The following is a 55817-nucleotide window of genomic DNA, read 5'->3' on the forward strand; positions in this document are numbered from 1 at the left end:
CGCCGGCCAATCCGGTAGCGGATGCCGCACGCCACGATGAGGATGAACAACGCCCATGAGCGACGACTCGTTCAACGCCGAGGAACAGCCGCTGATGGCGCACCTGCTGGAGTTGCGCACGCGCCTGCTCAGGATCGTCATCGGAATTGTCATCATCTTCCTGCCGATGGCGTTCTTTGCCCGGGATCTGTTCACCTTTCTATCCGGGCCGCTGCTGTCGAACCTGCCCACGGGCAACAGCCTGATCGCCACCGGCGTCGCCGCACCGTTTCTGGCCCCGTTCAAGCTGGCCATGGTGGTTTCGGTTGCCCTGTCGCTGCCCTGGACGCTGTATCAGATATGGATGTTCGTGGCCCCCGGGCTGTATTCACAGGAGCGACGTCTGGTCACGCCGCTGCTGATTTCCAGCACCGGCCTGTTCTATCTCGGTATGGCATTCGCCTACTACGTGGTATTTCCGGTCGTGTTCGGTTTCTTCGTGTCCGTGGCACCCACCGGTGTGGCGGTGATGACCGATATTTCCGCGTATCTGGATTTCGTACTCGGCATGTTCATGGCGTTCGGTATTGCCTTCGAACTGCCGGTGGCGATATTTCTGGTGGTATGGGCGGGGTTCGTCACGCCGCGGCAACTGGCCAGCTATCGCGCCTATATCGTGGTTGCGGCATTCGGCGTCGGCATGCTGCTCACGCCGCCGGACGTGATCTCGCAGACGCTGCTGGCGGTGCCCATCTACCTGCTCTACGAGATCGGCATCTGGATGGCACGACTGTTCGTGCCGGGCATGCGTGAAGTCGAGGCACAGCAGGACGAACAGGGCCGCGGGTAGACGTTCGCCCGTACGTGGCCGCCTGCCGTGTGGCGTGGCAGGTCCGATGGCCAATGATTTCAGGCTGTTAAGTATCCATTCATTGACGCCCTGTAGGGTGCAGGTCTGTTTCGAAAGACCTTCCTCAAGGATGGGCGATATGTTCAAGAAAACCGCGATTGCACTCGGTCTCGTTATGGCTGCCGGCACCGGCATGGCCGCGCAGACCCATTCCGGCGTCGACGCCGGCACGTCGGCATCCGCCAACGTGGCCGGTCAGAGCGTGAACACCAGCGCCAGCACGGCGTTGCGTACACAGTTCAGCGCTCTGGACACCGATGGCAACGGCATGCTCAGCCGCAGTGAGGCGGCCCAGAGCCCGCAGCTCTCCAAGATGTACGATTCGCTCGATACCAGCCAGACCATTGAGGGCGGCGCCCAGTCGGGCGGGCTGACACTGGATCAGCTTCAGGCCGGCCTCCAGGCCCAGGCATCGGGTTCGGGCGCGGTTGGCCCGGCGGTGTCGGGCGGCGAAACCTATACCCTGATGAAGGATGGCTCGAAGAAGCTCAAAAGCACGACATCAGGCGCGACCGGCGCTGTTGGCGGCGCCATGTCGTCGATGCAGAACAAGAGTCGGTCGACGACTCATGGCGCGATGAGCGATGGCGCCTCGATGCGTGATGGCATGAAAAGCCGGACCAGCAACGGCGCAGCCAAGGCGCGCACCATGGGCAGCGATGCCTACGACGGTACCAGCGGCGCGGCATCGTCGATGCAGCAGCGCGGGCAGTCGATGCAGGATGGCGCCATGCAGAAAAGCGGTGCCATGCACGACAAGGCGCGCACGATGGGCAGTGATGCCTATGATGGTGCCAGCGGCGCCATGGACCAGAGTGGCGGCGCCAACGTCAACGTCGAATCCAAGACCAAGGTGAAGAGCAATTACTAACCGGTTGCTCTGAAGCCGCCTTAGCGGCGGCCGATCCAAAAGCCCGCATCCTTCCCGGACGCGGGCTTTTTTGTGCGTGCTCATGTGTCGGATCGGCCGCTACATGCCACCACGCCGGATGCTACTGCAGAGGGGCGGCATGACAAGCCATGGGTCGCAGGTGGATGGCATCACGACGCGGTCTAATGGGTGTTGGGGTCCGGCTGCGGTCAGCGTCGATACGCATCGGCTGTATCGCCTCGAAAGTCTTCCGACGGCGATCCTCCGATTACGGCCGCGGTAATGCAGCTTCAGCCGTCGCGTGATACGAGTGCACGATCGATCAACCTGCGTCGGGCGAGACCAGGCAGCGCCGGCTCAGCCCTGGCGCAACGACCGAACACGGTAGGTAGAGGATCGACAGACATACGCAGAGGCGCGCCGACGATTGCCGGCTCACCTGCGCCCTGACGTCCAGGGTAACGCGCATGGCGATTGGCGGGCTGGCCGTGGCCCGGATTGCGTGCCGGGCGGCGGTGTCGGCTCGGAGGGGCATGCTTGCGTCGGTGAAACACGCTGTGTCGGACTTACGGCCGTGCCGTCGGCCTATTCGGATGCAGGCGTAGCCGCTAATCTGCGAGGCAAAAAAACCCGGCGCCAGGGCCGGGTTTCATCGATCTCAGGTCGGCAATCAGCCGTTGTTGCCCGACGGGTTGGGCATCGCGGCGCGCAGCTTGGTGCGCAGCGAGTCCATGTCGGTGAGCAGCTGGTCGGTCTTGCTGTCCTGTTTTTTCATGGCGGTGAGCGTGTCCGACTGCAGCTTCTTGCCGGCGGCCTGGATGTCCGGCTTCTGCAGCGCGGCGTCACGCGCCTTGACCATCTGCTGGCGCTCGGCCTGGAAGTCCTTCATGACGGCCTTGCGCTCGGAATCGCTCAGATCGCCGGACTGCAGCTTCTGCGCCATTTCCTCGACGCGCTGCTGGCCCTTGTCGACGTCGTAGCCCTGGTCCTGAACGGCCTTGCGAACCTGTTTTTCGAATTTCTCCTGCTCTGCGGCGAGCTTCGGATTGGCTGCAATCGTCTTTTTATGGATCTGCTGCAGCTGCGACGCCTTCTGGCGGTATTGCTGCATGAGCTGCTGGGCCTGCTGCTGATCGGCAGAACCGGTGTTGCTCTGAGCACTGGCAACGCTCGTCATGCCGCCGAATGTCAGGGCAGCGATGGCAATGGCCAGAATGGAAGTTGCGCGTTTGATCATATATAAATCCGTTGTGCGAATTTCGTGTGGACAGCTTCAGACAGTTGGTAAGCCTATCAGTGCCTCAGGATGGGCTCAAAAAACGCCAGATCAATGATTCGGGCACCGCAGCGGCTTGTTCCGGACCCGCGGTTATCGATTCGACGCCAGTTTATCGGCTGCGCGGGTGGTTTCCGGCAGGCGATAGCGGGTCAGGGCGCGGCGCGTCCAGGCAATACCACTGTCTAGCGCTACACGATGCCCTGAAGAGATGAAAATAGGCTTAACGCCGACCCGCGAACGCAGAACCGCGCCGATGATGTCGTCCTTGTCGCGCAGCGGTGTCCACTGGCCGCGCCCGCTCGGCGCTTCATCATGGCTGCCCGTGAGGCGTTTCTTGGCCACGCCGATGGTCGGCAGGCCGGTGACCAGGCCCAGATGGGTGGCCACGCCCAGACGGCGGGGGTGCGCGATGCCGTGTCCGTCCACGAACACCAGGTCGGGACGTTGCGCGAGCTGGTCGAGTGCCGCCAGCGCGCCCGGGATTTCCCGAAAAGACAACAGGCCGGGGATATAGGGCATGCGCGTGGGCACCCGCACCAGGGCACGCTCTATGATCTCGAGGGTTTCGGCGTCGAGCACCACGGCCGCGGCGCGGGTCGTGCGGCCGCCGTCCTCGAAGCCGATATCGATACCGCCGAGTGTGGCGACCGGCCCGAAGTCGTCGTGGGTGACGATGTGCTGGGTGAGTTCGGCCTGAATAGCGCGGCAGCCGGGCGCGTCGTGGGGCCACGCGTGGGCGATGACGCGTTGACCGTGGCGGTTGGTACTGAAAGTCAGCGCGGATGCGCCCACGTGAACCCTACTCGCCGGCAGCGCGTTCGCTGGCGTCGGCGAAACGACGCATGATATCGATGGTTTCGGCGCTGACGTGGTGTTCGACGCCTTCGGCATCCTTGCGCGCGGTGGCTTCCGAGACGCCGATGGCGCGCAGAAAACGCAACACCACGATATGCCGGTCGCGTGATTGCGCGGCCATGTTCTTGCCGGCATCGGTGAGAAAGATCGAGCGATACGGCTCGCTGGTCACCAGCCCCGCCTCCGCCATGCGCCGGATCATCTTGCCCACCGTGGCCTGGGTCACGCCCATGCGCTGTGCCAGTTCGACGGCCCGGGCTTCGCCCTTGGCATCGATGAGATCGGCGATCAGTTCGACGTAATCCTCGACCAGCTCGGTCTCGTGTGCCTTGCGCACATAGCTGTACTGGCGCGCGTGCACCTCCGGGTCGAGCAATTCGCCGGAGGTATCGCCGCGCAGCACATGATCGAGAGGATTGGCCGGGTTCGGTACGCTCATGAATACGATTATAACGCGTAACCGGCCTATTGCGTGGCCGGACGCAGCGCCCGGATCACCGGCTCGGTCGCCGGCCGGATACCGCGCCAGACGGCAAACGATTCGGCCGCCTGTTCGACGAGCATGCCGAGCCCGTCGCTGCAGCGCGTCACCCCCGCGGCGCGCGCCCAGCGCATGAACGGAGTGGGCGCGTCGGCATAGATCATGTCGTAGGCGGCGATGGCGTCGGCCACCAGGGTGTCCGCCAGGGGTGGCATCTCGCCGGCCAGGCCTGCCGAAATCGCATTGATGACGATATCCCACCCGCCGCTGGCCTCATCCAGCCCGCCGCCGCTGACCGGGCCCAGATCCGCGAAGTGAGTCGCCAGCTGCGTGGCCTTGTCCGGCGTGCGATTGAGCACACGCAGGGCGGCCGGTTGCCGGTCGAGTAGCACGGGTATCACGCCGCGCACCGCGCCGCCGGCGCCGAGGATGAGAATACGTGCGTCGCGGATATCCACCAGCAGACGGTCGTTGAGATCGTGCAACAGACCGGCGCCGTCGGTGTTGTCGCCGAGAATACGGCCATCGCCCTGCCGCGCCAGAGTGTTGACCGCGCCCGCGTGGCGCGCGCGGTCGGTGAGCGTGTCGGCGTATTCGGACGCTTGCTGCTTGAAGGGCAGGGTCACGTTCAGGCCCAGGCCGCCGTCGGCGAAGAAACGCGCCACGGTGGCTTCGAACGCATCGATCTCGGCCGGCAACCGAGCATAGACCAGCGACTGGCCGGTCTGAGCGGCAAAGGCGGCATGGATCTCCGGCGAGCGGCTGTGGGCCACGGGGTTGCCGATGACGGCATAGCGGTCGGGTTGATCGGACATGGCTCGGTGTCGTTGGCGTGGTCGGGCTGAGGTAGGCGCCTGGCGCGCCTAGCTCGCGTAGTGCAGTGACGGCATGCCGCGCGCCTGCGGATCGAGGCAGGCACGCAGAACGTCGGCCACCGGAATATCGCGCATGCAGGCGTTGTGGCCGAGCGGGCAGACGCGCTCGCGGCACGGCGAGCAGGCCAGACCGAGCCAGAAGCGTGCTTCGGCGGGCGCCAGCGGCGGCGCGTAGTCGGGGTCGGTCGAGCCGTATATCGCGAGTACGCGCGGCGCGGCTGCCGCCGCCAGATGCATGACCCCCGTGTCGTTGCCCACGAAGGCGGTGGTCAGCGATGCCAGATCGGCGATGTCCGTGAGCGAGGTGCGCTCGCACAGATTGATGCCGTGCCGCGGTGCGGCGGCCGCAAGATCGCGGGCCAGATCGCAGTCGGGCGTGCTGCCGAAGATCCAGGTGGCGATGCCGCGCGTATCCAGTTCCGCGGCCAGGCGCGCGTAGTGGCTGGCCGGCCACTGCTTGGCGCCGCCGTAGGCCGCGCCGGGGGCGAAGCCGACGATCGGGCGCGCGCAGTCGAGTTCGAGGCGTTCGATCAGCGCCTGTCGATGGGGTTCGTCGATGGTGAGCTTCGGCAGGCACAGATCGCCGAGCGCGTCGCTGTCCTTTTCCAGGCCGAGCAGGGCGTAATGCTCGACCTTGCGCGGATAGCGCGCGCTGTCGATGCCGCGCACATCGTTGATCAGGCCGTAGCGCAGCTCGCCGCGCACGCCGGTACGCCGGGGAATACGGGCCAGCCACGGCACCAGCGCGGCCTTGGCGCTGCGCTGAAGCACGATCGCCTGATCGTAGCCGGTGTCGCGCAGGGCCGCGGCCGCCCGGCGGCGCTCCGCCAGCGCGAATTCGCCGTGGGCGATATTCATGATCACGGGATTGTCGATCTGAGGCATTCGCGCGACCAGCGCTGCCGTGGAGGCCGGGGCCAGCACGTCGATGCGCGCCTGCGGCAGGCGTTCGCGCAAGCGCATGAACAGGCTCTGTGCCATCACCATGTCGCCGATCCAGCTGGGGCCGACGACCAGGATGCGCTCGGGCTCGCTCATCGCCGACGCCGCGGGATGTCGGGGCCGTAAATCAGGGCGAGATAGCGATCGGGTCGCCGTGGGCTGGCTTGAATATCGAAAATCATGCGCGGACGAAGGGTTCAGCAGGGGTTACAGCTTAACGTGTGTGGCCGCAGACGGGTCGCGCTGACGGCACCCGGCAAGCGGCATGACGTAAAGTAGCGCCTATCGTTTTTCGCCTTTATCGACGATGGCCTCGTTGCACGACGACCCACCGATCCGGATTGCCCACTACGTCAGCCTGAGCGGATTCGGGGGCGTCGAGCAGCAGTTTGCGGCCTTTGCCGCGCGAGCCGCGCGCATTGCGGATGTCCAGCAGAGCGTAGTCGCCTGTAGTAATCACGTGCACCCGCATCACGGCGCGGTGCTCGACGACATGGCGGACTGGCGCTTCGAAAAGAAGATCGGCTCGCTTCGGCTCGGGCATCGGCCGGCCGTCTTGCGGCGCATGCGCTACGCGTGGTTGGCGCGCCGTCTGGACCCGGATGTGGCATTGCTGTGGAATCGACTCGGCCAGCAGCAACGCGTGCTCGACGCGCTAGGGCCACGTCGTTGCCTGTACTGGGAGCACGGCTCGGCTTGGCTTGCCGGTGAATCCCGGGCCAAGGCCGATACGTTGGCGCGGCTGCCGGCCGTGATCTGCAACTCGGTCGCGGCCAAGCGCATGCTGGAACTGCGCTGGAACTACGCCGGCGTCGCCCGGGTATGTCTCAACGGCATGCGCGCGCCCAGTACGATCGCGCAGCCGCGGGCTCGGCCGAGCCATCGCGGCCTGCGTCTGGGCGTGGCCTGTCGGTTGGTGCCGATCAAGGCGACCTGTCTGGCCCTGCACGCGCTGGCGGCGCTGCGGGCCCGCGATCTCGATGCCACGCTGGTGATTGCCGGTGATGGCCCGCTGCGCGGGGCGCTGGAGGCGCAGGCGGTGGCCCTGGGTGTGCGCGAGCGGGTCGAGTTTCTCGGCGTGGTGCGCGACATGCCGGCGTTCTTTGCCGATATCGATATGCTGCTGCACCCGGCGCTGCGCGAACCGTTCGGGGTGGTCGCCGCCGAAGCCGGGGCGGCCGGTTGCCCGGTGATATGCACCGCCGTCGATGGCCTGCCGGAAGTGGTCGCGCACGGCGAAACCGGGTTGTGTGTGCCGGCCACCGCCGATCTGGCGCGCTATCGCGAACTGGGTGGCATCAGCGATGGTCTGCCGCCCGCGGTCTATGTGCCCGCGCGTGACCGCGTCGAGGCGCCGATGGTATGTGAGCCGCAGGCATTGGCGGATGCGGTCACCACGCTTTCTGAGGACCCCGCGCTGTACGCGCGCATGAGCGCGGCCGCCATCGAGCGCGTCGCCAAGCGTTTCGATTTCGATCGCCATGTCGATGAAGTGCTGGCAGCGGCGCGTGAATACGCCGCCACCGGGACTCTGGAAGCCTTGTCATGAGTGCATCGCCACTGCTGCATTACGTGAGCCTGGACGGCGCCGGCGGCGTGGAGCTGCAGTTCGTGGAGTTTCTGCATGCCGCGGCCCGGCTGACGCCGCTCGAGCACGCGGTGGTGGCCTGCGGGCATTCCATTCACCCATTGGTGCGCGATCGCCTGAACGCGGCGCGGGTACCGGTCGATTTCGAAAAATACGCCGGCCGCTTCAAGCTGCCCAAATGGCCCGCGGCGATCCGGGCCGCCCGCCAGCGCCGGCTGGTGACGCGTCACGACGCGGGCGCGGTGGTGATCTGGAATCGCCTGCGCGACAGCCTGGACACGCTGGCCGCTGCCGGGCCGGCGCGTTGTGTGTACTGGGAACGCGGGGCCAGCTGGTTCGCGGGCGAGACGCGCGCCAAGCGCGTTTTTATCGACGAAGTTCAGGCCGTGCTCTGCAATAGTTTTGCCGCCAGACGCATGCTCGAACTGCGCTGGGGCTATCGTGGTCAGATCCGGGTGGTGTCGAATGCGCTACGGCCGTCGCTGATGCCGGTCGATGCCGCGCCACGTTCGCTCGCGGACAAGGATATCGTAACGCTGGGGCTGGTCGCGCGGCTGCAATCGATCAAGGGCGTGGCGATCGCGATTCACGCCGTGGCGTTGCTGCGTGAGCGCGGCGTGCCGGTACGCCTGCGTATCGCCGGCGATGGCCCGGAACGCGATGCGCTGACCGCGACCGCTGCGCGGCTCGGCCTGTCGGAACACGTGGTGTTCGAGGGCCTGGTGGCAGACATGGCCGGGTTTTATCGCGGCATCGATCTGCTGGTGCATCCGGCGCTGCGCGAGCCCTTCGGCCAGATCGCGGTCGAAGCCAACGCCTACGGCATACCGGCCATCGTGGCGGGCGTCGACGGGCTGGTAGAAGTCATCGAGCACGGCGTGACCGGCATCTGTGTGCCGCCGCGGCTGGCGCTTGCGGCCTATGCCAAGCTCGGTGGCAGCGATCACGATCTGCCGCCGTTCGTCTATGACCCGGCGCTGGATACGATCGCGACCCCGAAAATCATGGATCCCGGCGATCTGGCGGCCGCGATCGAGGGTCTGCTTGCCGACCCGGATCGTTACCGGCGCATGAGTGAAAACGCGATTCAGGCGGTGTCGGCACGGTTTGCCTTCGATGTGCACGTCACAGCTGCGCTCGAGGCCATCACGGGCTTCGTCGAGTCGGGCTCGCTGGACAATGGTAGTCCGGCTTCGCAAACGGAAACGCGCGCATGAGTGCACAAGGCAAACGCATCGCCATCGTCTTTCGCGGCATCGGCGATATCGGCGGCACCAACAACACCATTGCCGATCATGCCCGGCATTTCACCAGCCGTGGCCATGCCGTCGACCTGATCGGCGAAAAGGTGCACAAGGGCGGCGTGACTCCGGACATGGGTCGCCCGGTGAAGATCTCGCGCGTGCCGTTGCTCAATCGCTACAAGTGGCGCTGGTTCGCCGCGCGCGCGGATCGCGCCGTGGCGGCAGGCGATTACGACTTCGTCGCCGGCCACGGCCATCATCTGCGTCAGCACGTGGTGTCGATGCACAACTGCCTGCATCTGGCGCATGAAATCATCCATGGCTCGGCGCTGGACGCCCGCGGCGGCCTGGCCGAGATTCACGATCGCATGTTCGCCGCGGATCGTTTTGGCCTGTGTATCTGCAACTCGCGCCTGATGCGTACCGATCTGGTCGATCGTTACGGCGTCGACGCGGCGCGTCTGCCGGTGATCTATCCGGGTTATCGACCGGCACAGTTCAATCGCGACGACCGCGCCCGTTATCGCGATACGGTGCGCGCAGAACTCGACTGCGGCGATGCCGTACTCATCGGCCTGGTGACATCCGGCGACTACGAGAAACGCGGACTGGATCTGCTGCTCGAAGCCTATGCGGGGCTCGACACGGACGATCGCGAGCGTACGCTGCTGTTGGTGCTCGGCAAGCAGGGCGGCTCGGGCCCGTTTCTGGACCAGGCGCGCGCCCTGGGCGTGGCCGACCGGCTGCGTTTCGTGGCCCATACCCGCGAGCCGCAGCGTTATTTTCATGCGCTGGATATTTGCGTGCATCCGGCCCGCATCGAGGAGTTCGGCCAGAGCGTGCAGGAAGCCATGGCCTGCGGCGTGCCGGTGGTCACCAATCGCCGGGTCGGCGCGGTCGAGCTGCTGCCGCAGGGCCTGCAGAACGACACGCCGCCGGTAGCCGACGCGGCCAGCATCCGGGCAGGGCTCGCCGGGCTGATCGCGTCACCGCAGCGCCGTCAGGCGCTTGCCGAGATCGGCTACGCCGCAGTCAGGGACAATACGCTCCAGACCAATCTCGAGCGAACGCTCGAGGTCTACGCGCGCGCCGGGCTCGATATCGCGCGCTAGCGGGAAAGCCGGCGATGTGGCGTTGCCCGGAGGCGCCGACGGGGTGGGCCGCAGTGGATTTACCAGCGCGTTGACCCGCCCGGTCGATGCATCAGGAAAAATCCAGCCGCTCGTCGGCCTGCGCGATACCCAGGACATCTTCCAGATAGTAGTGCAGGCGATCGTGGCCGAGCATGCGGTAGCGATGCCGGGTGATATGCACGAAGCAGGCGCGTCGTTGCTGGTCGATGGCGGGCTCGTCGGGAAACAGAATGCCGCCGTCCGGGAAATGGCCGATGGCGTGATCGTCGGCAATGGTCAGCAGCGCTTCCTGGTCCTGACGGAAACGACCGCTGGCCAGCTGCTGTCGCCATTGGCGGAACAGCGGTGCCGAGCGTGCCCGATCCATGAGGATGAGGCCGCCGTGCAGCGGCAGATTACGATCGCCCGGGTCGGGATAGAACAGCGTCGGCGTGTTCTCCTGCAAGGCGATCGCGTCGTCGAACCAGCGCTGGATCGGTTCGCCGCAGACGATATCGGCATCGACATAGAGAATCCGCCGGCAGGGCACCCAGTCGAACAGAAATGTCTTGCAGGTCTTGGCGACCATCTGGTGGCGTGTTCTGGCCACCTTCACCGGGGCGACGTTGTCGAGACCCGCGAACGCCTCGGGCTTTTCGGTCACGACATACACCGGGCCGTGGTAGGTACCGGTATCGCGCAGGCTCTGGATGAGGATACGGCTCCAGCGATGAAACTTGCCGCCGAGTGCGATTAGCGCAATCCCGAAATCGGGAAAGTTCGGGTCCTCGGTACATTCGGGGGTGTGGCTGGTGGCGCGGATCAGCGCCGTGGGCAGACGCCAGCGCCAGTAGCGCTTGCGCTGTTTCATCACTTTCTTGCGCGACAGCACCGGGATCGAGCTGCGAACGTCGGGATCAGGCATCTATCTTCCTTGAAGTCATCGGTGGGTGAGCACCGTTTCTGCATTAGCGGCGCTGGCACCGCGCGAGCGATCAGCGGCTCTTGTTGAGGCCGAGGCGTTTCTGCAACCAGGTTCGTCGCGGTCCCTGGCTGCCGATTTCCTTCTTGCGCTCGGATCGCGTGAAACCGATATGTTCGGTCGCGCCCTGTTCCAGGATGGCGGCATGAAAACCCAGTTCCCAGTAGCGGATATTGATCTCGTATTCGTGTCCGACATCGGTGAACGGCTTGATCCGTTCATAGTCCGCGCGGCGGCGTAGACCGGGATTGAGCGTGAAACCGTGCCAGTCGGTACCGTTGTCCGTGGCCAGTTCCCGATACATGACGCCGTCGTCGGTGCGACGGATATCACGCCCGATCCGGTGTTTGTTGGCATCCCAGAGTTCGCGCAGCCAGACGGTAACGATGCGCTCATCCTCGTCGAGGACGGACAGCGATTCCTCGATGAACCCTTTTCTGAAGAACAGCCAGTCGTCCTCGCAGTGAAAGATATAGGGCGAGCGCACATGCGAATAGGCACGGTCGATGCTGGCGATCTGGCCCAGCTTGGGTTCGTTGTAGAGAATCTCGTCGAAGGCGTCGCCGAATTCCTCGGCAATCCGCCGGTAAACGTCTTTATCGCCGGAATCGTCGATGAGAATCGTCTGTGCGATCGGGTAGCTGTTGTGCGCGTTGAAACTGCGCAGCGTGCGCTCGAGCAGATCGAGACGGCCGCAGCTGGTGATGACAAGACTGACTTCGCTCATAAAGCAGATATCCACCGGCGACGCTCGGAACGCTGGGCGCCGGGTTCAGGTGATAAAATTCTGATCGGGATATGTTAAATCAAATGAGCGCTGCCATTGTCGGCCCCGGGACGGATGGCAGCCAACAGGACGTGGCATGAGCGACCGGTTTACGGATATCAACGGGCTGTTGCACTACGGCTATTTCGTTGACTGGCCCTATGAACCGCCAAAACTGCCTTTTTCGCAGGCCACGCTGGAGGCTGCGCGCGACGAGCGTTCGACCCTCGCCGCGCTCGACGAGTCGGCGCTCTGCGACCATGGCATTCGGCTGTGGAAACAGGTCTGCAGACGCCTGCTCGACAGCCGTTCGGGGCCTTTCGTCGTGCCGTTGAGTGCGGGTCTGGATTCGCGCGCCATCCTCGCCGGCATGGCCGACCAGGGCGCGCCGAATCTGCAGACCGTGACCTTTGGCGTACCCGGATCCTTCGACTATGAAATCGCGCCCGACGTGGCCCGACAGGCCGCAACGCCCCACGAGCGTATCGATCTGCGCACGATCGCGGTCGAGACCGGCCGCATCGATGGCATTGTGCAGGAGCCGGGCCGCAGTTCGTTTCTGCTGGACATGTACTTCAACCGCGCGATCAGCGATCGCTACGGTCCCGACTGCACGTACCTGAGCGGCTACGTGGGGGACGTGCTCGCGGGCAAGAATCTGCGTGACAGCCAGAGCGTGGACTGGGAGCAGGCGCGCTCCCGGTTCGCGCACAAAAACCGGCATTCGCGCACCGCGACACTCACGCACCCGGATGCACAAACTACCGCGTTGTTGCCCGAGCACCCTTATGTAAGCGCTGATCTGATGGCGTTCGACGAACAGCTGGACTATGCGGTGCGTCAGGAATGCCTGATGCGCCCGATCGTGATGCGCCCCGATTACGACAGCATCGCGCCGATGCTGGACGAGGAATGGGTGATCTTCATGCTCGCATTGAGCCGCGATCAGCGTCAGGGGCGCCGTCTGTTCGTACAGCTGTTCCAGCGCGGTTTTCCAGCGCTGTTCTCGTTGCCGACCACCGCCAACGGGGGCCTGCCGCTGACGGCGTCGGCGCGCGCCGTGCAGACGCATCAACGCCGCCTGAAGCGCCGGCGCCGCCTGCTGTCGAAACTCAGCCGGTTGATGCCGTCGATCACCGTGCCGCTGGGCAACCGCAGCTGGCAATACATCGATTTCAAGCAGGGGCTGAACAAGCGTGCCGATCTGACGGCGCTATTCGATCGCGGCATGCAACGGATCGATCGCGCGAATTGGGCGCCCTGGATCGACGCCCAAGGGCTCTTGCGTGAGCATCGCGACGGTGTGGCGGATCACGGAAAAGCGCTGAGCGTACTGCTCAACCTGGATATCGTGACCCGTGCCGGCGCGCTCAATCTTCCCCCGGTCGAGAACTGATCAACTGGGCGTCCACCCGGTATAGCCGGACCAGACCAGCCTATTCGACGTGGTTCGGCGAACGCTGGCGTGCGGTAGCAGGGCGGGTCGGATCATCCGGACCGTCGCTGCCCCTGCGCCGTCGCGCCAGCATTTCCTGAATCTGGCCCAGGCGCAGCTGATATTGAATGCCCTGCTCGGTGTAGACCCTGGGCTTGCAGATCAGTCGTGCAACCCGATAACGCAACGCGGCGCGTGCGGTTGCCAGCCAGAGTTTCACCGAAATGCCGCGCACGAAGAACTTGCGCGGCTTGCGGGTGTTCGGCAGGTAGACTTGGCCGCGTCCTTTCTTGTTGGCCCGCGCGAGCAGCCATTCGGTCGTGATCTGGTCGGGCCGAATGACGTGTTCGACGCAGGCGCTGGGCACATAGATGAAGGACCAGCCGTCCGCGCGCAGGCGCCGTAGCAGGTGGCCTTCGCCGCCCATGGCATACGAACCGCCCTGCGGGCCGAGGTGATTGGGAAAGCAGTGCTGGCCCAGCGCGCTGCGCCGCACGGCAAAGCTGGGGCCGTAGGGGTGACGCCGGACACGGCCTTCCTTGCTGGCGGGTGCGTAGCGTGCGAAGGCGGTCGACGAGAATCTGAAAGCCGGACTCTGCATCCAGTTCGGCGTATTGTCGGGGAAACGCGGCTCGATGCGTGCCCCGAAAACCGCTTCGTGAGGCCAGCGCGCCGCCGCGCTTGCATAGGCCTGCAGATATTCACGATTCGGCACCGCGTCATCATCGGTGAAGATGATCAGTTCACCGTTGAGATGGGGCAGCGCCGTGTTGCGGGCACGATTTTGGCCGCCGTCCGCAGCGAACAGTGGTATCAGCGGCAGATCGCTCCTGGCGTGCTCCAGAATAGCCGCCGTGTCGTCATCGCTGTTGTTGTCAACGACGATAAGCTCCCAACGGATGCCGTCCGTATTCAGACGACGATAGCTGTCCAGCGTCTGCCGCAACTGCGTCGCGCGATCCCGCGTGGCGAATATCACGCTGACATCTACCAGATGTTGCGGTGCTGTCTGTCGTGGGTCACCCATCAATATCGCCGGCAAACACCGTTATCCGTGTCGGATTGCGCACGAGTATTGCAAAAAAACACGGCCACCGTTTTCGTCGCGGTCCGTTGCGAGGGCCGCGAGGCCGGCGCTTGTGACCACACTGCGTTGAAAAGACGAGCATTTCGTGGGTCGACGGGCTGGCGTGCCGGGGCTGTGCGTCTCGCCGGTCGGTTCCCGTGTTTGCGGCGAGTTGCAGGTGGCCGCAACTCGCCCATGGAGGTCTGCTTCTACCGGCCGTCGCCGGGCATGACCCGGGAGCGCCAGTACGCCAGCCGGCTGGACAGGCGCGACTTGCGGGTGGCGGTGATCGATTTCCTGCCCGTCGCCACTTTCTGCGCCCAGGCCCACGACTGATCCTGAACCCTGAAATTGGAATAGTCGGGATGCTGACTGACCAGCAGGTGAAAGATCGCGGCGACGTTCGGCTCTTCGACCTGGTCGGGCGATAGCTCGCGCGCGCTGACGCCGTCGCTCGCGTCCTTGCCCTTGGCCACCGCGTCCGCGTAACGCCAGTTGTAGTCGTCGAACAGAATCCAGCCGCCGGGGCGTAGCAGTTTGTCGGCCAGGAAGAAGGCCATGCCGTCGATCGTCCAGTTCTTGCTGCCGTCGATGAACACGAAGTCGTAGCAGGGCGTGCACTGGCCGTCGCGCGTCTGCGCTTCGATGGTTTTTTTCAGAAACCAGTTGTAGGAGTTGATCTCGCGTTGAATCGACACCCGGTCGGGCAGTCCGAGACGATCGAGGGTGTGCTCGATCGTAGGCTCGAAATCGCGACTGAGTTCGATGTCCACGCTGGTCAGGTGGCCGCGGCCGAGTTCATCGAGCGCGGCCGCGATGTAGCCACTGCCGGCGCCGTGGGCGAAGCCCAGTTCGAGGCAGTCGACGGGCTTCTCGGTGAGCAGAAAATCGTAAAGAACGCGTGCCGAATGCCGCGATATATGCGGAATGCCGGCCAGTTCGCGCGCGGCGTCACTGAATTTCATGGACGAGTCGTTCTCCTTGTGGCCAGCGGGCCAGATACGTACGCAACCAGCGTCTGAAAAAAAGCCATTCCGCATCCGACAGGGCACCGCGGGCCGTGCTTTCGAGCAGCTTCAATGTCTTGGCCAGCCCGGTGCCGAGCGCGGCCGGCGTTCTGGGTACGCGGATGTCGTTGTCGATCCACAGGATCGAGGCGTCTTCGAGTACGCACAGGTTATCGAAATGCGCGTCCTTGTGAATGTAACCGTGGCCGTGGACCCGGGCCAGCTGCTCGGCGAGCGCGCGCAGAAAATCCTGGCGGTGCGCAGCGTCCGTGTCGTGGCGTATCAGCATCAGTGACGAGGTGAACGCCGGCAGCGGGCGCATGAACAGCGCGGATTCGAATCGGGCCAGGGGCGCGGGCGTCATGCCCCAGCCGTAAACCTCCGGGGTCTGCAGGCCGATGGCGGCGAGCATGCGGTTGCCCTCGAATTCACGCTGTCCCTGGCAGGCCAGATACTTGCGAATGCTGTCGCGCGGTTGGCTGCGCGGCATGGCCAGCTTGATCACGCAGGGCCATGGATCGTCCGTGCGATAGATGCGCGAATGGGGTCCGCTATGCAGCAGCTGCCATTGCCCGGCGTCGGCGGGCAGGACGAACGCCGGCGGCAGGGCGAGCCGCCAGCGACTGTTCGTGACCGGCAGACGATGCCAGCGTGGCTTGAGCGATGTCGGATGCAACGGGGTCGATTGCGCTGATGCGAAACCGACGATTGTGCCCGTTGCCTATTCGTTGAGCCAGCGCGCCGCGTCCTTGGCGAAGTAGGTCAGCACACCGTCACAGCCGGCGCGCTTGAAGCTGCCCAGGCATTCGAGCACCGCCTTGCGCTCGTCCAGCCAGCCGTTGTCGATCGCGGCCTTGAGCATCGCGTATTCGCCCGACACGTGATACGCGAAGGTGGGCACGCCAAAGGTCTGCTTCACCCGATGGATGATGTCGAGATACGGCATGCCGGGCTTGACCATGACCATGTCGGCACCTTCGGCGAGGTCGAGTGAGACTTCGCGCAGGGCCTCGTCGGTGTTGGCGGGGTCGATCTGGTAGGTGCGTTTGTCGGCCTTGCCCAGATTGGCCGACGAGCCCAGCGCTTCGCGGAACGGGCTGTACAGGCTGGAGGCGAACTTCGCGGCATAGGACATGATCAGCGTGTTCACGTGGCCGCTGTCTTCGAGTGCCGTGCGCATGGCCTGGATCCGGCCGTCCATCATGTCGGAGGGCGACACGATATCGACCCCCGCATCGGCGTGGGCGAGGGTCTGGGCGACCAGAATATCGATGGTCGGGTCGTTGAGCACATAACCGTCGTCATCGATGACGCCGTCCTGGCCGTGGCTGGTATAAGGGTCCAGAGCCACGTCGGTCATCACGCCCAGCTGCGGGAACTCACGCTTTATCGCGCGGATCGCCTGCGGGATTAGGCCATCCGGATTGGCGGCCTCGGCCGCGTCGGGGGTCTTCTTGCCCGCATCGATGACCGGGAACAGCACGACCGCGGGGATGCCGAGTGCGACGACATCTGTGATCTCGCGCATCAGCTCGTCGAGTGTGTGCCGGCGCACGCCGGGCATGGCGGCGATCTCGAGCGACTCGCCTTCGGTCACGAACAGCGGATAGATCAGATCATCCACGCCAAGTCGTGTTTCGCGTGCGAGACGACGGGAAAAATCGTGGGCACGCGCACGACGCATGCGGGTGGCGGGATAGCGACCTGGAAATGAACTCGGCATGAGCACTGTACGTAGCGAATTGTCTGCCCGTTACATAGGTCGCGACTGGGTCGGTTTCAACTCCTGTTAAACTCGGGTAATAAAGAAAAGGCTTTGAAATAACCTTATGCTGCCTGTGGCCCGCCCTTCTAGTAATACCGATTTTCCGTGTATTCGTCGCGATGCATTGCATACGCTGCAGATGAATCTCGGCTATCTGTGCAATATCGCCTGCACCCACTGCCACGTGGAGGCGGGCCCGAAGCGCACCGAGCTCATGGATCGCCAGACCATGGACGAGGCGCTGGCGTTCATCCAGGCCCAGAATATTCGGTGTCTCGATGTCACTGGCGGCTCACCGGAAATGAATCCGCATTTTCGCGATTTCATGCGTGATGCGCGCGCGCTCGGCGTCCATCTGATGGACCGCTGCAATCCGACCATCATCGAGGAGCCCGGCTACGAATGGGTGCCGGGTTTTCTCGCTGAAAACGAAGTCGAGGTGATCGCCTCGCTGCCCTGCTATACCGCCGACAACGTGGACACGCAGCGCGGCAAGGGCGTGTTCGACGCCAGTATCAGTGCCCTGCAGAAACTCAATGCCCTGGGCTACGGACAGCCCGGCAGTGGCTTGGAGCTGAATCTGGTCTATAACCCGGTGTCGCCGGTGCTGCCGCCGCCCCAGGAAAGTCTGGAAGCGGATTACAGCCTGTTTCTGAAAGAAAAATTCGGAATCGTGTTCAATAACCTGTTCACCATCGCGAATATGCCCATCAAGCGTTATGCGCATATGCTGCTGCGCGAAAACCGGATGGGTGAGTACATGGCGCTGCTGCGCGGCGCCCATCGGGACGAGAACGTTGCCGGTGTGATGTGCCGCGGCCTGGTCAGCGTCGACTGGCAGGGCTATGTCTACGACTGCGATTTCAACCAGATGCTCGATATGCCGTTGGGCGACGGAGGTACGGTCCATATCCGGGATATCATGCATCGGGATTTCGCGGGGGGCGCGATCGCTGTTGGCGATCACTGCTATGGCTGTACCGCGGGTCAGGGCAGCAGCTGTGGCGGCGCGCTGAGTTGATACCCGTGCCGGCAGGCGCGCGACCAGCATGAATTGAGTCGCCCGCAGTTTGCAGCCAAACTAACTTGGATACCCAGGAGTCGAATTCACGCATGAGTAGTGCCCACGTTTGTGAACGCGCGTTCGAGCGCCGGGGCCGGGCGGTACATGCGCCACGCCCGTCGGCACGCCCCGCGCCGCGCGCCCGGCGCATCGCCCTGGATTCAGCGTCTTCCCCTGCGCTGCTCGATGAGGTGTCCTAGACAATGGCCGAACGCGAACAGCTGGCCGAATGGCTGGTGGCCACAGCCGAGGGCGATCAGCAGGCATTCCAGAGTCTATATGCTGCGACGTCCGCGCAACTCTATGCGCTATTGCTGCGTATCCTGCGAAACCCGGAACGGGCACAGGACGCGCTACAGGACGCCTATGTCCGCGTCTGGCAGAAAGCCGACACCTATGCCCCGGATCGGGGCGCGCCGTTGACGTGGCTGTTGTCGATCGCCCGTTATCGCGCGCTGGACATGCTGCGACGCAAGCGCCCGGAAGTGGCGATGCCCGAGGAGCCCGACATGATGGCCACGCTGCTCGAAGATGAGCGCTCGTTGTCGCCGGTCGAGGAGAATGAAAACCAACAGTCGCTGGATGCGATACGAGTCTGCTTGAAAACCCTGCAACCGCAACAACGCGACAGCGTGCTGCTCGCCTATTACGAGGGCCTGACTCATCAAGAACTCGCCGAGCGCATGGATGCGCCTCTCGGTACCGTGAAAAGCTGGATCCGCCGCGGCCTGATCCGGCTGCGTGAATGTCTGGCGGAGAAGGCGTGATGGCCGAATCCGATTCACAAACACCGATCACGCAAGCCGGTGAATACGTGCTTGGCACGCTCGACGCGCAGGCGCGCGGCCACTTGGAACAACAGCTGGGTCACGACACCGAGGCCCGGCGCGAGGTGAGCTACTGGGAGCAGCGTCTGGGTTCGCTCGGGCTCGGGCTTGCACCGGTTACGCCGCCCGAACATGTCTGGACACGCATCGAGGACCAGATCGCGATGGGCCGCACGGTGCCGATCGGCTCCGGGCGGCAAGCGGCGGCCCCGCCGAAAACGTCGAGCGGTATCGGCATCTGGCGTGGCATTGCCCTGGCGGCATCGCTGGCGGCGCTGGTGCTGGCCGGATTGCTGGTTGCCGGGTCAGGTCTGCGCTCGGGTTCGTCGGCGACCGTCGAGCCTGCTTATGCGAGTGTCGTCTACGACCAACCCACGGGCATGAGCTGGCTGGTCACGGCAGAACAGGGAAGCCATATCGTCAGCGTTCTTGCCATGGGTGATTTCGACGTACCCAAGGGCAAGGTGCTGCGCGCCTGGATCAAGCCCGACAACGGTCAGCCGATGCCGATGGGTGAGTGGCCGCACACCAATGGCGATCATCAGATGACGGTATCGGATGCCGTCGCCGAATCGATGGGCGACCCCGCTCAGTTGATGGTCACGATGGAAGATGCGGATGTCGAGGATCAGGCGGCGCCTGAAGGCCGTCTGATGTGGACATCGCCGATAGGGCGCCATACGAGCTGATCGGTAGAGGCGGGTCCGCGGGCTGTTCTGATGTGTGGCCGATATCGGCTGCCGTCGCGACGACGTTCGCCTGTTGTCGGCTGCAGTCAGCTATCCGGTCTGTTCAGCCATATGGGCGTGCAGTGGTGGTTCCGACATTGGCACGCCGGTTGCCCTCGCGTGGGGCGTTATTTTGTGTTGATCGATGCGGTCTTGATTGCACTTTCCTCGTTGAGTGCCCAGTCGTAGGTGTAGCCGTCGATACTGCCGAGCGCGTCCAGTTCAGCGGATAGCTCCGGGGCGGCGAATTCGCGCAGGTGACTGATGATTGCCCGTGGCGTGCCGCCGAAATCCCGCCCGTACCAGTCATAGATTTTCGACAGGGTGAGCCGGCCGTTGTCCAGATCCACGCCCTGCGGACTGTTGATGTAGTCGCGGGCATTGGCGCGCAGCTGCGAATCGACATTCTCGCCGGTGTAGGCTTTTGCGCTCAGGCTCGGGCAACTCATCGACGCACAGTTGACCCCGTAATGGGTCATGCCGTCGTGCCAGATCGGGCGCAGTATGCGGTGTTCGATATCGTTCAGGCTCAGCTTCTCGTCTTCGACGCTCACGATCTTGTCGTCCCAGGGCCCGGATGAGAACAGCCCGCCGCCGATATCGCGGATCGACTCCACCGGATAGGATTTCAGCACCACGTCGAGTGTGGCCGCGTTGTAGAGATTGATCCAGAACGCGCGTTGCACGTCGCGATTGTAGTCATCGATGTGAATATTCTGCATGGCTTGCAGATAGGTTTCCAGCTGCTGTCTGCCCGCGCTGTCCACATCGGCATAGCGCACGCCGTTGGGCCCATTTTCATGCGCCACGACGTATGTGTTCAGAAATGCATCGTAGCGGCTGTGATCGATCGTGGCGGTCGCATCGGCATCGTGCGCTTGCCAGCGCGCCCACAGATCCGCTTTCGGCGCGGCGAGGGCCGAGCTGGCAATGCACAGGGTGACGAAAACGACAGCGAGAAAACGCATGGCAGCTCCGTGGAAATGACGGCAGGCGGTATCGATAACGCGCGCCGGCGTCAGCGAATTGCCGATAGATGACGTTCGATCCAGGCACGAATATCGCCGGTCACGGTATCCGCGATATGTTCGTGGAGCAATTCATGGCGCGCATCCGCGTACAGATGCAAGTCGATGTCGCGCTGACCGTCGTTGTCAAGCGATCGGGCCAGACGCGTGGGGCCGCGGCCGAAGCCCCCCATCGGATCGTCCAGGCCGGCCACGAGCATCAGCGGCAGGTGGGCCGGCACCCTGCGTCGCGCGTGCGGGGTATGGGTGCGGACCATGCCCTTGAACAGCCGCCGCCACGTGTCCGTGCGCATGGCAAACCCGCAGTGCGGGTCGGCCTCGTAGGCATCAAGCGCGGGGCTGTTGCTGGTTATCCACGCGTTTTTTCGTACTTTCATGCCCAGACGTTTTTTCAGTTTCACGTCGTAGGCGCCGAGCGTCATGCGTTGCAGCAGCGCGCTGCTGCCGGTGGGGTCGACGCGGGCCGACTCCAGGGTGGCGACGAGGGCGCCGAGCCGGCACATCATGCGGTTGGGCGTATCGGTGCCACTGAGTATCGCGCCGGCATAGTGCGCCCCGTGTTTCTGAAGCACGCGCAATGCGATGAAGGAGCCAAGGCTGTGGCCGAACAGGAACACCGGGCGTTGTCCGACGCTATCCATTACGTGTGTACGGATACGCTCCACGTCATCGACGAGCGTATTCCATGTTGCCGATGTCCCTAGATAGCCGTGATCGACAGCCATCGTGGTCGCGCCGTGACCGCGCAGATCGAAGGCGTAGGTATCGATGCCCGCCGCCGCCAGATGCGCAGCGAATGCGTCGTAGCGCCGGGCATGTTCGGCCATGCCGTGAATCAGCACCAGCGCGGCGCGCGGCGGGGCGGCGGCGTGCCAGTGGTAGGTCGCCAGTTCCGTATCGTGGTCGGCACTTACGTGCAGCGAGTCGAACGCCATCCTGCAGCCTGCCGGTGGAGAATCAGGAAAAGCATACTTTCATAGAATCCTGGCGGCAGCCAATGCGCCCCGAACACGTGGTTTTACCGAGCGTCTGGCCTGGACGTACGTTCTCCGCGGCCCGAGGTCAGGCCGCGCTGTCAAACAATTCGCCAACGCCTCGCAACACCGTTGAAAAACTCGCCGCGCGGTCGCGCTGGGCCGATCGGCCTGAAATACGTCAGTGGTCGTGGTGCACGGCAAATGTCCAGGGCTTGCTTTAGAATTACCCGCTCGAAACCACAGGTGGCTGGCAGAGCGCCGCGGTGCCAGCAATGCCGGTCGAGCGCGGCTGCTTGTGCGGCGGCCGAGGCATTTGTATCGCGAACGTTCAGCTAACGCCCCGCCATCCATGATGGGCCGCGCTCCGGTCAGTGGATGGTCGCTCGAGTCGATATCCATTGCGATGTCGGACCTTGGCGGCATGCAAGAAATGTCGGTCCTGCTGGAAGACGACGGGCTTTTGGCTCCGGTGTCATCGGGCGGACGAGACAGGGCAGAGCGCAACGAAGTCGTAGGCACCGTCAATGGACCGAACTGAACAACATGGCTGATCAAGAAAATAGCGCCGACCGGCGACCGTTGGCCCGGCAACTGCGCCATCGCAGACGCGAGGCGGCATGGCGTGCGCGGCTGTTGTTCGGCCGCGGTTACGGCACCATTCAAGGCCAGACGCAGCCCGATCCGGCCTGTCCGGAGCTGGCTGTGGGCGCGGTTGCCATGGGTGACAAGTATGCCGACTGGTGCCTGACGATGATCACGTCACTGCGCGCGCGCGGCCAGTATCGTGGGCCGATTTATGTGATCACGGATCTGCCGGCGCTGTTTACGGACCTCGAAAACGTGCGGGTGCTGGCCGTACCGTCGACGCGCCACCGGCTGATCGCAAAGGGCTGCAAGCAGGTCCTGATGCGGTTGATCGATGAGCCGGTATTTCTCTATCTCGACTCCGACCTGGTGATCACCTCGCCGTTGCGCGAGTGGTACGACACCATGAAGCCCTGCCTCGCGGACGTGCCGGTGCTGTGCTATTCCGACGTCAAGCCCTACGACAATGCCTATCACGGCGGCGTCGTGCTCATCGACGTCAAGCGCGGTATGCCCATCGTCAAACGTTGGCAGCAGGTGGTGCGCAGCGGCGCCTGGGGGTCCGATCAAGCCTGTCTCTACAGCGTGGCCGGTGACGACGGGCCCGGTCATCTGCCGGATACCGGGTTCATGTTCCTGCGCAACCTGATCAATCATGAAGATCAGATCACCTGCATCGTGCATGTCACCAACGGTGCGCTTCGGGATTATTCGCGTGCGGAACTCGAATCCTATCTGTCGGAAAAACTGGGCGTCACCCGAATCCCGAGTTCCTTCGACTGAGGGCAAGACGCCTGGCCCGGTCGATTGCAGCTGACCGGCGGGTGTCGCGGGCTCTCAATGCATTGGCGGGATGCTGGATTCGGCAGGGACGCAGAATATGATGTCGTATTTGCGCCGATAGGGTGCGCTCAGTACCTCGGGTGCGATCGAGCAGGGATCGGTCGCGCACAGGATTCGATAGTCCGTGGGAAGCAGCGCGCGTAGTGCCTCGATACCGCCGCGCTCTTCCATGGTGTCGGTCAGCCACTCCAGAAACACGACCGGGCGGTCACGGGCGATGGTGTCGACCAGGCCGCTGATGACCTCGAGCTCGTGTCCCTCGACATCGATCTTGATGGCGCTGACTTTCTGTGTCGCCGCAATCAGTGCATCCCCTTTTTCGACCACCATGGCCACGGGTGACACACCCTGACGTGGCTTTTCGAACCCCGAGGCGCCGGAATTGCCGGCGGCGTTGCGATAGAAATCGAGCGTCTTTTTCTCCGAGGAGAGCCCGAGCTGGAGTGGCTGGATGCGCAACCCGGGATTGCGCCGGCAGTTGTTTTCCAGCACGGCGAACGTATGCGGGTCGGGCTCGAACGCCAGCGTCTGCGCAAAATGAGTCGCCAGGGCCAGACTGTAGTTGCCGGCATTGGCGCCGACGTCCAGAAACATGCCGTCAGCATCGGCGAAGCTGAGCCGGATGAAATCCACATACGGGCGTTCATACCAGCCGTTCTTGAACATTTCCCGGCCGACGAAATCGGCCAGATCGACATGGATATCGCGATCGTCGAAGCGATAGCTGACATGGCCATGTCTGGCGAGGCGATCGTCGATGCCCCAGCGCTTGAGTACACGCAGCATTCGGCGACGTGCGTGATAGGAACGCGCGCGTACCGTACGGAACAGCATAGCCAGACCGGCGGGCAGCGTGTGTGTGGTTTGATCCTGACTCATCGAGGCGTGTTCCGGTCGCGCCGTAGTCGGGGCGCGCGAGTGGTGAAATGCGTCGAGCGGTTCGGCAACAGCGATTCCCACCGCCGATGTGTAACCATTACTCGCGTATCGAGACCCAATGGTACGTTGCCGGTAAAAAAAACGGGCCGCGCACAGCGCAGCCCGTTCGGATCACGCATGGCGCCGGCAAGAGCCGGGCGCCGCGGCAAGGCTAGATCAGGTCGGAGACCGCCTCGCGCTCTTCACGCAACTCCTTCTCGGTGGCCTGCATGCGATCGCGGCTGAAGTCGTCGATGTCCAGATCCTGGACGATCGTGTATTCGCCGTTCTTACAGGTGACCGGGAAGGAATACATGATGCCTTCGGCGATGCCGTAGCTGCCGTCAGCCGGAATGCCCATGCTGACGATGCCGTCGCTGCCCTGGACCCAGTCGCGCACGTGATCGATAGCCGCCGAGGCCGCCGAGGCTGCACTGGAGGCGCCGCGTGCTTCGATGATGGCCGCGCCGCGCTTCTGCACCGTCGGGATGAAGTCGTTTTCGTACCAGTCGCGATCGACCTGCTCCAGCGCCGGCTGGCCCTTGACGGTGGCCTGGCTGATATCCGGGTACTGGGTCGCGCTGTGGTTGCCCCAGACGATCATCTTCTCGATATCGGTCACCTGGGTGCCGGTCTTCTGTGCAAGCTGACTCAGCGAGCGGTTGTGGTCCAGCCGCATCATCGCCGTGAACTGGCGGTTGTCCAGATCCGGGGCGTTGCTCGCGGCGATCAGCGCATTGGTATTCGCCGGATTGCCGACCACCAGCACCTTCACGTCCCTGGAGGCGTTGTCGTTGAGCGCCTTGCCCTGAACCGAGAAGATTTCGCCGTTGGCCTTGAGCAGATCCGAGCGCTCCATGCCCTTGCCGCGCGGACGCGAGCCCACCAGCAGCGCGATATCCACGTCCTTGAACGCTTCATCGGGCTTGTCGGTGCCGGACACGCCATGGACCAGCGGGAAGGCGCAGTCGTTGATTTCCATGATCACGCCCTTGAGCGCATCCATGGCCGGCGGAATTTCCAGCAGCTGGAGAATGACCGGCTGATCCGGGCCCAGCATGTCGCCGGCGGCGATCCGGAAAATGAGCGAATAACTGATATTGCCGGCGCCACCGGTAATGGCTACGCGTACGGGGTCTTTCATGACTGCTCCTTGCGAAACGTTCTTGGGAAACGGTGAATCGGGTCGCGATCGCCGCGCCAGCGACGGATAATTACGATTTTTTCGATAAACTCCGCCCTCGGCCCAGCCTGCGGCCGGCGGCGACGCGACGTTCAAAGCCGGGGCAGAGCATAGCCGAAACACGAAAACGGGTAAAAAGCATCCGCCCGGCGCCGATAGCCGTAGAGCCCTAGCGACGCGTTGCGTCCGTCATCAACCAAGGAACAATATGCAGCGAATCGCCATCATCGGTAGTGGAATCTCGGGGCTGGGCGCGGCCTGGCTGCTCGATGGTCACGCCGATGTCACCGTATTCGAGGCCGCCAATCGCGCCGGTGGGCATGCCAATACGGTGATGGTGGGCGAGCAGCCGGTCGATACCGGCTTCATCGTGCTCAATGATCGTAACTATCCGTATTTTCAGGCGTTACTCGCCGAACTCGAGGTCGAGACGATCGCCAGCGACATGTCGTTCGCGGTCTCGATCGGTGGTGGGGCCATCGAATGGGCAGGTGACAACTGGCGCACACTGTTCGCGCAGAAATCGCTGCTGGTGGACCGCGCCCACTGGCGCATGATCGCCGACATCCTGCGCTTCAACAAGCAGACCAAGGCGCTGATCGCCGACGACGCGTTGCCGTCCATGTCGCTGGGCGAGTTCCTGGATCGTCACGGCTATAGCGAGGCCTTCGCCGCGCGCTATCTGCTGCCCATGGCGGCGGCTATCTGGTCGACGCCCACCGCCGGCATGCGTGCGTTTCCGGTCGCTGCATTCCTTCGCTTCTTCGACAACCACGGCCTGCTCGAAATCGCCAACCGGCCGCAGTGGCGCACGATCGTGGGCGGCAGCCAGCGCTATGTACAGGCGATCGCCAAACGCCTCGGCCCACGGCTGCGCCTGGCCACGCCGATCGCACGGGTGCACCGCGGCCCGACCAGCGCGCAGGTGGAAACCGCCGCCGGCGAGACGCTCGAGTTCGATCAGGTGATCTTCGCCTGCCACGCGGATACGACCTGCAAGCTACTGAGCGACGCGAGCATGGATGAGCGCGCGATACTGTCGGCGTTCGATTTCCAGACCAATATCGCCTATCTGCACAGCGATACCGCGCTGATGCCGCGCCGGCGTTCGGTCTGGGCGGCCTGGAACTATGCCGCCGATCGCGACGTGGTCGACGACCAGTGCGTGGCGGTGAGCTACTGGATGAATCGCCTGCAATCGATTCCGGGGCCCACCGAATACATCGTAAGCCTGAATCCGCTCACCGAGCCAGCCGCTTCCAGCCGCATCCGCGAAATCGAATACGACCACCCGGTGTTCGATGCCGGGGCGGTCGCCGCCCAGCAGAAACTGCCGTCGATCCAGGGCGTCAATCGAGCGTGGTTCTGCGGTGCCTGGTGCGGTTTCGGCTTTCATGAGGACGGGTTGGCATCGGCCACCCGCGTAGCCCAGGGACTCGGTGTGACGGCACCCTGGACGGCCTGAGATGAACGCGGCCGGCGTGCTCTATCGTTGTAAGGTGATGCATCGGCGCCCCGGCGCGCCACGCTATCGCTTTGTCTATCGCAGCTTTTATCTGCTGCTCGATATCGACGCGATCGACACCGCCTGCGCCGCCTCACCGCTGATATCGCGCAATCGCTTCAACCTGCTGTCCTTCCATGACGCCGATCACGGTGCCCACGAGAAGGGCAGCAACCTGCGTGAATGGATCGAGGCGCTGCTCGACACGCACGGCGTGGCGCTGGCCGGCGGCCGTGTGCAACTGCTGGCGATGCCGCGAATGCTGGGTTACGGCTTTCATCCGATCAGTGTCTTCTATTGCGAGCATGCCGACGGCGGCCTGCGCGCGATCGTGGTCGAGGTGCACAACACCTTCGGCGAGCATCATTTCTATGTGCTGCACGAGTACGGGGCGCCCATGGTCTGGCGCGAGGCGCGCAACAAGGCCAAGCAGTTTCATGTGTCGCCGTTTTTCGATCGCAGCGGCCAGTATCGTTTTCATTTCACCCAGCCGGCCGATACCTTCGGTGTGGGCATTCGTTTGTACGACGAAAGCGGCGACGGCCTGCGCATCACGACCACGTTGACCGGCGAGCAGCGGGTGCTGAACAGCCGCGAAATCCTGCGTGCGGTAATCACGATGCCGTTGATGACGTTCAAGGTGACCGCGGCCATTCACTGGCAGGCGCTCAAGATATGGCTGCGTGGCGGCCTGTTTCATCGCAAGCCCGATCCACAGCGCCCCAATATTTCCTAGGGCCTGTTCACAGCAGATTCGAGACTCATGGATTCAACCAGCCACGCCACCAATCATGCCACCAAGCAGAAGGGCGACCCGCAGAACTGGCGCGAGCGTCAGGTCGTCACGCGTCTTGATCGCATGCACACCGGCCGCCTCGAAGTCACGCTGCCGAATCGTTCGCTGGCGATATTCCAGGGCCATCGGCCGGGCCCGTCGGCCGCGTTGAGCATCCGCTCGCCGGCCATGGTCACGCGCCTGTTCAAGGCCGGATCGGTGGGTTTTGCCGAAGGCTATATGGCCGGCGAATGGGACTGCCAGGATCTGGCCGGCCTGATCTACCTGCTGCATCTCAATGAAGACGCGCTGGAGCCGGATTTCTCGCGCCTGCAGCATCTGTACACCTTTATGAGCGCGGTGCGCCATCGCCTGCGCCGCAATTCCAAGACCGGCTCCAAGCGCAATATTGCCTACCATTATGATTTGGGCAACGACTTCTATGCCCAGTGGCTGGACGAAACCTGGACTTATTCATCGGCGCTTTTCGAACACGCCGAGGAGGATCTGGCCACCGCCCAGCGGCGCAAATACGCGCGCCTGCTCGATCGCCTGGACGCGAAGCCGGGCGAGCACGTGCTCGAAATCGGCTGTGGCTGGGGTGGCTTCGCCCGCTATGCGGCCGAGCACGGCGGCCTGCACGTCACCGGGCTGACGCTATCCACCGAACAGCTGCGCTTCGCCCAGGAACGCACCCAGGCGGCGGGTCTGTCCGAGCAGGTGCATTTCGAACTGCGCGACTATCGCGACGTGCGCGCGACCTACGACCACGTCGTGTCGATCGAGATGTACGAAGCGGTGGGCCAGGCCTATTGGCCGTCTTATTTCAAGGCGATCCACGATGCGCTGCGTCCGGGCGGCCGCGCGGCCATTCAGGCCATCACCATCGAGGATGCGCGTTTCGACTACTACCGCGCCAACGTCGATTTCATTCAGGAATATGTGTTTCCGGGCGGCATGCTCGCCTCGCCCGAGATATTCCGGACCGAGGCCGAAAAACAGGGCCTGAAGACGCTGGAAAGCGATTTTTACCGCCGCGACTATGCGCGCACGCTGATGCGCTGGGACGCGTCCATTCAAGCGGTGCGCGACGAGATCGTCGCCGAGCGCGGCGAATCCTTCTACCGCATGTGGCGTTATTATCTGGCCTACTGCGCGGCGGGCTTCACCTCCGGCAATATCGATCTCATGCAGACCTGCCTCGAGCGCGCGCCCGAGTGAGCGGGACCGGCAAGGCCCACCGCTACCCGCTGTCGCAACTGCTGCCCTACGGCCTGCTGGGGCTGCCGCTGGCGGCGCTCGGCCTGCCGCTGACGGTGTTCCTGCCGCCGTTCTATTCCGAGATGCCGGGGCTCAATACCGGTATTGTCGGGGTGATGATATTCGGCGCGCGTCTTTTCGATGTAATCACCGATCCGGCCATCGGTACGCTGTCGGATCGCACCGGCCTGTCGATGGGCCGGCGCCGCCCCTATATCGCACTCGGCACGCCGATTCTCATGATCGCGGCGTGGTTTCTGTTCGTCCCCGGCCCGAGCGCGAGCGCGGCGTATCTGCTGATCTGGAGCATGCTCGCCTATCTGGGCTGGACGCTGATCTATCTGCCCTATACGACCCTGGGCGCGGAGATGTCGAGCGACTACGATGAACGCACGCGCATCACCGCCTGGCGCGAGGGTTTCTTCGTACTCGGCACCATGGTTGCGATCATGCTGCCGGCCGGCGTGAGCAAGGTCGCGGGCGGGCAGGCGGCCGGGCTGGAGGCGATCGCGATATTTTTGCTGGTCGCGCTGCCGATCGCCGCCATCCTGTTTCTGTGGCGGGTGCCCGAACCGCACGGCACGCGCTCGAACGTCAAATGGGCCGAAAGCGTGAAGCTGCTGGCGGCCAACGCACCGTTTCGCCGACTGCTGATCGCCTATCTGCTCAACGGTGCCGCCAACGGCCTGCCGGCGGCCCTGTTCCTGTTCTTCGTCACCGGTATTCTGGGCGCCAGCCAGGCTACCGCCGGCATCTTCCTGGCGATCTATTTCCTCTCCGCCGTGCTCGGACTGCCCGTGTGGTTCCGGATCGGCAGGAACTGGAGCAAGCACCGGCTGTGGTGCGCGTCGATGCTGTGGGTGGCATTCGTGTTCATCTTCACGATGACGCTATCCACCAATACCTACAGCTTCGTTGTTTATACGCTCATCTGTATTCTTGGCGGTTCCTGCCTGGGTGTGGATCAGGCCACCGCGGCCTCGATTCAGGCCGACGTCATCGACGAAGATACGGCCGCGGGCGGCGATGGCCGCGCCGGCCTGTATTTCGGGCTCTGGGGCATGGCCACCAAGCTGGCTTTCGCCGTGGCGCTCGGTATCGCCTATCCGGTGTTGTGGCTGGCGGGTTTCGAAGCCGGCCAGTCCAACGACGCGACCGCGCTCTGGACGCTTGCCGCGCTCTATGGCCTGTTGCCGGTGGCGATAAAACTCGGCGTGGTGGCGTTCATGTGGAATTTTCCGCTGGATCGGCGCCGGCACGCCGAATTGCAGGAGCGAATCGGACGCGGTGACGCGACGGCCCGGCCCGGGGAAGCCGGCGCCTGAGCGCTCGTCGGACGCCTAGCCTTTCGGGTCGTCCTGATGAGCGAGCAGGGTTTTCAGATCGGCGCTCAGCTGGTCGATCGTCTCGCTCTGGTTAGCCAGCAGCCGCGCGCGCCCCTGACTGTCGAACGCGAAGATCGCGCTGCTGTGCGATACCAAATAAAAGCCGTGGTCGTTGGGCTCGCCGTAGCCGTAGGTCACGCGGTAGCGCTTCGACAAGGCCCGAAGCTGCTCCTGGCTACCGGTCAGGCCGACGAAATCGGGCCCGAAGCTGGAGGTGAACTGGCGGATGCGCTCGAGGCTGTCGCGCTTGGGGTCGACGCTGACGAACAGCACGTCGACCTTGTCACGCTGGGCTTCGTCGAGGCCGCCCAGGGCGGCGCGGATGCGCGCCATTGTCGCCGGGCAGATATCGGGGCAGTTGGTATAGCCGAAGAACAGCAGGCGCAGATCGCCCGCGTAGTCGTCGGCGTCGACTTTCTTGCCGTTCTCGTCGGTAAGATTGAACGCGAGATTAGGCATCACGCCCTGAATATCGTGGGCGGTGTAGTCGGGCGTGTCGCTGCCGCAGCCTGAGAGCACGAGCGCCAGCCCGAGCACGGCGGCGCGTAGAAAGGAAAAAAGAGATGGTTGGATCATATCGGTTGGCTTTCGGTCGGAGACGAAGAGGGCGGGCGCGTATTCGACGCGATTGGATCGCGGGCTAGGGCGGCGGCTCGCTCGTGGTTGAAACCGAGACGCAGCAGGATGAGGGTCGCGATGACGCTCATCATGGCCGCGGGGATCCAGGTGATCAGGCCGCCCAACTGCTGATCGACGATCGGCGAGATCGGGAACGCGCGACCGCAGACGGCATACACGTCATAGACGGTGTGCTGGGCCAGCGCGATATAAGCGCCAATCACGATCTGCGGCGGCATGACCGCCCACAGCACGATGATTCGCAGCCCCACGGAATAGGTTGTCGGTGTCGTGCCGGGCCGGCGGGGGTCGAGCATGAACCACCAGAACAGCAGTCCGTCGAGCGCCATGGACAGATTCATCACCCAGTAGTCGCGCAACGACAGCATGGCGGTGAAATGGATCGACGGCGTCAGCCAGAAATAGATCAGGCCGACGAACAACAGCGCACTGATTACCGGGTGCTGAATAAAACGATAGGCCCAGGTGACCGGCGGCAGCGTGCCCAGCAGGCGAACGCCGGCGTTGAGCCAGTACGGCGCGCCGGTCGCGAGCACCGCCGTGGGCATGGACAGCGCGATCAGAAACGGCCCCAGATGATGCAGGATCAGATGCTGGCCGCGATGAATGAAGAACATGTACTGGGCGAAATAGTCGACGTGGGTCTGCATGACCACGTACATCGACAGTAGTCCGAGGAAGAAAGCGATCGCCGGAAAGATGTCGCGGGCGCGCCGGCGCCGGGCCAGGCCACGGATATAGCAGCCGGCTGCGAGCGCGAATAACGCGATCAGCCATGGGATCGGCTCCCATGGGGTGATCCAGCGAACAAGTTCGGACACCATGAATTCCCGGGCAAATGTCAGACGTCGACGTGGGCGCTATTGTCCGCCGAACGCGCCCGGGCTACAAAGCGGGCGGTCAGTTCGAACGCCGCCGGCGTGTGCGCCGCGTCGTCGATGACCACGGTCAGGTCGATACGCGCGCGTTGTCGGCGTTGGAATGTGTCGATGTAACGCTGTTCATCGGCAGGGTCGCGCTGGATGATGCGCGCCGATAGTGGTCCGTGCACGGGCCGGTTGTACCAGGTGCGTGCGTTCTGTACCACGATATCGGCGTCCAACCCCGCGACGTTGAGCAGCCAGTTGCTCTGGGCGAAACCGCAGACCAGCGCCACGATATACAGGCTGCCGCCAAACGCGCTGCCGTGCATGTTGCGGTTGGCGTCAAACGGCGCGTCGGCGCGAATGCGGCCGTCGTCGGCGAGCGCGAGCGTGATCTGCGCCGCCTGTGCGAGCGGAATGCCGTCGCCGACCTGGGCCTGCAGACGGGCGAGCGAGGCGGTCACGACCGGCCTATTGTTTCCAGTTGTCGTCTTTGCGTTCTTCCCGGCCCCAGGCATCGTTGTCCAGGTCCTTGAGCTTGCTGCGATCGACGTGCTTGAGGTCTTCGCGGGTAGTCGCGATCTGCTTGCGTGCCCATTGCAGCAGGCCGAAGGCCGCCACGAGCACCACGATGGCGACGATGATCCAGACGATGGTGTTCATGAGTGACGCCCCGCGACGCATTTGATGAGCGGAAAGTAGACGGCGTAGGGAAGCCGCTGCAACAGCTTGAGGATATACGACAGCCGCCGCGGAAAGGTGATTTCGAAGCGCTGCGCGGCCAGTCCCTTGCGGATACGGCGCGCGGCGTCATCCGCTTCGATGATGAACGGCATGGGAAACCGATTCTTGTCGGTCAGCGGCGTGCGTACGAAGCCGGGCGTGATCACGCTGGTAACGATCCCGTAGGCGTCCAGATCCGGCTTGAGGCTCTCTGCGAGCGCGATCATCGCCGCCTTGGACGAACAGCGCACTGCCGGGCATGCCGCGAAAACCCGCCACGCTGGCGGTGAGGGCGATATGGCCGTGGCGCCGTTCGCGCATGCGCGGCAGCACCGCGCCGATACCGTTGACCGTGCCGCCGTAGTTGACCTGCATGCGTGACTGCACATCGGCGGCGTCGAACCGGTCGATCGCAAAACGACTGCCCACGCCGGCGTTGAATACTGCCAGATCGATGGGGCCGAGCGTGGCCTCGATAGCGGCTGCGGTCGCCTCGTTGGCGGCCGCGTCGGTGACCTCGAGCACGAACGAATGGATAGCGTCGGGCGCCTGCGCGCACAGAGCCTGCAGGCGCTTGGAGTCGCGTCCGCTGGCGGCGACCTGCCAGCCGTGCGCGGCCATCTCCAGCGCAAGCGCGGCGCCGATGCCCGAACTCGCGCCCGTGATCCAGACCACACCCCGGGCGCTCATGACGGCGAGGCGGGCGTGTTCTCGAATCGGGTTCCGGGTTGGCGCGGATCCTGAAGGGCGCTGACTTCGATGTCCTTTTCGGCCCAGACTCCTTCGAGCCAGCGCTTGAAGCGCGCGCGGTAGTCTGCATCGCCCATGTAGTCGCCGACCATCAGATCGGCGGGCACGTCGAGCTTGCGCACGCGGATCACGATCTGCGGCACGCGCCCGCACAGCACATCCCAGAACTTGGGCTCCGGCTGATTGACATAGGCGAACGTCATGTCGAGCACGCCATCGAGCACGCCGTGCATGGCGTTGAGCGTGAACGCGGTGCCGCCGGCCTTGGGCGGCAGCAGCGCGCGATACGGCGAATTCGCTGCCTTGCGCTTGGCCGCGTTGGAACGGGTGCCTTCGGCGAAGTTGACCACCGACACCGGCTGTTCGCGAAACACCGCACAGGAGCGGCGTACGGTTTCCATGTCCTGGGTGCGCAGGGCCGGATTCTTCTCGATCTCGGCGCGGCTGTGGCGCTGCATGAACGGAAAATCGAGCGCCCAGCAGGCCAGCCCCACGACCGGTAGCCAGCGCAGCTGTTCCTTGATGAAATAGCGCGGAAACGGCAGCTGCGGCTCGATCACATGGCACAGCAGCATGACGTCGGCCCAACACTGATGGTTTGCGATCACCACGTAGCGGCCGTTCGGGTCGTCGGGCACCTGCTGGTCGTAGGTCACACGCGAGCGGCCCATGCCCAGAATCGCGGCGTTGATGCCGCGTGCCCACCAGACTGCGACCCAGAGCACGACCCTGGTCGCCGGCCTGCGTAGTGCCGGCCAGGGCGACAACAGCTTGATCAGACACGACGGCAGCAGCGGAATGAAGCCGAGCAGGGTGACGAGCACCATCAGCACCACGGCAATGGCGCCGCGCAGGTTTTGCAGGACTCGTGTCATGGACGCTCCCGAGCGAGCCGATAATCAACAACGGACGACCGCAATGTAACGTTTGCCACCCGGCAGGCCAACCGTCGTCCGGCCCTGGCCGACACGCGAAAGCTAGCGCGCGGAAAACTCGTGCACGGCATCCACGAGCATGGCCACGTGTTCGGGGTCGACCTGCGGCGTTACGCCGTGGCCGAGGTTGAATACATGCCCCGGATGATCGCCGAAGCGTTCCAGCACATCGCGCACATTGTCGCGGATCACGGCCGGCTTGGCATAGAGCATGGCCGGATCGAGATTGCCCTGCAGGGCCACGCGATCGCCAACCCGCGCACGTGCCTCGTCGATATCGATGGTCCAGTCCAGGCCGAGCGCGCTCGCGCCGGTATCGGCCATCGCTTCCAGCCACGGGCCGCCGCCCTTGGTGAACAGGATCACCGGCACGGCGCTGCCGTCCGGTGCGGCGTCGAGCTTGGCCACGATCTGGCGCATGTAGGCGAGCGAGAACTCGCGATAGGCAGCCGGCGTGAGCACGCCGCCCCAGGTATCGAAGATCTGCACCGCCTGGGCGCCGGCCGCGATCTGGGCGTTGAGATACTCCGCCACCGAGCGGGCCAGCAGGTCCAGCAGCTTGTGCAGCGCCGCCGGCTCGTTGTAGAGCAATGCCTTGATGTGCTGATAGGTCTTGGACGGGCCGCCTTCGACCATGTAGGTGGCCAGCGTCCACGGGCTGCCGGCAAAACCGATCAGCGGTGTCTTGCCATCTAGTTCGCGCCGGATCAGCTTGACCGCGGCCGGAACATAGCCGAGATCGTCCGCCATGTCCGGCACGCCGAGCTTGTCGATCGCCTCGGGCGTGCGCACCGGGTGATGAAAATGCGGGCCTTCGCCGGCGATGAAGTGCAGGCCCAGACCCATGGCCTCGGGAATCGTGAGGATGTCCGAAAACAGGATCGCGCCATCCAGCGGGAAGCGGCGCAGTGGCTGCAACGTGACCTCGCAGGCCAGTTCCGGGTTCTGGCACAGATCCATGAAGCTGCCGGCCTTTTCGCGCAGGGCGCGGTACTCGGGCAGATAACGGCCGGCCTGGCGCATCAGCCACACCGGAGTCTTGTCGACGGGTTCGCGCCGCAGCGCGCGTAGCAGACGATCGTGGGACATGAATCGCTCGGACAATGGCGCAGGCGAGCGGCGCCGAAAATTGATTGTGCGCAGTTTAACGGCTCGATGGACCGTGGCGATACCGACGCTGCGGGCGTTAGCGTATCGGCAGCCCAGGGTTGATCACGCAAAGGCGCCAAGCCGCAAAGGTAAAAACCGTGCCTCTGCAGTTCGCTTCTCTGCGCCTTCGCGTGGGACCGGCCCGGACAGGCAGAAGACTTGAGGGTGATTTAGCGCGCGGCGATCGCCTCGGCTATTTCATTCTGGATCGCGAGTGCGGCTGCGCGCGGGTCTCGTGCGTCGCGGATCGGCCGGCCGACCACGAGATAGTCCGCGCCCGCGGCGATCGCCGCGGCCGGCGTCATGACGCGTTTCTGGTCGTCAGGCGGGCGCTCGTCGTTGGCAACCGGGCGGATGCCCGGCGTGATCGCGATCAGCTTGTCCGGCGCATGCGCACGCAGACGCGCGACTTCCATGCCGGACGACACCACGCCGTCGCAGCCAGCCTCCAGCGCGCGCCTGGCCCGCGACAGGACCAGCGATTCGATATCGCAGGCAAAGCCCATGTCGTCGAGATCGCCCTGATCGAGACTGGTCAACGCAGTCACCGCCAGGATCTTCGCGCTACCGGATTTGGCGCCGGCCGCTGCTTCCATCACCTGCTGGTTGCCGTGGACGGTGATGAAATCCACGTCGCGCGCACACAGCCGAGTCACGGCCGCGGCCACGGTGGCGGGCACGTCGAACAGCTTCACATCGACGAAGACCTTCTTGCCGCGTGCCTTGAGCCAGTCGATCAGTTCGAAATAACCGGGCGACATCGCCAGTTCCAGGCCGACCTTGTAGAAGGTGACGGTTTCGCCCAGGCGTTCGACCAGCGCACGGGCGGCGTCGGCGTCGGGCACGTCGAGGGCGAAAATGAGGCGGTCGTGATTGTTGATGGAGTGCATGAATCAGATGCCGGTGAGAAGTAAATCAAGGGCTGCAACGATCTCATCTCGCTGCGAGCGAACGCTGGCCACGACGGCGCCAATATCAGCCGCAGCCATGCCCATGATGTCGGCTGTTGAGACTACATATCGAGATGAATCCAGCGAGATGAACGGATCCAGTCGGGTCAGGCGCGGGCCGAACCGTTGAACGTCGATCAGCGGCACGACGACACGACTAGAAACGAACGAGGTCTTTGTTCCAGAGCCCGTTACGTTCGATACGTGCGTTGTACGCCGCAAATGCCTCGCGATTTGCTTCCAGCCAATGCTGCTCGCGGGAAACCCTTAGCGTGGGCCGCGAACTGGGTTTCGACGAACGCTGAAACTATTAAGATCGGCCTCGCGCGCCGCGCGCGCGACCGATTCGTCGCTATACAGATTGAGACGCGTCTTGCTCATCCGTACAAGTATGCGCAAGCGTCGATTCGCGCGCAATGCAGGGTGACGTCTACCTGACAGACGCTTTATTGATCAGTCCGCTATCGGCCAGAAGCGGACATCAAACCCAGGCAAGCGCCTGCTTATCAGGCGCAGACAAACAACGAGCCCGCGATAGGGACCAAGAGCTCACCCCGCACAGCAGGATAGCTGCTCAACATCCTTGGTGAACGTCTGGGCACAGAGCTTGAGTGCTTCCACGTGCACCAGATAAGGGAACAGCAGGTCACCCAGGGCCTCGACGGCCATGCCGTGGTGCACGGCCATTACGGCGGTCTGGATCATTTCGCCGGCCTCGGGGGCCAGAATCTGGGCCCCCAGAAGGCGATGACTGCCGGCCTCGGCGACCAGCTTGACGAAACCGCGGGTCTCGAAGTTGGCGAGCGCCCTTGGTACGTGCTCCAACCCAAGCGTGCGGGTCTCCACGTCGAGCCCGCGCGCCTGGGCCTGGCGTTCATCCAGCCCCACGGTCGCCACCTGCGGATCGGTAAAGATCACCGCGGGCATGGCGGACAGATCCAGCCGGGCTTGTCCGCCGGTCATATTGATCGCCGCCCGGGTACCGCCGGCAGCAGCCACATAGACAAACTGAGGCAGCGTCGTGCAATCGCCGGTGGCATAGATGGACTCGGCGCTGGTGTGCAGCGATGTGTCCACCACGATTGCACCGCTTTCATCGGTCTTTACCCCAACGTTGTCCAGCGCCAGATCACGGGTATTCGGGGCGCGTCCGGTGGCGACCAGCAGCCGGTCGCCCTGGATCGGGCCGTTGTCGGTATCGAGGATGAATTGCCCGGCCGCAAAACGTACGGCATGCGCCTGGGTGTGTTCACGTACGTCGATCCCTTCGGCGCGGAAGGCCGCGGCGAGGCCTTCGCCCAGCGCCGGATCCTCGCTGGACAGCAGCGTGCTTCGGGCCAGCACGGTGACCTCGGAACCCAGCCGGCGAAACGCCTGCGCCTGTTCGACGGCAACCACGGAGGCGCCAATGACGATCAGATGCTCGGGCGCCTCCGCACTGAAGACCGCCTCATCGGAGGTCCAATATGGCGTATCGGCCAGGCCCGGTATCGGGGGAATCGTCGGGGAGGCCCCGGTGGCGACCAGAATACGATCGGCCGCCACGCGATCTTCGGTCCCGTCCTGTGCCGCGATGATCAGGGTATGGGCGTCCTCGAAACGGGCCCGCCCGCGCCGTAGGGTAATCGCCGGGTTGTCATCGAGGATACTTTGGTACTTGGCTTCGCGTAGTTCTTCCACCCGCGATTGTTGTTGGCGCTGCAACCGGGGCCGGTCGATCATCGGCGCGCGATCTGCCAGCCCCTCGAACGGGTTGTGGCGTTGATGCTGGGCCAGTTCGGCGGCGCGAATCTGGATCTTGGAGGGCACGCAGCCGACGTTGACACAGGTACCGCCGATGATGTCGCCCGACTCGATCAGGGTCACACGCGCGCCGGCCTCGGCGGCGCGGATGGCGGCAGCAAACGCGCCGCTACCGCTGCTAATGATGGCGACATGGAGATTATCGTCGCCGCCGTCTTGCGCAATCCGCGACGGCGCGGCCGTCGCCGAGTCGTCGTCCCAGGCGCGCGCCTCATAGCCACGCGCGCGTACCGCTTCGATCAGCGTGGTTTCGTCTGTGCCGTTAGTCAGCTGGACTTCAGCACGACCTTCGGCATAGGACACCGCAGCGCTGACTCCAGCGAGTGCGTTCAGGGCGTCCTCGACCGTGCGGGCGCAGTGCGCACAGGTCATGCCGGAAATCGCGAGTGTACGTTGCATGACAACTCCTTATTGATCTCGAACAATGATTTATTCAGCAGTCTGTTTTCTCACGGCGATAAACGGCATAGACAGCCAGGCCGAGAAAAAAGACCAGCGCCGGCAGCAGGACATAGTCGAGGTAGCCGACCAGCGCCGACAGACCGACGACGCCGAACAGGATTACCAGTACCGGCGTGAAGCAGCACAGCGCTGCGATGACGGTGCCCACGATGCCGGCACCAAGCAGGGTGTTGTTGCGGTTCATTGGGCTTGCTCTTTTGGTTTGGACGGATAGCCGGCGCGGGTCGTAGCAGCGGTCAAGTCCGAGACCGACGCGACCGCCGGATCGAATACGACCGCGGCGGTCTTGGATTGGTAGTCCACGCGCGCCGATCGGACGCCGTTGACCTGCTGGAGCGCCTTGCGCACCACCAAGGGACAGGTCGCGCAGGTCATATGCTGCACGGCGAGCGTCACGCTCCGTTCGACCGCCGCAACAGCGCCTTGTGTCCAAAACATGCCCAGCAGCAGCGTGGCGGCCACAAAGCTGATGAATTGTTTTCGAACCATGTCGATCACTCCTTATAGAAACGCCGGCGCATACCAAGGAAAGGTGAGCAGTGCCAGCACGGGTATGACGAGCAGCCAGAAGATCAGGCGCTGACGGCGCCTGACCGCAGGTTGGGCACACGCTGCATCGGACTCGCAGCTTGGCCGGCGGCGATACAGCCGCCAGCCGGCGAAAATCAGCAGCGCCACCGTGATAGCCACGAAGATCGGCCGATAGGGTTCCAGCGCGGTGAGCGAACTCATCCAGGCGCCGCCGACACCGATCGAGATGAACAGCACCGGCGCCACGCAGCACAGCGACGCACCCACCGCTGCCAGGACGGCACCGATCTGGGCCCAACCGGTGCTATCGGTCGCGGGTGTGGAATCGTTCATGGTATGGCTCCGCGCGGGTTCTATAATCTGACGGAGCGCAGCTTAAACGCGGTACTCGAGTACCGTGTCAAGCGCTTGCGAGGAAACTATTCAGGTCTTTCGCGATAACGTTTGAATCAGCGGGCAAGGGCCGGGCGGATACGTGTTTCGGCAACGATCGATCAGCCCATCAAGAGTATCCTGCATTGCCGCCAGATCGGCGATTCGAGCTGCCACAATTCCGCGCTGGTGTTCGGCCACACGGCGTACATCATCGCAATGGCCGTCGCCCAAACTCAGCAGCTCGCGGATTTCGTCAAGGCTAAACCCCAACCCCTGGGCGCGCTTGATAAACTGAATACGCTCCATGGTTGCGCGGGGATAGCGGCGATAGCCCGAAGACGGTTTAAGAGGTTGCTCGATCAGCCCGCGCCGTTGGTAGTAACGCACCGTTTGCCGATTCACGCCGGCCGCGGCCGCGAGTTGTCCGATGGTTTGTCCAGTTTCAGTCATGACGCTTTGGACGCGAGTTGCCGAGTAGTTTCACTGTAGCAAGCGGGCAAATCCGAATGAGCGGACATAATCGTGCTGGCCCCGCTTACAGGCGCTGATATTTGGCGATATGTGCGATTCGTCGTGAATATCGTCCGCCTCGAAGGACAATCTAGGTGGAGCACCGTCATGTTCCAGTTTTATTCGACAAGCACCGTGATCTATCTGGGTGCCGCCCTGGCAGAGATCGCCGGTTGTTTCACGTTTTGGGCGTGGCTGCGTCAAGATAAGAGTGGTTGGTGGCTTATCCCCGGCTTGTTCGCGCTGGCGTTGTTCGCCTATCTACTGACTCGTATCGATGTCACGGCCGCCGGCCGCGCATACGCGGCCTATGGTGGACTCTACATCGCGACTTCACTGATTTGGCTGTGGCTGGCCGAGGGGATACAGCCGAACGTGTGGGATCTCGTGGGCGCTGGCTTGGCGACCAGCGGCGCGCTGGTTATCTTGGTCGGCACACAATTTTCACGTTGATGGTGTACAGCCGCGTGACAGAGCCACTCGAGCAGCCTGTAATCGCCCTCAGATCGTTGCCATACTTTCGTGAGTGACAGTACAGTTCAACATGGGCGGTACGGCGAAGCGTCGATTGAGGCTTGTCGTAACCAGAGCTCAGACGCCAGATACGAACGCTTGACAGAGTATGGTCCTCTATTGCCTGCGTTTGCAGAAGCAAAATGTCCGCTTCGGGTCGAAAGCAGGCTAAGAAAAATATCGAGTTACGCCCTTAAACGACCACGGCCCGCTAAAAGCGGGCCGCAAGTCATTCATATCATCGTCGGCGAGGCCGCCACTTGTTGTGACCGATCACACCTCGAGATAGTCGAGGATGCCCTTGCCGGCTTCGCGGCCTTCGAACACGGCGGTGACGACCAGATCCGAGCCGCGGACCATGTCGCCGCCGGCGAATATCTTCGGGTTGGTGGTCTGGTGCTTGAAGCGGCCTTTTTCGGGGGCGATCACACGGCCGCCGTCGTCGACCTCGATGCTGTGCGGGTCGAACCAGTCCTGCGGATTGGGACGAAAGCCGAAGGCAATGATGACCGCGTCGGCGTCTATGACTTCCTCGGTGCCGGGAACCGGTTCCGGGCGTTGACGGCCGCGTTCGTCCGGCGCGCCCAGCTTGGTGGTGACGACCTTGATGCCTTCGACGTGGGTGTCGCCCACGATCTCGACCGGCTGGCGGTTGAACAGGAACTGCACGCCTTCTTCCTTGGCGTTCTGCACTTCGCGTACCGAGCCGGGCATGTTGTTCTCGTCACGACGATAGGCGCAGATCACGTCCTTGGCACCGTGACGGATGGACGTGCGATTGCAGTCCATGGCGGTGTCGCCGCCACCGAGCACGACGACGCGCTTGCCCTTCATGTTCACGAAATCGCGCGGGTTGGCTTCCAGGCCGAGTTCACGATTGATGTTGGCGACCAGGAAGGGAAGGGCTTCGTGCACGCCCTTGAGCTCTTCGCCGGGGAAGCCGCCTTTCATGTAGGTGTAGGTGCCCATGCCCAGGAATACGGCGTCGTATTCTTCCATGAGTTCTTCGATCTGGATGTCCTTGCCGATCTCCACGCCCAGGCGGAACTCGACGCCCATGCCTTCCATGACCTCGCGGCGGGTCTCGACGACGTCCTTTTCGAGCTTGAACGGCGGGATGCCGAAGGTCAGCAGGCCGCCGATACGAGGATACTTGTCGAAGACCACGGCCTTGACGCCGCTACGCACCAGAATATCGGCCGCGCCGAGGCCGGCCGGGCCGGCGCCGATCACGGCGACCTTCTTGTCGGTCCAGACCACGTGCGAGACATCCGGGCGCCAGCCCTGCTTGAAGGCCTCGTCGGTGATGTATTTTTCGACCGAGCCGATGCTGATCGCGCCGAAGCCGTCGTTCATGGTGCAGGCGCCTTCGCACAGACGGTCCTGCGGGCAGATGCGACCACAGATTTCCGGCAGGGTGTTGGTCTGGTGCGAAAGTTCGGCGGCCTCGAAGAGATTGCCTTCCTCGACCATCTTCAGCCAGTTCGGTATGTAGTTGTGAACCGGGCATTTCCATTCGCAATAGGGATTGCCGCAGGAAATACAGCGCCCGGCCTGTTGCGACGCCGTTTCCTTGTCGAACTGGCCGTAGATCTCCGCAAATTCGTGAATACGGATTGTCGCCTCGACCTTTTTCGGGTCCTGGCGCGGGGTGTCGAGAAACTGCAGATGATTCTTTGCCATCGTTAACCTTTGTTCGTTGCACAGCCACGCCCGCTGCGGGCGTCATGCACGCAGCGGGCCGGCGTCCCCAATACGCAGTCGCGATCAGGCCGCGCGGTTGAGCGTATCCAGAATCGTTTCCACGCTTTCGGCCTTGGGCTTGACCAGCCAGAACTGGCCGACGTAGTCGCGGAAATCCTCGAGGATTTCCTTGCCCCAGGCACTGTCGGTTTCGGCCACATAGGCCTCGATCATCTCACGCAGATAGTTGCGGTGGGCTTCCATGTTTTCGGACACGACGCGATGAATGTCGATCAGCTCGTGGTTGTAGCGATCGACGAACTCGCGCTTCTCGTCCAGCACGTAGGCCAGGCCACCGGTCATGCCGGCGCCGAAGTTCACGCCCGTGTGTCCGAGTACGACGATACAGCCACCGGTCATGTATTCACAGCCGTGATCGCCGATGCCCTCGACGACCGCGGTCGCGCCGGAATTGCGCACGCCGAAACGCTCGCCCGCCATGCCTGCCGCATAGAGCGTGCCGCCCGTGGCGCCATACAGGCAGGTATTGCCGATGATGGCGGCCTCGCGAGCCACATAGTTGGTCTTCGGCGAGGGGCGGATGATGATACGGCCGCCGGCCATGCCCTTGCCGACATAGTCGTTGGCGTCGCCTTCCAGATACAGATGCAGGCCGCCGGCATTGAACACGCCGAAGCTCTGGCCGGCGGTGCCGGTGAGCTTGAGCGTGATCGGTGTGTCTTCCATGTCGAGATTGCCGTGCCGACGCGCGATCTCGCCCGACAGGCGCGCGCCCAGCGAGCGGTTGTTGTTGTGCACGAAGTACTCGAACGTGCCGCCGCTCTTGTTCTCGATCGCGTCGAGCGCGTCGGCCACCATCTGTTCGGCCAGTTCGCCCTTGTCGAAGGGTTCGTTGTGCGGATTCACGCAGGACATCGGCACATCGCTGGCCAGGCCGCCGTCCGACAGGATCGGCGAGAGATCCAGGCCCTGCTGGCGCGCGGTCTCGCCCGGCAGGATCTCGAGCAGATCGGTACGCCCGATCAGCTCCTCCAGCGAGCGCACGCCGATGCTGGCCATCAGCTCACGGGTTTCCTCGGCCACGAAATGGAAATAGTTCTGCACCATTTCCGGAATGCCGATGAAATACCGCTTGCGCAGGGTCTCGTTCTGCGTGGCCACGCCGGTCGCGCAGTTGTTCAGATGACAGACGCGCAGGTATTTGCAGCCGAGCGCGACCATCGGGCCGGTGCCAAAGCCGAACGACTCGGCGCCGAGAATGGCGGCCTTGATCACGTCCAGGCCGGTCTTGAGGCCGCCGTCGGTCTGCACCCGTACTTTGCCGCGCAGTTCGTTGGCGCGCAGCGTCTGGTGGGTTTCGGACAGGCCCAGTTCCCAAGGCGTGCCGGCATAGCGCACCGAGGTGAGCGGGCTCGCGCCGGTGCCGCCGTCATAGCCGGAGATGGTGATCAGATCGGCATAGGCCTTGGCCACGCCGGCCGCGATCGTGCCCACGCCGGGGCCGGAGACCAGCTTCACCGATACCAGCGCCTTCGGATTGACCTGCTTGAGATCGAAGATCAGCTGGGCCAGATCCTCGATCGAGTAGATGTCGTGATGCGGCGGCGGGGAAATCAGCGCAACGCCGGGCTTGGAGTAACGCAGCCGCGCGATCATCTCGTTGACCTTGTGGCCGGGCAGTTGGCCGCCTTCGCCGGGCTTGGCGCCCTGGGCGATCTTGATCTGCAGCACTTCAGCGTTGACCAGATAATGCGGGGTCACGCCGAAGCGGCCGGAGGCGACCTGCTTGATCTTCGACATCTTGTCGGTGCCGAAGCGGGCGGCGTCCTCACCGCCTTCACCGGAGTTCGAGCGCCCGCCCATGCTATTCATGCCCTGGGCCAGGGCTTCATGGGCTTCCGGCGACAACGCGCCCAGCGACATGCCGGCCGAGTCGAAGCGCTGGGTGATGGCCTCGATCGGCTCGACGTCGTCGACATCGATGGCGTCGATATCGCCGCGCAGCTTGAACAGATCGCGCAGTACCGACACCGGCCGGCCCTGCACGATGGCCGCGTATTCCTTGTACTTGCTGTACTCGCCGGAAGACACCGCCTCGTGCAGCGTGGCGATCACGTCCGGGTTGTAGCAGTGATATTCCTGGCCGTGCACGAACTTGAGCAGGCCGCCCTGGTTGATGGCGACGCGCGGGTTCCAGGCGTCCTGCGCCAGATGCGCCATGTCCGTCTGCAGATGAGCGAAACCGGCGCCGGCGACGCGGCTAACGGTGCCGGAGAAACACAGATCGACCACGTCGTCGGCCAGGCCCACGATCTCGAACAGCTGCGAGCCGCGATAGCTGGTCACCGTGGAAATGCCCATCTTGGACATGATCTTGTACAGGCCCTTGTTGATGCCCTTGCGATAGGTCGCACACAGATCATCGATGTTGCGGCCATCGATCTGGCCGCAGCGCACGAGATCGTTCAGGCATTCATAGGCCAGATACGGATGAATGGCGCTGGCGCCGTAACCGATCAGGCAGGCGTAGTGGTGCGCATCGCGGGCCGAGGCGGTTTCGACCACCAGGTTGGCGTCGCAGCGCAGGTTCTCGCGGGTCAGGCGATGATGCACCGCGCCCGTGGCCAGCAGCGCCTGCATCGGCAGCTTGCCTTCGACGATCTCGCGATCGGAGAGCACCAGAATGGTCTTGCCGTCGCGTACGGCGGCCACCGCCTGCTCGCAGACAGCCTCGATCGCATCACGCAGATCGGTGGCGGCGTCGTAGTTCAGATCGATGATCGTGTGCGCGTAGTCCGGGTCTTCCTGGGCGAGCAGGCGACGGAACTTGCCGGTCGACAGCACCGGCGAGTCGACGACCAGGCGCTTGGCGCGGTCCTCGTTTTCCTCGAAGACATTGCGTTCGCGTCCGAAACAGGTCTCCAGCGACATCACGATGCGCTCGCGCAGCGAGTCGATCGGCGGGTTGGTGACCTGCGCGAACTGCTGGCGGAAATAATCGTAGAGCACGCGGTCGACGCGCGAGAGCACGGGGAAGGGCGTGTCGTCGCCCATCGAGCCGGTGGCTTCCTGGCCGGCCTCGGCGATCGGGCGCAGCACCTGATCGCGTTCCTCGAACGACACATGGAACAGTTTCTCGTAGACCTTGACCGTCCAGCGCTCCATCCAGGCTTCATCGCGGGTATCGGACAGGCGCGACTCGAGCATGCGCGCGTTCTTCTTGAGCCACTGCTTGTAGGGCGCACGCGAGGCCAGACGCTCGTCGATCTCGCGCGGATGGATCAGCTCGCCGGTCTGGGTATCCACGGCGAGCATGTCGCCAGGCTTGAGGCGGCCCTTGGCCACGATTTGCGACGGGTCGTAGTCCCAGACGCCGATTTCCGACGCCAGGGTGATATGGCGATCGTCGGTGATCACATAGCGCGCCGGACGCAGGCCGTTGCGGTCCAGGCAGCAGGCGGCATAGCGACCATCGGTGAGCACGATGCCGGCGGGGCCGTCCCACGGCTCCATGTGCATGGAGTTGTACTCGTAGAACGCGCGCAGATCGGCGCTCATGTAATCGACGTTCTGCCAGGCCGGCGGCATCAGCAGGCGCATCGCGTAGAAGATGTCCATGCCACCGGCGAGCAGGATCTCGAGCATGTTGTCGAGGCTCTGCGAATCCGAGCCGGTCATCGACACCAGCGGCAGGATGGCCTCCAGATCGGGCAGCTTGTCGGAGGCGAACTTGGTCGCGCGCGCGGTGGACCAGTTGCGGTTGCCGGTGACGGTGTTGATCTCGCCGTTGTGGGCGAGATAACGGAACGGCTGGGCCAGGCGCCACTGCGGCAACGTGTTGGTGGAGAAACGCTGGTGGAAAACGCACAGCGAGGTTTCCATGCGCTCGTCGGCCAGATCCTGATAGAAGACCGGCAGATAGCTGGGCATGACCATGCCCTTGTAGGCGAGCACGTTGGCCGACAGCGACGGGATATAGAACACGTCGTCGTCGGTCAGCGCGTTCTCGGTACGCCGGCGCGCGAACACCAGCTTGGCCTCGAACAGGGCCTTGTCCATGTCGGCGGGCGCGTTGACGAAGATCTGCTCGAGATGCGGCAGCGTGTTGAGCGCCTCCGCGCCGCAGGCCTCTTCGGCATTGGTCGGTACCTCGCGCCAGCCGGCCACCGTCAGGCCTTCCACGTCGAGCTGCTTGTTCAGCTCTGTCTTGGCGGCCTCGGTCTTGTCTGCGTCCTGTTGCAGGAACACGATGCCGCTGGCGTAATGATCCGCCAGTTCGATATTCGCTTCCCCGGCCAGGATGCGCAGAAAGGCATCCGGCTTTTTCATCAGAATGCCGCAGCCGTCGCCGGTCTTGCCATCGGCCGCGACCGCACCGCGATGGGTCAGGCGCTCCAGCGCGCCGATGGTGGTCTCCACCAGCCAATGGCTTGGCGTGTCGTCCATGTTGGCGATCAGGCCGAAGCCGCAGGCGTCCTTTTCGAACTCTGGAGAATAGAGTCCGCCTTTCAACTGATGCATTCTAATAGTCCTCGCCTTGGGTCGGATTCGGCGCCTGGCGGTGCTGATGCCGGCGGCCGACAGCCATGTTCGGATATTACGCCACGGGGATAGTCACGCTGTACGCGGTAAAACGTGTCGCGATGAGTCGGGCGACCGATTCGGTTGCCGGGGGCGTTCCACTCGTTAACAGCAGTATAAAAGGCGACCGGTGCGCAATCAATCGGCTTGCATGAAGCGCGCCAGAAGCGCCCGCGCGGCCGATCAGTGCCCGAAATAATGGTTCAGCGTCGCGTCGAGCGCCTCGCCGTGCGCGCCGGTGACCACCGCTGCACCGATATCGTGCATCAGCACGAGTCGCAGCTCGCCGGCCTTGACCTTCTTGTCGCGGGCCATGAGCGCGCGAATCCTAGTCGATTCGAGCTCCGCTGGCGGTGCGGTCGGCAAGTGCGCCGCGGCAATCACGCGTTCGATGCGCTCGACCTGGGCGCCATCCAGCCAGCCGATACGACGGGCCGTGTCGGCGGCCATGCACATGCCGGCAGCGACCGCCTCGCCGTGCAGCCAGGTGCCGTAGCCGAGTTCGGCCTCGAGCGCATGACCAAAAGTATGACCGAGATTGAGCAGGGCGCGCTGGCCCGTTTCCCGCTCGTCGGCGACGACCACCTCGGCCTTGTTGGCACAGGAGCGCCGGATGATCTCGATCAATAGTGCCGGCTCGCGCGCGTTGATCGCTTCCATGTTCGCTTCGAGCCAGTCGAAGAAGTCCGAGTCGCGGATCAGCCCGTACTTGATGACTTCCGCCATGCCGGCCGCGAATTCCCGCGGCGGCAGGGTTTCGAGCACGTCCACGTCGATCAAGACCCGGGTGGGCTGGTGAAACGCGCCGATCATGTTCTTGCCGAGCGCGTGATTGACGCCGGTCTTGCCGCCCACCGATGAATCCACCTGGGCGAGTAAAGTCGTGGGCAGTTGTACGAAGTCGATACCGCGCTGATAGCTGGCCGCGGCAAAGCCGGCGATATCGCCGATCACACCGCCGCCCAGAGCGACGATGCAGGCATCCCGGCCGTAGTTGCCCTCGAGCAGGCGGTCGAAAATCAGATTGAGCGTACCCAGCGTCTTGTGGGCCTCGCCGTCGGGCAGGGCGAGCACATCGACGTCGTGCGCGGCGGCGAGTGCATCGGCCACGGTCTGCTGATAGAGCGGACCGACAGTATCGTTGGTTACGATCAGCACGCGTCGCCCGTGGATGGCGCCCGCGTAGGCGTCAGGTCGGGACAACAGGCCGGGGCCAATCGCGATATCGTAGCTGCGCTCGCCCAGAGCAACGCGCAGGTCCGCTTGTTTGACGGGATCGATGGTCATTTCTTCCAGCCGGAGTTGTCCTGATTGTCTGACGGCGGTTCGCCCTCGAATCGCGCCGTTGCCAGCGCGACTTCGCGGCTGCGAACGACCACGGTCCGGGCTATCTTGTCGTGCCAGCCCTGTTTGCGGCGATCCATCCCGACCCAGATCAGGCCCAGACAGAATGGAATCGTCGACACGAAATAGCCCAGATAGCGCAGAATCATCTGGCCGCTGCTCGGCTTGCCCCCGGTGCGGGCATCCGCGATGCGCGCGCCGATCGCCATCTTGCCGGGCGTCGCCGAGCGGGCGATCCAGAAAATGATCACAACGACGGCGGGCAATACCCAGAACAGCAACACATGCAGTGGACCCGGTACGGTCATGCCCATGGCATCGTAGTTGACCTGCCCGTACTGATTGAAGAGTTCGCCCGAGCTGGACCAGCCGGTGCCGACGCCGGGTATCAGGCTGGCCAGCGGATAGAGCACGATCAGCACCAGCACGCTATCGATGATCGACGCCCATACACGGATCCAGAACCCGGCATAGACCAGCGACTCGTCGGCACGGGGCGGCCCCGCGGGCATCAGGCAGTCCCGATGGCTTCGAGCTGTTCCACGATCTCGCGCGCCAGACGGCGCGCCTGCTGATCGCCGGTGGCGACCACGATATCCGCAATCGAGCGGTACAGCGGATCGCGCTCTTCCATGAGTTTGACCAGCGTCGCCTCGACGTCGTCGCTACCTTCGAGAATAGGGCGGTTGTTTGCCTTGCGGGTACGCGCCAGCTGCTGCTCGAGCGATGTCTCCAGATACACGACCACGCCGCGCGCGGACAGCAGATCACGGGTATCGGGATCGAGCACGGCGCCGCCGCCGGTGGCCATGACCGTATTCGGCTGTTCCGACAGCTCGGCGATCATCTCGCGCTCGCGTTTGCGAAATCCTTCCTCGCCTTCCATGTCGAAGATGAAGGAGATATCCACACCCGTGCGATTCTCGACTTCATGATCGGAGTCGACAAAGGACATGCCCTTGATCTCGGCAATGCGCCGGCCAATGGTGGTTTTGCCGGCACCCATGGGGCCGACGAGATAGATGTTCGGGTTTGCTGCCATTTATGTCTGAAAGTTGGTGATCAAATTAGGACTCGTTGCAAACAGTAACTCCGAGTACGCTTCTAGTTGGTTGTCTGAGAAGACGAGCAATCGCTGTCAAACGGATTCGTACCGGCCCGTGCACCATCGAGCACAAAGGTCAGGCTCTCGGCACCCTCGCTACCAGCGGCTTCTGCCGTGGCCGTCAGCTCGACCTCTACTCGTTGAGCGAAACGCGAAAGATAAGTGACATCAAAGCGAGCTACGCCTGAATCGTCCAGTGTAGGCGAAACGGGAACGGTTGCTACGCGGCCCGGCTCAAGTGTGCCATTTCCATTGTCGCCGTCACCGTCATCTTCGTCGGCGTCAAGTATACCGTTATTATTGATGTCTTCCGACGGGCATATGATCGAACCGTCCGGATTATCACTTGCCTGGTAGGCCTGCGAACGAATACTGAGCCGTAGCGATGCCTCCGACACGGGGTTTCCGGCAGCGTCGCTGATGAGAACCGCATACGGCCAGGCATAGGTGGTTCCGTCGGTCGATAGATCGGGCGCCGAGCCGGTGCCCAAACGAATGCTGAGGGCTTCACCGGCGATGGTCAGGCTGGCGCTGTCTGTGATCGAATCATCCGCGGCCACCGTGGCGGTGATCTCGACGGGCTCGGTCGCAGAACTTGAGCCCGCAGTGTATGTCACCGTGGCAACGCCTGCGTCATTGGTCAAGGCCTGACTCGAGGATAATGTGCCAGAGCCGCCGCCAGCGAGGGCGAAGTTGACGCGCTCGTCCTCGACGAGGTTGCTGAACTCGTCACGAACGGTCACGCGAAGCGTGGTCGATTCGTTCGGTGCCAGCGTGGTCGATGCGGCATTGAGAATGAGCGTCGAGGGATCGGCCGCCCTGAAGTTGATGGTACGCGATGCCTGGACACCGCCTGCAGATGCGGTGACGGTGCTGGGGCCGGCGACCCGGCTTTGCAGTGTCGTTTCAGCAATACCCTGCGCGTTCGTTGGCGGTGACTCTGGGCGCAGGTCGCCACGAGAAGCCGTGAAAGCGACCTGTTGATCTACGATCGGACCGCTATCGTCACTGTATCGCACCTGGAGTGGCAGAGGTTCTGTCCCTACGGTAGGCGGTTCTTCGTCTGTGGCCGTGACGAACGTGATCCTTTCCCCGCCTACTTTCACTGTTTTGACGGCGGTTGCTCCACGCCCACTCGCGGATACGTTGTCGGTGCCGGGGTTGGTTTCGGTGACACGGAATGTCGCTTCGCCACTTGCGTTCGTATCTACCGTGCCGGCACTGACCGGCGGATTGAGTTCGGACTGCAGGGTCAGGGCTGCCCCTTGGATCGGATCGCCACTTGAATCCACCAGCGTTGCGGTGAACCGGGCATCATCGCCGGTCGCTACCGCATCCGGACCGGCGATCGATAGTCTTGTTCCAGAGACCTCGATCTGGATGCTGTCGCTCACCCCACCACTGCTGGCGGTCACGGTGATCGTGCGATTGGCGCGATCGGGGTCATTGTAGAGAAGGGCAGTGGCGGTCCCATTGGAACTCGTACCCGTATCCAGTTCGAGACGACCACTGCTGGCATTGAATTCGATGTCCGGGTCGGCAACCGCATTGTTATCGCTATCTCTCGCGATCGCTGTCAGCACGACTCCGCTCTCGTTCTGAACAGCCGCGGACGTCAGAGTCGTAGCACTGGCGATGAGATCCAGCTGACTCACGTCACTCACCGCGTCGCCATTGTCGGCGCCTCCGCCGTTGCCGGAGTCGTCGTTCGCATCGCTGTCGGAGCCGGACGTCGACCCACCACAGGCAGACAGAGTCAGGGCGATCAGAAAAATAATGGCGATCAAGTAAAGCTTTCTATTCACGAATTGCCCCAATCAATTGTCAGGTGGCTGTTCCACAACCAAAGGCTTTGTTATCGGTTACTTCAAGCTCAACTGGTCTCGAAGAATTTTAGGCGTCACGAAAATCAGCAGTTCGCGCTTGTCGCGCTGGCGCTGGGTGCCGCGAAATAGCACGCCCAGCAGCGGGATTTCGCTGAGGATCGGTACCCGATCCGAGATATCCCGGTTTTCCTGCTCGTAGATGCCGCCGAGCACGACGGTCTCGCCATCGTCCACCAGTACCTGCGTGGTCAGGCTGCGGGTGTTGATCGACGGTACGCTGCCGCCACCCTGCACGTTGATGGTATCGCCCTGGGTATCCTGGGTGACGAACAGGTCCATGATCACGCGGCTGTCGGGCGTGATCTGCGGCGTGACCGTCAGGCCGAGCACGGCTTCCTTGAATTCCACCGTGGCGGCGCCGCTCGAGGCCGCTTCGAGATACGGAATTTCCACGCCTTGCTCGATCTTGGCTTCCTTGGCGTTGGCGGTGATCACTCGCGGTGCGGAAATGATCTCGCCACGGTTTTCGGACTCGAGCGCGGAGAGTGCGAGATCGAGGTTGAAGGTGTCGCCGATGATCGACGTGGTGATCGTGCCGGCCGGGTTGGCCACCGGCAGGTTCACTGTATAGCCGGAGTTGGCCAGATAGTTGCCGCCGGAGGGTGACTCGAACGCGGCGTTGTCGGTCACGCCCTGGGTCACGCCCAGGTTACGCGAGAACTCGCGGTTGGCGACGACGATGCGTGATTCGATCAGCACCTGGCGTACGGGAATGTCGAGACGGTTGATCAGGCGCCGGATTTCGTCGAGCTTCTCGCGGGTTTCGTTGATCAGCAGGCTGTTGGTGCGATCGTCGACGGTCACCTGGCCGCGCGCGGACATCAGCGACAGGTCGTTGTTGGCCGGGGGAACCCCGGGCTGGCCAGTGGGCCCCGCCAATGCATTGCTGGAACTGCCCGAGCGCAGCAGGCTGGCGATATCGGCGGCGCGGGCGTAGTTGATCTGGATGATCTCGGAGCGCAGCGGGGCAAGATTGGTGGTCGCCTGCTGGGCTACCAGTTCGGCCTGCTCGCGCGCGGCGATTTCGGCCAGCGGCGCGATCGTGATGACGTTGTTCTCGCGGCGCATGCCAAGGCCCTTGGCATTCATGATGATATCGAGCGCCTGATCCCAGGCCACGTCTTCCAGGCGCAGGGCCATGTTGCCGGTCACGCTGTCGGAGACGACCATGTTGACGTCGGCGACATCGGCAATGATCTGCAGCACCGAGCGCACGTCGATGTTCTGAAACGACAGCGAGATCTTCTCGCCGGTGTAGCGCGGCGTGTCCTTCTCGCGCTGGGCCTTCTCGGTTTCGCTCAAGGGCTGGAGTTCGATGAAGAACTGATCGCCGGTCTGGTAGGCAATCTGTTCGAAGTCGGCGCCGGCCACCGGGGTGACAACAATACGCGTGCCGCCGTTGCGTGCCGTGGCGTCGATATTCTTGACCGGGGTGGCGAAATCGAGCACGTCGAAGCGTTTTTGCAGCCGGTTGGGCAGGGCCACGCCGGGCAACTGGGCGACGATCTGGCCGCCTTCCTCACTGACGTTAACGGGCGAGGTCACGCCCGACAGCGAGATCTCGATACGGCCGGAGCCGCTGTCGCCGCGACGAAAATCGATATCGCGGACAGACGGGCCACTGGGCGCAGGCGCGCTCGGGGCGGCGGTATCCGGCGCCGCAGACGATGCGACGGGCTGCAGCGGCCGCTTGCTCGCGCTTTGCGCCGCACCGCTGCCGATGCCGACAATGATTTCATTGCCCTGGCGATTGACCTGGTAGTCGACCATCGACGACAACTCGATGACCACGCGGGTGCGATCGTTGCTGGCCGCCATGGCGATGGCCTGGACCGGACCCTGATCAATGCGTTGGTAACGCTGCGCGACGGCCAGTTCTGTTGCGGGCAGATCGATCGACAGCCGCGCGGGTTCGTTGACCGTGAACACCGAGGGCACCGGCGCGGCCGAATCGAGCTTGAGACGGATATTGATACCGCTGTTGCTGGTGCTCACGGCATCGACGCCGGTCAGACGGTTGCTTGCCGCCTGTGCGCTGCCCATGCCCATGTGCATGAGGCCAAGGCCCACCAGGAAGACGCACAGGATCCAGCGCAGCGCGGACCCACGCGTCGTGTTTCTGCGTGTGGATGCAATCAATGTGCTCATAGTGTGATTCTCTTTCACCGCGTTGGGGCGATCGTGGCGGGGCGCTTGACGTAGCCGCTGGCGCCGTCGGGCACGATTTCGGTCAGGATGACGCCGCTGTCCGACACGGCATCGATCTCGCCATAGTTCTGGCCGAGGTGATTGCCACGGTGCACGCGGTGAATCACGTTGTCCGGCGCCTGGATGAGCGCGTAGGTCGTGCCGGCACGGCTGATCGTGCCGACCATGCGCAGGGCATCGAGCGGGTAGGCTTCGAGCGGCTCGCGCGGGCGGTCGACATCCGGGGTCAGGCCATTGCTGGTCTGGACTTTCCGATCGGGGATGTTGGGCGTAAATGGCGCCCGCTGTTCATTGGCCCGGTAGGTATAAGGTGTATAAGGCGCGATCTGGGGTATCGGTTCGATCGCTGCCGCGGGCCGCGCCTTGATCTGCGCAACATAGTGTTGCAAATCGGACTTGTCGCCGCTGCAGGCGCTGGCCAGCAGGCACAGGCCTAGCGCTGACGCAAGACGGACGGCCCTCATCGCGCACCCTTCCTGGACGCCGGCTTGGTCACGCTATCGCCGCCTTCGAGATACCGGAACGTGTTGGCGGTGACGCTCATGCGCAGCTTGCCCGCCCCGCCGTTGTTATCGTTGACCGGCTCGATCTTGACATCCTCGATGGTGACGATGCGCGAAAGCGCGGCCACGCCCGAGACGAAACGGCCGAATTCATGGTAATCGCCGGTGACGATGAGATCGTTCGGCAGCACGGCATAGAAATCGCGCTGATCTTCCGGTCTGGGTTTGAACAGTTCTTCTTCCAGGCCGCTGGCCAGGCGGGTCTGGGAGATATCGTTGAGAAGCCGTGGCACTTCGGTCTTGCTCGGCAGCTGCTGCAGCAGCGCACCGAACTGCTCCTGCATGGCGGCCAGTTGCTCGCGGTAGGCGCCGAGATTGGCCACCAGTCGCTGCTTGACCTCGAATGTCTGTTTGAGCTCGGTCTCCTTGCGCTCGGCACGGGCGAGCTCATCCTGCTTGGGGAGCACGAAATACCAGGTGCCAATGGCCAGAATAGTCGCCGAAACGAGGCCGATGGCGAAACCGTAGGCCCAGGTCGGCCAACTGCCGATGTTGTGCTGATCGAGACCCCGGAGTTCGTCGAGGTAATCGCCGAGTTTTCTCATCGCGCACTCACTCGGCCGGCCGCCGGCGTGGTCGTGAGATCCGGCGCCGGTGTGGGCATGTTCGGGTTGGTGCTGGTGACCGTCAGGGTGAAGTCGGCAAAACGCTGCGGGCCGTTCTCGCTGCTCTTGATGACGATCAGGCGCGGATCGGAGAACCAGTCCGAGTCGTCCAGGTTGACCATGTAGTCGGACACCCGCGCATTGGATTCGGCGACGCCGTCGAGCGTGGTCATGTTGCCTTGCTGGCGCAGCCCGGTCAGATAGACGCCATCGGGGATCGTGGCCACGAGCTGATCGAAGTAGTGCACGATCGACGAGCGCGACTGTTGCAGCTGCTCGATGATGCGCATGCGGTTGATCAGGCCGTCGCGGGTTTTTTGCAGGGCACGGATTTCCACCAGCTGCTTATCGGCCGTGGTGATCTGATTCTGCAGGTATTGATTGCGCGATTCCTGCTGATCGATCAAATGGTTGTAATAGAGCATCGGAAGCACGCCGACCACGACCACACTGCCCAGGGCCGCGGCCACCAGGAGGGTGAGAAAACGCTTGCGTTTAGCCTCGCGTGCCGCCGCGCGCCAGTCGAGCAGATTGATGCGGATCAGGTTGTTCATCGCGATGCCCGCATGGCGAGGCCGGCGGCGACCATCAGTGCCGGTGCTTCCTGATCGACGTGATTGCGGCGCGCCGCGCTGCTTGCCAGCATGCCGGCAAGCGGATTGCCCACGCTAACCGGGCGGTCCAGCCGGCTGGCCAGCGCGCTCTCGAGGCCCGGATAGAGCGTAGCGCCGCCCACTAGCAGAATCTGGTCGACATCCTCGTCGCGCGATGCGGCCGAAATATAGAACTGCAGCGCACGCTCGATCTGTCCCGCCAGGCGATCGGCGAAGTCCGTGATTTCGCCGGCGATGGCCTCCGTGTCCAGGTCGCCGGTACGCAAGCGCCCGCGCAGCTGATCCATATCCTTGAGTTCATGGCGTTCGATAAGACGCGTGGCCAGGCTGTGGCCGCCGAAGGACAGCTCGCGCGAATACGTGCTGCGCCCGTTGAGCTGAACGCTCAGGCGGGTTTGCTGGGCGCCGACGTCGAACACGGCGATACGGGTCTCCCCGCCCAGTTCCGGCGTGCGTTCGATCAGCAGCGAGCAGGCGTTCTGCAGGGCGTATTCCTCGACATCGACCACGCGGACTTTCACGCCGGCCATGTCGAGCGCGCCGATACGGGCTTCGACGTTCTCGCGGCGGCAGGCCACCAGCAGCACGCGATTGACGCTGGGATTGTCGGGGTCGGGTTCGAGTACCTGGAAATCGAGATTCACTTCGTCGATCGCGTGCGGGATGTACTGCTCCGCATCGAAACTGATCTGCTGTTCCATCTCGGTTTCGTCGAGATCGGCGGGCATGTCGATGATCTTGCTGATCACGGTTGGGCCGGATACGGCGATC

Annotated in this window: 57 protein-coding genes and 2 pseudogenes (2 of these 59 only partly in view); 17 read left to right on the forward strand and 42 right to left on the reverse strand. The window is 63.5% G+C overall.

Going from position 1 to position 55817, the window contains the following annotated elements; all coding sequences use genetic code 11:
* From tatB to ACFOSU_RS01585, 3 genes are all read left to right on the forward strand, one after another.
* Positions 1–59: the end of a Sec-independent protein translocase protein TatB gene (tatB, locus tag ACFOSU_RS01575; protein WP_380685774.1), read on the forward strand. The gene continues 346 nt to the left of window position 1, outside the view; the window shows 59 of its 405 coding nt (coding positions 347–405); the start codon falls outside the window, past its left edge; its stop codon occupies positions 57–59.
* Complete coding sequence (gene tatC / locus ACFOSU_RS01580; RefSeq protein ID WP_380685776.1) at positions 56–829, forward strand: twin-arginine translocase subunit TatC; 774 nt, start codon at positions 56–58, stop codon at positions 827–829. The genes tatB and tatC overlap by 4 nt, the downstream gene beginning before the upstream one ends.
* 139 nt (positions 830–968) lie before the next feature.
* Entirely contained in the window at positions 969–1760 is a 792-nt protein-coding gene (locus ACFOSU_RS01585) for a hypothetical protein (protein ID WP_380685778.1), read from the forward strand.
* 670 nt (positions 1761–2430) lie between these two features.
* Here the strand turns inward: ACFOSU_RS01585 and ACFOSU_RS01590 are convergent.
* The 5 genes from ACFOSU_RS01590 to waaF form a co-directional block, all read right to left on the reverse strand.
* Complete coding sequence (locus ACFOSU_RS01590; RefSeq protein WP_380685780.1) at positions 2431–2997, reverse strand: hypothetical protein; 567 nt, start codon at positions 2995–2997, stop codon at positions 2431–2433.
* 132 nt (positions 2998–3129) lie between these two features.
* Positions 3130–3831, reverse strand: a complete 702-nt coding sequence (gene nfi, locus ACFOSU_RS01595) for a deoxyribonuclease V (RefSeq protein WP_380685783.1) — start codon at positions 3829–3831, stop codon at positions 3130–3132.
* Positions 3832–3838: 7 nt separating this feature from the next.
* On the reverse strand, positions 3839–4333 hold the full coding sequence (gene mntR, locus ACFOSU_RS01600; RefSeq protein WP_380685785.1) for a manganese-binding transcriptional regulator MntR: 495 nt from the start codon (positions 4331–4333) through the stop codon (positions 3839–3841).
* A gap of 26 nt (positions 4334–4359) precedes the next feature.
* Entirely contained in the window at positions 4360–5190 is an 831-nt protein-coding gene (gene aroE / locus ACFOSU_RS01605; protein ID WP_380685787.1) for a shikimate dehydrogenase, read from the reverse strand.
* 48 nt (positions 5191–5238) lie between these two features.
* Positions 5239–6288 carry a lipopolysaccharide heptosyltransferase II gene (gene waaF / locus ACFOSU_RS01610; RefSeq protein WP_380685789.1) on the reverse strand — a complete coding sequence of 350 codons (1050 nt, stop codon included), beginning with the start codon at positions 6286–6288 and terminating at the stop codon, positions 5239–5241.
* Positions 6289–6508: 220 nt separating this feature from the next.
* Between waaF and ACFOSU_RS01615 the strand changes: the two genes are divergently transcribed.
* Genes ACFOSU_RS01615 through ACFOSU_RS01625 form a run of 3 tightly spaced genes read left to right on the forward strand, consistent with a single transcriptional unit; the run spans position 6509 to position 10136 of the window.
* A complete protein-coding gene (locus ACFOSU_RS01615) occupies positions 6509–7741 on the forward strand; it encodes a glycosyltransferase family 4 protein (protein ID WP_380685791.1) in 1233 nt (410 codons plus the stop codon).
* A complete protein-coding gene (locus tag ACFOSU_RS01620) occupies positions 7738–8997 on the forward strand; it encodes a glycosyltransferase (RefSeq protein ID WP_380685793.1) in 1260 nt (419 codons plus the stop codon). Before ACFOSU_RS01615 ends, ACFOSU_RS01620 begins: the two co-directional genes overlap by 4 nt.
* A complete protein-coding gene (locus ACFOSU_RS01625; protein ID WP_380685795.1) occupies positions 8994–10136 on the forward strand; it encodes a glycosyltransferase family 4 protein in 1143 nt (380 codons plus the stop codon). Before ACFOSU_RS01620 ends, ACFOSU_RS01625 begins: the two co-directional genes overlap by 4 nt.
* Before the next feature lie 91 nt (positions 10137–10227).
* On the opposite strand, the gene ACFOSU_RS01630 is transcribed toward ACFOSU_RS01625, so the two are convergent.
* Positions 10228–11061: a hypothetical protein gene (locus ACFOSU_RS01630; RefSeq protein ID WP_380685797.1), complete on the reverse strand. Its 834-nt coding sequence runs from the start codon at positions 11059–11061 to the stop codon at positions 10228–10230.
* A 70-nt stretch (positions 11062–11131) separates the two neighbouring features.
* Entirely contained in the window at positions 11132–11845 is a 714-nt protein-coding gene (locus ACFOSU_RS01635) for a glycosyltransferase family A protein (RefSeq protein ID WP_380685799.1), read from the reverse strand.
* Positions 11846–11981: 136 nt separating this feature from the next.
* Between ACFOSU_RS01635 and ACFOSU_RS01640 the strand changes: the two genes are divergently transcribed.
* On the forward strand, positions 11982–13280 hold the full coding sequence (locus ACFOSU_RS01640) for an asparagine synthase-related protein (RefSeq protein ID WP_380685801.1): 1299 nt from the start codon (positions 11982–11984) through the stop codon (positions 13278–13280).
* A 40-nt stretch (positions 13281–13320) separates the two neighbouring features.
* Here ACFOSU_RS01640 and ACFOSU_RS01645 read toward each other — a convergent pair whose 3' ends face one another.
* From ACFOSU_RS01645 to hemB, 4 genes are all read right to left on the reverse strand, one after another.
* Complete coding sequence (locus tag ACFOSU_RS01645; protein WP_380685803.1) at positions 13321–14346, reverse strand: glycosyltransferase family 2 protein; 1026 nt, start codon at positions 14344–14346, stop codon at positions 13321–13323.
* Positions 14347–14594: 248 nt separating this feature from the next.
* A complete protein-coding gene (locus ACFOSU_RS01650; protein WP_380685805.1) occupies positions 14595–15350 on the reverse strand; it encodes a class I SAM-dependent methyltransferase in 756 nt (251 codons plus the stop codon).
* Positions 15337–16068, reverse strand: a complete 732-nt coding sequence (locus tag ACFOSU_RS01655; protein ID WP_380685807.1) for a hypothetical protein — start codon at positions 16066–16068, stop codon at positions 15337–15339. The genes ACFOSU_RS01650 and ACFOSU_RS01655 overlap by 14 nt, the downstream gene beginning before the upstream one ends.
* A 45-nt stretch (positions 16069–16113) precedes the next feature.
* Positions 16114–17115 carry a porphobilinogen synthase gene (gene hemB, locus ACFOSU_RS01660; protein ID WP_380685809.1) on the reverse strand — a complete coding sequence of 334 codons (1002 nt, stop codon included), beginning with the start codon at positions 17113–17115 and terminating at the stop codon, positions 16114–16116.
* Between the two features lie 106 nt (positions 17116–17221).
* Here hemB and arsS point away from each other — a divergent pair, with 106 nt between their 5' ends.
* The 4 genes from arsS (at position 17222) to ACFOSU_RS01680 (ending at position 19736) form a co-directional block, all read left to right on the forward strand.
* On the forward strand, positions 17222–18178 hold the full coding sequence (gene arsS, locus ACFOSU_RS01665; protein WP_380685811.1) for an arsenosugar biosynthesis radical SAM (seleno)protein ArsS: 957 nt from the start codon (positions 17222–17224) through the stop codon (positions 18176–18178).
* Positions 18179–18270: 92 nt separating this feature from the next.
* Positions 18271–18420 carry a hypothetical protein gene (locus tag ACFOSU_RS01670; protein ID WP_380685813.1) on the forward strand — a complete coding sequence of 50 codons (150 nt, stop codon included), beginning with the start codon at positions 18271–18273 and terminating at the stop codon, positions 18418–18420.
* A gap of 3 nt (positions 18421–18423) precedes the next feature.
* Positions 18424–18987 (forward strand): sigma-70 family RNA polymerase sigma factor, encoded by a 564-nt coding sequence (locus ACFOSU_RS01675; RefSeq protein ID WP_380685815.1) that lies wholly within the window; start codon positions 18424–18426, stop codon positions 18985–18987.
* The gene (locus ACFOSU_RS01680; RefSeq protein ID WP_380685817.1) at positions 18987–19736 is read left to right on the forward strand and encodes an anti-sigma factor; all 750 of its coding nucleotides are present in this window, start codon (positions 18987–18989) and stop codon (positions 19734–19736) included. Before ACFOSU_RS01675 ends, ACFOSU_RS01680 begins: the two co-directional genes overlap by 1 nt.
* Positions 19737–19903: 167 nt before the next feature.
* Here ACFOSU_RS01680 and ACFOSU_RS01685 read toward each other — a convergent pair whose 3' ends face one another.
* Both ACFOSU_RS01685 and ACFOSU_RS01690 read right to left on the reverse strand, forming a co-directional pair.
* A complete protein-coding gene (locus ACFOSU_RS01685; protein ID WP_380685819.1) occupies positions 19904–20743 on the reverse strand; it encodes a DUF547 domain-containing protein in 840 nt (279 codons plus the stop codon).
* A gap of 50 nt (positions 20744–20793) precedes the next feature.
* The gene (locus ACFOSU_RS01690; RefSeq protein WP_380685821.1) at positions 20794–21738 is read right to left on the reverse strand and encodes an alpha/beta fold hydrolase; all 945 of its coding nucleotides are present in this window, start codon (positions 21736–21738) and stop codon (positions 20794–20796) included.
* Between the two features lie 585 nt (positions 21739–22323).
* Between ACFOSU_RS01690 and ACFOSU_RS01695 the strand changes: the two genes are divergently transcribed.
* On the forward strand, positions 22324–23148 hold the full coding sequence (locus ACFOSU_RS01695; RefSeq protein ID WP_380685823.1) for a hypothetical protein: 825 nt from the start codon (positions 22324–22326) through the stop codon (positions 23146–23148).
* A gap of 54 nt (positions 23149–23202) precedes the next feature.
* On the opposite strand, the gene ACFOSU_RS01700 is transcribed toward ACFOSU_RS01695, so the two are convergent.
* The gene (locus ACFOSU_RS01700) at positions 23203–24087 is read right to left on the reverse strand and encodes an FkbM family methyltransferase (protein ID WP_380685825.1); all 885 of its coding nucleotides are present in this window, start codon (positions 24085–24087) and stop codon (positions 23203–23205) included.
* A gap of 211 nt (positions 24088–24298) precedes the next feature.
* Complete coding sequence (locus tag ACFOSU_RS01705) at positions 24299–25270, reverse strand: malate dehydrogenase (protein WP_380685827.1); 972 nt, start codon at positions 25268–25270, stop codon at positions 24299–24301.
* 247 nt (positions 25271–25517) lie between these two features.
* Between ACFOSU_RS01705 and ACFOSU_RS01710 the strand changes: the two genes are divergently transcribed.
* Genes ACFOSU_RS01710 through ACFOSU_RS01725 form a run of 4 tightly spaced genes read left to right on the forward strand, consistent with a single transcriptional unit; the run spans position 25518 to position 30173 of the window.
* Entirely contained in the window at positions 25518–26774 is a 1257-nt protein-coding gene (locus tag ACFOSU_RS01710) for an NAD(P)/FAD-dependent oxidoreductase (protein ID WP_380685829.1), read from the forward strand.
* 1 nt (position 26775) lies between these two features.
* Positions 26776–27549, forward strand: a complete 774-nt coding sequence (locus tag ACFOSU_RS01715; RefSeq protein WP_380685831.1) for a DUF1365 domain-containing protein — start codon at positions 26776–26778, stop codon at positions 27547–27549.
* A 27-nt stretch (positions 27550–27576) separates the two neighbouring features.
* Positions 27577–28809 carry a class I SAM-dependent methyltransferase gene (locus tag ACFOSU_RS01720; RefSeq protein WP_380685833.1) on the forward strand — a complete coding sequence of 411 codons (1233 nt, stop codon included), beginning with the start codon at positions 27577–27579 and terminating at the stop codon, positions 28807–28809.
* Positions 28806–30173, forward strand: a complete 1368-nt coding sequence (locus ACFOSU_RS01725) for an MFS transporter (protein ID WP_380685835.1) — start codon at positions 28806–28808, stop codon at positions 30171–30173. Before ACFOSU_RS01720 ends, ACFOSU_RS01725 begins: the two co-directional genes overlap by 4 nt.
* Positions 30174–30188: 15 nt before the next feature.
* On the opposite strand, the gene ACFOSU_RS01730 is transcribed toward ACFOSU_RS01725, so the two are convergent.
* The 16 genes and pseudogenes from ACFOSU_RS01730 to ACFOSU_RS01805 all read right to left on the reverse strand — a co-directional run bounded on the left by ACFOSU_RS01730 (position 30189) and on the right by ACFOSU_RS01805 (position 39863).
* Positions 30189–30809 (reverse strand): SCO family protein, encoded by a 621-nt coding sequence (locus tag ACFOSU_RS01730; protein WP_380685837.1) that lies wholly within the window; start codon positions 30807–30809, stop codon positions 30189–30191.
* A complete protein-coding gene (locus ACFOSU_RS01735) occupies positions 30806–31696 on the reverse strand; it encodes a cytochrome c oxidase assembly protein (protein ID WP_380685839.1) in 891 nt (296 codons plus the stop codon). The genes ACFOSU_RS01730 and ACFOSU_RS01735 overlap by 4 nt, the downstream gene beginning before the upstream one ends.
* Positions 31697–31713: 17 nt before the next feature.
* Positions 31714–32199 carry a YiiD C-terminal domain-containing protein gene (locus ACFOSU_RS01740; RefSeq protein ID WP_380685841.1) on the reverse strand — a complete coding sequence of 162 codons (486 nt, stop codon included), beginning with the start codon at positions 32197–32199 and terminating at the stop codon, positions 31714–31716.
* Positions 32200–32206: 7 nt separating this feature from the next.
* Positions 32207–32398 carry a hypothetical protein gene (locus ACFOSU_RS01745; protein WP_380685843.1) on the reverse strand — a complete coding sequence of 64 codons (192 nt, stop codon included), beginning with the start codon at positions 32396–32398 and terminating at the stop codon, positions 32207–32209.
* Positions 32395–32571, reverse strand: coding sequence for a hypothetical protein (locus tag ACFOSU_RS01750; RefSeq protein ID WP_380685845.1), 177 nt, complete (start codon positions 32569–32571; stop codon positions 32395–32397). Before ACFOSU_RS01750 ends, ACFOSU_RS01745 begins: the two co-directional genes overlap by 4 nt.
* Entirely contained in the window at positions 32546–33148 is a 603-nt protein-coding gene (locus ACFOSU_RS01755) for an SDR family oxidoreductase (protein ID WP_380685847.1), read from the reverse strand. Before ACFOSU_RS01755 ends, ACFOSU_RS01750 begins: the two co-directional genes overlap by 26 nt.
* Positions 33145–34083, reverse strand: a complete 939-nt coding sequence (locus ACFOSU_RS01760; RefSeq protein WP_380685849.1) for an acetyltransferase — start codon at positions 34081–34083, stop codon at positions 33145–33147. The genes ACFOSU_RS01755 and ACFOSU_RS01760 overlap by 4 nt, the downstream gene beginning before the upstream one ends.
* A gap of 102 nt (positions 34084–34185) precedes the next feature.
* A complete protein-coding gene (gene hemE, locus ACFOSU_RS01765) occupies positions 34186–35232 on the reverse strand; it encodes a uroporphyrinogen decarboxylase (RefSeq protein ID WP_380685851.1) in 1047 nt (348 codons plus the stop codon).
* Between the two features lie 230 nt (positions 35233–35462).
* On the reverse strand, positions 35463–36182 hold the full coding sequence (gene pyrF, locus ACFOSU_RS01770; RefSeq protein WP_380685853.1) for an orotidine-5'-phosphate decarboxylase: 720 nt from the start codon (positions 36180–36182) through the stop codon (positions 35463–35465).
* Between the two features lie 3 nt (positions 36183–36185).
* Positions 36186–36395, reverse strand: a pseudogene (locus ACFOSU_RS01775) (CcdB family protein); the annotation flags it as partial.
* Positions 36396–36399: 4 nt separating this feature from the next.
* Positions 36400–36501: pseudogene (locus tag ACFOSU_RS01780) on the reverse strand (type II toxin-antitoxin system CcdA family antitoxin); the annotation flags it as partial.
* Positions 36502–36791: 290 nt separating this feature from the next.
* A complete protein-coding gene (gene merA / locus ACFOSU_RS01785; RefSeq protein WP_380685855.1) occupies positions 36792–38444 on the reverse strand; it encodes a mercury(II) reductase in 1653 nt (550 codons plus the stop codon).
* Positions 38445–38478: 34 nt separating this feature from the next.
* The gene (gene merF / locus ACFOSU_RS01790) at positions 38479–38691 is read right to left on the reverse strand and encodes a mercury resistance system transport protein MerF (protein ID WP_353160313.1); all 213 of its coding nucleotides are present in this window, start codon (positions 38689–38691) and stop codon (positions 38479–38481) included.
* On the reverse strand, positions 38688–38996 hold the full coding sequence (locus tag ACFOSU_RS01795; protein WP_353160316.1) for a cation transporter: 309 nt from the start codon (positions 38994–38996) through the stop codon (positions 38688–38690). The genes merF and ACFOSU_RS01795 overlap by 4 nt, the downstream gene beginning before the upstream one ends.
* A gap of 12 nt (positions 38997–39008) precedes the next feature.
* Positions 39009–39371, reverse strand: a complete 363-nt coding sequence (locus tag ACFOSU_RS01800; protein WP_353160318.1) for a mercuric transporter MerT family protein — start codon at positions 39369–39371, stop codon at positions 39009–39011.
* A gap of 90 nt (positions 39372–39461) precedes the next feature.
* Complete coding sequence (locus ACFOSU_RS01805; protein WP_353160321.1) at positions 39462–39863, reverse strand: MerR family transcriptional regulator; 402 nt, start codon at positions 39861–39863, stop codon at positions 39462–39464.
* 168 nt (positions 39864–40031) lie between these two features.
* On the opposite strand from ACFOSU_RS01805, the gene ACFOSU_RS01810 reads away from it, so the two are divergent.
* Positions 40032–40376: a YnfA family protein gene (locus ACFOSU_RS01810; RefSeq protein ID WP_353160323.1), complete on the forward strand. Its 345-nt coding sequence runs from the start codon at positions 40032–40034 to the stop codon at positions 40374–40376.
* 333 nt (positions 40377–40709) lie between these two features.
* Here ACFOSU_RS01810 and ACFOSU_RS01815 read toward each other — a convergent pair whose 3' ends face one another.
* The 11 genes from ACFOSU_RS01815 to pilM all read right to left on the reverse strand — a co-directional run.
* Entirely contained in the window at positions 40710–42119 is a 1410-nt protein-coding gene (locus ACFOSU_RS01815) for an FAD-dependent oxidoreductase (protein WP_380685859.1), read from the reverse strand.
* 84 nt (positions 42120–42203) lie between these two features.
* On the reverse strand, positions 42204–46667 hold the full coding sequence (gltB, locus tag ACFOSU_RS01820) for a glutamate synthase large subunit (protein WP_380686442.1): 4464 nt from the start codon (positions 46665–46667) through the stop codon (positions 42204–42206).
* A 237-nt stretch (positions 46668–46904) separates the two neighbouring features.
* The gene (aroB, locus tag ACFOSU_RS01825; RefSeq protein WP_380685862.1) at positions 46905–48008 is read right to left on the reverse strand and encodes a 3-dehydroquinate synthase; all 1104 of its coding nucleotides are present in this window, start codon (positions 48006–48008) and stop codon (positions 46905–46907) included.
* Positions 48005–48577, reverse strand: a complete 573-nt coding sequence (locus ACFOSU_RS01830) for an RDD family protein (protein WP_380685864.1) — start codon at positions 48575–48577, stop codon at positions 48005–48007. The genes aroB and ACFOSU_RS01830 overlap by 4 nt, the downstream gene beginning before the upstream one ends.
* Positions 48577–49107, reverse strand: a complete 531-nt coding sequence (aroK, locus tag ACFOSU_RS01835; RefSeq protein ID WP_380685866.1) for a shikimate kinase AroK — start codon at positions 49105–49107, stop codon at positions 48577–48579. Before aroK ends, ACFOSU_RS01830 begins: the two co-directional genes overlap by 1 nt.
* A gap of 62 nt (positions 49108–49169) precedes the next feature.
* Positions 49170–50975 (reverse strand): Ig-like domain-containing protein, encoded by a 1806-nt coding sequence (locus tag ACFOSU_RS01840; RefSeq protein WP_380685868.1) that lies wholly within the window; start codon positions 50973–50975, stop codon positions 49170–49172.
* Positions 50976–51032: 57 nt separating this feature from the next.
* A complete protein-coding gene (gene pilQ, locus ACFOSU_RS01845; protein WP_380685870.1) occupies positions 51033–53204 on the reverse strand; it encodes a type IV pilus secretin PilQ in 2172 nt (723 codons plus the stop codon).
* A gap of 14 nt (positions 53205–53218) precedes the next feature.
* Complete coding sequence (locus ACFOSU_RS01850) at positions 53219–53728, reverse strand: pilus assembly protein PilP (protein WP_380685872.1); 510 nt, start codon at positions 53726–53728, stop codon at positions 53219–53221.
* Positions 53725–54372 (reverse strand): type IV pilus inner membrane component PilO, encoded by a 648-nt coding sequence (pilO, locus tag ACFOSU_RS01855; protein WP_380685874.1) that lies wholly within the window; start codon positions 54370–54372, stop codon positions 53725–53727. Before pilO ends, ACFOSU_RS01850 begins: the two co-directional genes overlap by 4 nt.
* The gene (locus ACFOSU_RS01860; RefSeq protein ID WP_380685876.1) at positions 54369–54986 is read right to left on the reverse strand and encodes a PilN domain-containing protein; all 618 of its coding nucleotides are present in this window, start codon (positions 54984–54986) and stop codon (positions 54369–54371) included. The genes pilO and ACFOSU_RS01860 overlap by 4 nt, the downstream gene beginning before the upstream one ends.
* A protein-coding gene (gene pilM / locus ACFOSU_RS01865; RefSeq protein WP_380685878.1) for a type IV pilus assembly protein PilM crosses the window boundary here: on the reverse strand, positions 54983–55817 show its 3' portion. Its footprint extends 245 nt past the window's final position; the window shows 835 of its 1080 coding nt (coding positions 246–1080); its start codon lies off the right edge, out of view; it ends in the stop codon at positions 54983–54985. Before pilM ends, ACFOSU_RS01860 begins: the two co-directional genes overlap by 4 nt.

Origin of the sequence: Salinisphaera aquimarina, from assembly GCF_042643355.1 — a bacterium.
Taxonomy (GTDB): Bacteria; Pseudomonadota; Gammaproteobacteria; order Nevskiales; family Salinisphaeraceae; genus Salinisphaera; species Salinisphaera aquimarina.

What these genes read in the sequence shown, in the direction of transcription:
- tatC (WP_380685776.1), top strand. Translation starts at nt 56, where the DNA reads ATGAGCGACGACTCGTTCAACGCCGAGGAACAGCCGCTGATGGCGCAC.
- ACFOSU_RS01585 (WP_380685778.1), top strand. Translation starts at nt 969, where the DNA reads ATGTTCAAGAAAACCGCGATTGCACTCGGTCTCGTTATGGCTGCCGGC.
- ACFOSU_RS01590 (WP_380685780.1), bottom strand. Translation starts at nt 2,997, where the DNA reads ATGATCAAACGCGCAACTTCCATTCTGGCCATTGCCATCGCTGCCCTG.
- mntR (WP_380685785.1), bottom strand. Translation starts at nt 4,333, where the DNA reads ATGAGCGTACCGAACCCGGCCAATCCTCTCGATCATGTGCTGCGCGGC.
- aroE (WP_380685787.1), bottom strand. Translation starts at nt 5,190, where the DNA reads ATGTCCGATCAACCCGACCGCTATGCCGTCATCGGCAACCCCGTGGCC.
- waaF (WP_380685789.1), bottom strand. Translation starts at nt 6,288, where the DNA reads ATGAGCGAGCCCGAGCGCATCCTGGTCGTCGGCCCCAGCTGGATCGGC.
- ACFOSU_RS01620 (WP_380685793.1), top strand. Translation starts at nt 7,738, where the DNA reads ATGAGTGCATCGCCACTGCTGCATTACGTGAGCCTGGACGGCGCCGGC.
- ACFOSU_RS01625 (WP_380685795.1), top strand. Translation starts at nt 8,994, where the DNA reads ATGAGTGCACAAGGCAAACGCATCGCCATCGTCTTTCGCGGCATCGGC.
- ACFOSU_RS01630 (WP_380685797.1), bottom strand. Translation starts at nt 11,061, where the DNA reads ATGCCTGATCCCGACGTTCGCAGCTCGATCCCGGTGCTGTCGCGCAAG.
- ACFOSU_RS01635 (WP_380685799.1), bottom strand. Translation starts at nt 11,845, where the DNA reads ATGAGCGAAGTCAGTCTTGTCATCACCAGCTGCGGCCGTCTCGATCTG.
- ACFOSU_RS01640 (WP_380685801.1), top strand. Translation starts at nt 11,982, where the DNA reads ATGAGCGACCGGTTTACGGATATCAACGGGCTGTTGCACTACGGCTAT.
- ACFOSU_RS01645 (WP_380685803.1), bottom strand. Translation starts at nt 14,346, where the DNA reads ATGGGTGACCCACGACAGACAGCACCGCAACATCTGGTAGATGTCAGC.
- ACFOSU_RS01650 (WP_380685805.1), bottom strand. Translation starts at nt 15,350, where the DNA reads ATGAAATTCAGTGACGCCGCGCGCGAACTGGCCGGCATTCCGCATATA.
- hemB (WP_380685809.1), bottom strand. Translation starts at nt 17,115, where the DNA reads ATGCCGAGTTCATTTCCAGGTCGCTATCCCGCCACCCGCATGCGTCGT.
- arsS (WP_380685811.1), top strand. Translation starts at nt 17,222, where the DNA reads ATGCTGCCTGTGGCCCGCCCTTCTAGTAATACCGATTTTCCGTGTATT.
- ACFOSU_RS01670 (WP_380685813.1), top strand. Translation starts at nt 18,271, where the DNA reads ATGAGTAGTGCCCACGTTTGTGAACGCGCGTTCGAGCGCCGGGGCCGG.
- ACFOSU_RS01675 (WP_380685815.1), top strand. Translation starts at nt 18,424, where the DNA reads ATGGCCGAACGCGAACAGCTGGCCGAATGGCTGGTGGCCACAGCCGAG.
- ACFOSU_RS01680 (WP_380685817.1), top strand. Translation starts at nt 18,987, where the DNA reads ATGGCCGAATCCGATTCACAAACACCGATCACGCAAGCCGGTGAATAC.
- ACFOSU_RS01685 (WP_380685819.1), bottom strand. Translation starts at nt 20,743, where the DNA reads ATGCGTTTTCTCGCTGTCGTTTTCGTCACCCTGTGCATTGCCAGCTCG.
- ACFOSU_RS01690 (WP_380685821.1), bottom strand. Translation starts at nt 21,738, where the DNA reads ATGGCGTTCGACTCGCTGCACGTAAGTGCCGACCACGATACGGAACTG.
- ACFOSU_RS01695 (WP_380685823.1), top strand. Translation starts at nt 22,324, where the DNA reads ATGGCTGATCAAGAAAATAGCGCCGACCGGCGACCGTTGGCCCGGCAA.
- ACFOSU_RS01700 (WP_380685825.1), bottom strand. Translation starts at nt 24,087, where the DNA reads ATGAGTCAGGATCAAACCACACACACGCTGCCCGCCGGTCTGGCTATG.
- ACFOSU_RS01705 (WP_380685827.1), bottom strand. Translation starts at nt 25,270, where the DNA reads ATGAAAGACCCCGTACGCGTAGCCATTACCGGTGGCGCCGGCAATATC.
- ACFOSU_RS01710 (WP_380685829.1), top strand. Translation starts at nt 25,518, where the DNA reads ATGCAGCGAATCGCCATCATCGGTAGTGGAATCTCGGGGCTGGGCGCG.
- ACFOSU_RS01715 (WP_380685831.1), top strand. Translation starts at nt 26,776, where the DNA reads ATGAACGCGGCCGGCGTGCTCTATCGTTGTAAGGTGATGCATCGGCGC.
- ACFOSU_RS01720 (WP_380685833.1), top strand. Translation starts at nt 27,577, where the DNA reads ATGGATTCAACCAGCCACGCCACCAATCATGCCACCAAGCAGAAGGGC.
- ACFOSU_RS01730 (WP_380685837.1), bottom strand. Translation starts at nt 30,809, where the DNA reads ATGATCCAACCATCTCTTTTTTCCTTTCTACGCGCCGCCGTGCTCGGG.
- ACFOSU_RS01735 (WP_380685839.1), bottom strand. Translation starts at nt 31,696, where the DNA reads ATGGTGTCCGAACTTGTTCGCTGGATCACCCCATGGGAGCCGATCCCA.
- ACFOSU_RS01745 (WP_380685843.1), bottom strand. Translation starts at nt 32,398, where the DNA reads ATGAACACCATCGTCTGGATCATCGTCGCCATCGTGGTGCTCGTGGCG.
- ACFOSU_RS01750 (WP_380685845.1), bottom strand. Translation starts at nt 32,571, where the DNA reads ATGCCGTTCATCATCGAAGCGGATGACGCCGCGCGCCGTATCCGCAAG.
- ACFOSU_RS01755 (WP_380685847.1), bottom strand. Translation starts at nt 33,148, where the DNA reads ATGAGCGCCCGGGGTGTGGTCTGGATCACGGGCGCGAGTTCGGGCATC.
- ACFOSU_RS01760 (WP_380685849.1), bottom strand. Translation starts at nt 34,083, where the DNA reads ATGACACGAGTCCTGCAAAACCTGCGCGGCGCCATTGCCGTGGTGCTG.
- hemE (WP_380685851.1), bottom strand. Translation starts at nt 35,232, where the DNA reads ATGTCCCACGATCGTCTGCTACGCGCGCTGCGGCGCGAACCCGTCGAC.
- pyrF (WP_380685853.1), bottom strand. Translation starts at nt 36,182, where the DNA reads ATGCACTCCATCAACAATCACGACCGCCTCATTTTCGCCCTCGACGTG.
- merA (WP_380685855.1), bottom strand. Translation starts at nt 38,444, where the DNA reads ATGCAACGTACACTCGCGATTTCCGGCATGACCTGTGCGCACTGCGCC.
- merF (WP_353160313.1), bottom strand. Translation starts at nt 38,691, where the DNA reads ATGAACCGCAACAACACCCTGCTTGGTGCCGGCATCGTGGGCACCGTC.
- ACFOSU_RS01795 (WP_353160316.1), bottom strand. Translation starts at nt 38,996, where the DNA reads ATGGTTCGAAAACAATTCATCAGCTTTGTGGCCGCCACGCTGCTGCTG.
- ACFOSU_RS01800 (WP_353160318.1), bottom strand. Translation starts at nt 39,371, where the DNA reads ATGAACGATTCCACACCCGCGACCGATAGCACCGGTTGGGCCCAGATC.
- ACFOSU_RS01805 (WP_353160321.1), bottom strand. Translation starts at nt 39,863, where the DNA reads ATGACTGAAACTGGACAAACCATCGGACAACTCGCGGCCGCGGCCGGC.
- ACFOSU_RS01810 (WP_353160323.1), top strand. Translation starts at nt 40,032, where the DNA reads ATGTTCCAGTTTTATTCGACAAGCACCGTGATCTATCTGGGTGCCGCC.
- ACFOSU_RS01815 (WP_380685859.1), bottom strand. Translation starts at nt 42,119, where the DNA reads ATGGCAAAGAATCATCTGCAGTTTCTCGACACCCCGCGCCAGGACCCG.
- aroB (WP_380685862.1), bottom strand. Translation starts at nt 48,008, where the DNA reads ATGACCATCGATCCCGTCAAACAAGCGGACCTGCGCGTTGCTCTGGGC.
- ACFOSU_RS01830 (WP_380685864.1), bottom strand. Translation starts at nt 48,577, where the DNA reads ATGCCCGCGGGGCCGCCCCGTGCCGACGAGTCGCTGGTCTATGCCGGG.
- aroK (WP_380685866.1), bottom strand. Translation starts at nt 49,107, where the DNA reads ATGGCAGCAAACCCGAACATCTATCTCGTCGGCCCCATGGGTGCCGGC.
- pilQ (WP_380685870.1), bottom strand. Translation starts at nt 53,204, where the DNA reads ATGAGCACATTGATTGCATCCACACGCAGAAACACGACGCGTGGGTCC.
- ACFOSU_RS01850 (WP_380685872.1), bottom strand. Translation starts at nt 53,728, where the DNA reads ATGAGGGCCGTCCGTCTTGCGTCAGCGCTAGGCCTGTGCCTGCTGGCC.
- pilO (WP_380685874.1), bottom strand. Translation starts at nt 54,372, where the DNA reads ATGAGAAAACTCGGCGATTACCTCGACGAACTCCGGGGTCTCGATCAG.
- ACFOSU_RS01860 (WP_380685876.1), bottom strand. Translation starts at nt 54,986, where the DNA reads ATGAACAACCTGATCCGCATCAATCTGCTCGACTGGCGCGCGGCGGCA.